Source organism: Hoeflea sp. YIM 152468 (assembly GCF_029210485.1).
In the GTDB taxonomy this organism is placed as follows: domain Bacteria; phylum Pseudomonadota; class Alphaproteobacteria; order Rhizobiales; family Rhizobiaceae; genus Hoeflea.
Genome location: NZ_JARGET010000014.1, coordinates 1 through 54,675, shown reverse-complemented (window position 1 = coordinate 54,675; position 54,675 = coordinate 1). Strand labels below are relative to the sequence as shown.

Below are 54,675 nucleotides of genomic sequence, written 5' to 3'. Positions count from 1 at the left end.
AATTGTGATGGCTATCATCAAGCCGTTCAAGCTGGACGAGGTGCGCGAAGCACTCACGGCGATCGGCATTCAAGGCCTGACCGTCAGCGAAGTCAAAGGCTACGGCAGACAGAAGGGGCACACGGAAATCTATCGCGGCACGGAGTATGCGGTGAGTTTTCTGCCGAAACTGAAGATCGAGATCGGGGTCGCATCGGAAGCGGTCGACGCTGTGGTCGACGCAATCGCAACCTCGGCCAAAACCGGCCAGATCGGCGACGGCAAGATCTTCGTTTACTCAATTGACCAGGCGATGCGCATTCGCACCGGCGAGACCGACACCGATGCGTTGTAAGCCAACAGGAGACACTTCCATGACACCTCAATTGTCACATAAATTTCCGCTTCGGCTTGGACTGATGACGGCAGGCGCGCTGACGGCCCTTGCTGCCCCGGCCTTGGCGCAGGAAGCCGCTGAAGTTGCCGCAACCACGATGGACAAGGGCGATACAACCTTCATGCTGGTCTCGACCATCCTGGTGCTGTTGATGATCCTGCCCGGCCTTGCGCTGTTTTACGGCGGCCTGGTGCGGACCAAGAACATGCTTTCGGTGTTGCTCCAGTGCACCATGATCACCGCAATGGTGATGGTGATCTGGGTGCTCTATGGCTATTCCTTCGCCTTTGGCGGTTCGGAAAGCGCATTCTGGGGCGGGACCGCCAAGATGTTCCTGTCAGGTGTCACACCGGGCAGCGAAGCGGCCACCTTCAGCGACGGGGTAATGATCCCCGAATATATCTTCATCGCTTTCCAGATGACGTTTGCCTGTATCACCTCGGCCCTGATTGTCGGCGCCTTTGCCGAGCGAATCCGGTTTTCCGCAGTCATGCTGTTCGTGGCGCTGTGGGTCAGCTTTGTCTACTTCCCGGTCGCCCATATGGTCTGGGACGCCAACGGACTTCTGTTCAAGATGGGTGCCCTTGATTTCGCCGGCGGAACGGTCGTGCACATCAATGCCGGCATCGCCGGCCTGGTCGGTGCGATCCTGGTCGGAAAGCGCACCGGGTTTGGCCGCGACATGATGGCGCCGCATTCGATGACGTTGACCATGGTCGGGGCCTGTCTGCTGTGGTTCGGCTGGTTCGGCTTCAATGCCGGATCGAATCTCGAAGCCAATGGCGGCGCGGCGCTGTCCATGATCAACACGTTCACGGCAACCGCAGGTGCAATCCTGGCCTGGACCGTGATCGAAGCGCTTCACCGCGGCAAGGCTTCCATGCTGGGCGCCGTTTCGGGCATGATCGCCGGACTTGTTGCCGTCACACCGGCTGCCGGGTTTTCCGGACCGGTGGGGGCCATCGTGCTGGGCGCGGTCGCATCGGGAGTCTGCTATTACTTTGTGGCCGTCGTCAAAAACAAGTTCGGTTATGACGATTCTGCCGATGTGTTCGGTATTCATGGTGTCGGCGGAATTGTCGGCGCGCTGGGAACAGCCGTGGTCAATATGCCCAGTCTGGGTGGCGCCGGCGGTGAGGATTATGCGGTCGGTACGCAGTTCATCATTCAGGCGTCTGCCGTCGGGATCACGATCGTGTGGTGCGGCCTCATCTCGTTCGTTCTCTACAAGATCGTCGACATGACGATTGGCTTGCGTGTCGGCGTTGAAGACGAACGGCAGGGTCTGGACCTGGCCTCGCATGGCGAAGCCGCCTATCACGTCTGATCTGTGATCTGTGACGTCTGCAAAATGGTGCGGCCCGGCTCTCCGGGCCGCATCTGGCGTTTGACCTGGTGACAATGCCGGAACAAGATCTGCATGGTTAATGCCACATTAACCCGCTTGCGGTTAGATTTGGGTGAGATGGGTCCGTGAGGGCCCAAAACCCGATTCGGACATTGTGTACCCATGCAGTCAGGCTCTACTTCCCTTTCGTCAGGCATGTCTTCCCGCGGCTACCGGATGGGAGACCTGGTGCGACGGCAGATCAGGTTTGTCATCGGCCTGGTCATGCTTGCCGGACTGGCGCTCGCCATCGCGGCTCTTGCGACATGGAATGTTGCAGATCCAAGCTTCTCCAACGCCAATGGCGCGATTCCGCACAATGCTCTGGGTTTCCCCGGTGCAGCCTTTGCCGATCTGGTCATGCAGTTCTTCGGCCTGGCCGGCGTGATCGGGCTTGTGCCGGTGTTGTTCTGGGCGATTGGCCTGCTGCGCAATCATCCCGCCGACCGTCTTTCCCGGCGCGGTGCTGCCTGGTTTGGCGGCGCATGGTTGACCGCGGCGCTGTTCGGTCTGATGCCGAGTTCGCAAAACTGGCCGCTGCCCAACGGAATTGGTGGCGTGCTTGGCGACATGGCGCTGAAGATTCCGTCGCTTTTCACCGGTGATTTCCCTTCCGGTCTGGTCGCCGTCATTCTCGGGCTGCTGCTGGCGCCGCCTGCCGGCTGGCTGCTGGCCTTCGGCGCCGGCCTGATTGGCCGCAATCTGCCGGTCACGCGCCCGGAAACAGCCGTCAGCGAGGACGACTTCGACGCCGATGACGCATCGCGGGGTTCGCTGGCATTGGGGGCCGTTACCCATGCCTGGTTTACTTTGCGCGGCAGGATGAGACGTTTGACCGGTCTGGCCGGCTCGCACGCGCGGCAGGCGATGCCGGATTCGCCGCTGGACCTGCATGGCGCGGATGATCGCGCGGCAGGGTCCGGTTTCGCAGCACCCCGACGCAGCGGCAACGAGCGGATCGAACCCGGTTTCGCTGCGGCCGGTCAGGCGCGGACCATTCAGGTCGACGACGCGCCGCCGTTTGATATCGATGATGAGCCACTTCCGGCGGGCGTCCTGTCGAATGATTTCGACGATGAGGATCCCGCAGCGGATTGGCGTCCACAAGCGGCGCCGGTTCGCGCCAACAGCCCGGGTCCGCGGATTGCGGCGCCCGCTGAACGGCCCAAGCCCGGGGCACGGGTGCAGCGGGATGCACAGGGCTCGATGCTTCAGGAGCAGGGTTTTTCGCTGCCATCAGTGCATCTGCTGAATGAAACCCCGCATGTGGTCAAGGACAGTTCGCTGTCGCCGCAGGAGCTGGAGCAGAATGCGCGCATGCTGGAAGGCGTCCTGGAAGATTTCGGCGTCAAGGGCGAGATCATTCATGTCCGTCCCGGTCCGGTGGTGACGCTGTATGAACTCGAACCGGCGCCGGGCATCAAATCCTCGCGGGTGATCGGCCTTGCCGATGACATTGCCCGGTCGATGAGCGCAATTGCCGCCCGTGTGGCGGTGGTTCCGGGGCGCAATGCCATCGGTATCGAACTGCCGAACCAGAAGCGGGAAACCGTCTATCTGCGCGAACTGATCGCCAGCCGCGATTTCGAGACGTCCAAGGCCAAACTCGGCCTGGCGCTTGGCAAGACGATCGGCGGGGAACCGGTGATCGTCGATCTCGCCAAGATGCCGCATGTGCTGGTGGCGGGTACCACCGGGTCGGGCAAGTCTGTCGCCATCAACACCATGATCCTGTCGATCCTCTACCGGATGGACCCGTCCAAATGCCGGCTGATCATGATCGATCCGAAAATGCTCGAATTGTCGGTCTATGACGGCATTCCGCATCTGCTGACGCCGGTGGTGACGGACCCGAAAAAGGCTGTCGTGGCGCTCAAATGGACTGTCCGCGAGATGGAACAGCGCTACAAGAACATGTCGAAAATCGGCGTCCGCAACATCGACGGCTTCAACTCCCGGGTGGAACAGGCGAGAGCTTCGGGCGAGCCCATCACCCGCACGGTGCAGACCGGGTTCGACCGCCACACCGGTGAAGCGGTTTACGAGACCGAGGAGTTCGATCTGACGCCGTTGCCCTATATCGTCGTGCTGATCGACGAGATGGCCGATCTGATGATGGTGGCCGGCAAGGACATCGAGGGCGCTGTGCAGCGCCTGGCACAGATGGCGCGGGCGGCGGGCATTCATGTGATCATGGCAACGCAGCGTCCGTCGGTTGACGTCATCACCGGCACGATCAAGGCCAACTTCCCGACCCGGATGTCCTTCCAGGTCACCTCCAAGATCGATTCTCGAACCATTCTGGGCGAGCAGGGGGCCGAACAGCTGCTGGGCATGGGCGACATGCTCTACATGGCCGGCGGCGGCCGCATCCAGCGCGTTCACGGGCCCTTCGTCTCGGACAAGGAGGTCGAGGACATCGTTTCCTTCCTGAAAACCCAAGGCGTGCCCGAATACCTCGATTCGATCACCGAGGATGACGAGGAAAGCGAAGGCGGCGGGCCGGCAGGCAGCTCCAATCTTGCCGAATCAGACGATCCCTATGATCAGGCGGTGGCGGTCGTGCTGCGCGACGGCAAAGCCTCGACCTCCTATATCCAGCGGCGGCTCGGCATCGGCTACAACCGCGCAGCTTCGCTGATCGAGCGGATGGAACAGGAAGGCGTGATCAGTGCCGCCAACCATGCCGGCAAGCGCGAAATTCTTGTGCCCACTGAAGATGACATCGATCCGCAATAGCGGGCCCGACAAGAGCCGGCGTCACACTGGCGCCGCAGTCTTGCGCGAGATGAAAGCTGAAACGAATCGGAGACAGAAATGTCGATGCAGACCATTTCCACGACGATAGACCGGCCTGACCGGAGCCGCCGCGCTGTTCTGGGCGGCGGCTTGGGCCTTGGACTGACGCTGATGGCGGCGGCGGCCGGACTTTTGGGGTTTCCCGGCCAGGCCGGTGCGGCTGAGAGCGCGCAAAGACTGGCCGATCATTTCTCCTCGGTCAAAACCATGACCGGCGAGTTCATCCAGTTCGGCCCCAATGGCGAACAGACCGGCGGCAAGTTTTTCATCGACCGCCCCGGCAAGCTGCGCTTCAACTATGAGGCGCCTTCACCGATCCGGGTGATTGCCGATGGCAAGGCGGTGGTGATCGGCAATCGCAAGCTCAGGACCTGGGATCTTTATCCGCTCGACAAGACGCCGCTGAAACTGCTGCTGTCGGAGCGCATCGACCTTTCGGCCGATACGGTGAAGGCGGTGAAAGAAGACCCTGACCTGACAACCATCGTTCTGGGCAACAAATCGATCTTTGGTGATTCGACCATCAGCTTGATGTTTGACCCGAAGACCTTCGAACTGCGGCAGTGGACCATTCGCGACGCGCAGGGCAAGGATACTTCGGTGATGATTTTCAACGTCAAGACCGGCGTGACATTCGCCAAGAACGTCTTCAAGGTTCCCTATGAAGAAGTCCATAAGGTCCAGCGCGGCGGCGGCTGAACCGGCCCCGCGCCCGGCCGACTTGATCGCCTCCGGGATCATCTCTGACGACTGAATTGCGCCAAGCGCCCCGGACCGGGTTGCCGTTGCCTGGCTTATCGGCCAAATACGGGCAGGCTTCCATCCATAAAGGCGATCTGATTTGGCGTTTTCGGTTTCAACCTGGAATATCAACTCCGTGCGGCTCCGGCTTCCGCTGGTGCAGCATTTTCTCGAAACCCATCAGCCGGACGTCCTGTGTCTGCAGGAAACCAAGTGTCCCAATGATGCGTTTCCCAGCTCGGCGTTCCGCAAGCTCGGCTATGAGCACATCGCCATCCACGGCCAGAAGGGTTACCACGGCGTCGCAATCGTTTCGCGGCTGCCGTTGTCGGATGATCGCCGGAAAACCTATTGCGACATTGATCACACCCGCAACATTTCGGCCATTGTTGAAGCGCCGGGTTCGCGGCGAATCCGGATTCACAATTTCTATGTGCCGGCGGGGGGTGACGAGCCGGACCGCGAGATCAACCAGAAATTCGCGCACAAGCTCGACTTTGTCGAGGAGATGAAGCTGCTCCATGCAGAGGCTGAACAGGCCGATGGGGTGTCATCGATTCTTGTGGGTGATCTCAACATTGCACCGCTCGAAACGGATGTCTGGTCGCACAAGCAGCTGTTGAAAGTGGTCAGCCACACGCCGATCGAGACGGAGAGTCTTCTGGCGATGCAGAAGGCCGGGGCGTGGGTTGATCTGATCCGCGCCTATATTCCGCCTGAAGAAAAAATCTTCACCTGGTGGAGCTATCGGGCGCGGGACTGGGAGGCGGCGGACCGGGGCCGGCGTCTTGACCATGTCTGGTCGTCTGCCGATCTGCTGCCCAATCTGACCCGCATCAATGTGCTGCGTGAAGCCCGCGGCTGGGAGCGTCCGTCCGACCACGTGCCGGTGACCGCGCATTTCGCATTCTGATGCGCTGCGCGGCGTTTTAACCGCTGAAGCGCTCTGCAATTCTGCCGAGATCGGCGTTGAGGGCTGCAAGATTGTCGTTGATGCGCTGGCGGACGATGCCGGCAATGTCGGGGTATTCCTCCAGCATGCGCCGGAACAAGGGCCGGTTGATGCGGATGACTTCGGCGGTGTCCGGGGCGATTGCCGTCATCGACCGGTTGACGGCGGTGACCATCGCCAGTTCGCCCAGCAAGGTGCCGGTTTCGGCAAAGCCAAGTTGCACGGCAGGACCCGCCTTGCTGCCGCGCGACAATTCGAACCGGCCGAGGGCCACGACAAAGGCGCAATCGGCCGGCGACCCCTCGCGAAACAGCATCTGGCCGGCCTGCAATTTGCGCCTCTCGGCGCCAAAGGCGATCAGGCGCAACTTGTCCTCGCCGATGTCGCGAAACAGCGAAACGGACGAGAGAAGGGCAATGTCGTCATTCAGCGCCACGGATGCTCTCCTTGGGTGGGTCGGGACCGGGTCGGGTCCGGGCTCACGGGACGATCTTGTAGCCGCCGCTTTCGGTCACCAGAATCTCGGCATTTGACGGATCAGCCTCGATTTTCTGACGCAGGCGGTAGACATGGGTCTCGAGCGTGTGGGTGGTGACGCCGGAATTGTAGCCCCAGACCTCCTCCAGCAGGATGTCACGGGTGACAACTTTCTGCTCGGCACGGTAGAGGTAGCGGATGATCGCCGCCTCCTTTTCGGTCAAGCGGATCTTTCCGCCCTTGTCGTCCAGAAGCAGCTTCTGGCTTGGCTTGAAGGTGTAGGGTCCGACCGTGAAGGTGGCATCCTCGCTCTGCTCGTGCTGGCGCAGTTGCGCGCGGATACGGGCCAGCAGCACGGCAAAGCGGAACGGCTTGGTGACGTAATCGTTGGCGCCCGCCTCAAGCCCGAGAATGGTGTCAGAATCGGTATCGTGACCGGTCAGCATGATGATCGGCGATTTGAACCCGCCCTTGCGCAACAGCTTCACCGCTTCGCGGCCGTCCATGTCGGGCAGGCCGACATCCATGATCAACAGGTCGACATGTTCGGCGCGCGCAGCCTGCACGCCCTTGGTGGCCGAGGCTGCCTGAGAAATCGCGAATTCTTCGTAGAGAGACAGCTGCTCGACAAGGGTTTCCCTCAGATCATTGTCGTCATCTACCAGCAGGATCGAGCGGGCGGTCATTGCAGCTTCCTTCTTCATACAGACATGCACGCCGGTTCGGACCGGCGCCCACGATGTGTCAAATGACATTGTGTCCCTGTTTAGGCACTTTCGGCGCGGGGGCAAAGTGTTAAATGGTCAGGTCAGATCACAGCGGGAGCACTTGATTGTGAGAATGAGGTCGAACAAAGCGTCGAAAGGCCGGGTGCAGGCCAGCCCGATCACGGTGCGCCGGTCGCCGATTGACCCGTTGCGCGCCATGGTACGGTGCGGACCAGTGAGCCTTCCCGCGGCCCTGGGGCGGGGTGGCATTGTCTCGTTCAAACGCGAAGGTGATGGGGGGACACCGCGGGCATCGATGGCGGTTCTGAGTGGCTTCCGGCGCGCAGGCATGCTCACTCCGGACCGCGCGGGGGTCGCGTTGCAGCGGGTGAACCGCAAGGACGGCTGGTGCGACGCGCCCGATCATGCGGCCTACAACAGGCATGTGCGCCTGCCGTTTTCCGCCAGCCACGAAACCCTGATCCGGGAGGATGTGCTGTATGATTTCGGCTTCGTGCTCGACTGGAACATCACGTCGCGAAAGCGCGGGGCCGGCAGTGCCATCTTCCTGCATGTGGCCAAGCCCGGCTTTCCGCCGACGCAAGGCTGCATCGCGCTCCACCGCCGCGATCTGTTGCGATTGATGCCTTATCTGCGGCGCGGAACCGTGGTCCGGGTGCTGTAGCAAAGCGATTTCGCTGCAATCAGACGGCTAATCAGCCTTGGAGGCGGCATGGAGCCCGATAAGCAGAGCCAGAACGGTTAGTCAGGGGTCTTCGACCGTTGCGCCTCGACATAGGAGCGCAAAACCGCATTCATCCGCGTGAGGTGTCCTTTGCCTTGAGCTTTGAAAAACTCAAGGATATCGGAATCGACGCGCAGGCTGATCGGTTCTTTGGTTATGGTATGGTTGACGAGTTCGGCATCATCCCAAAAACTCTTAGGCAGATCTGGTGCGGCTTCTGCCTTGAAGGAAGGCTTTGTTTCACCTTGTTCCTTCATCTTGCGAAGGTCGCCAAGTCCTGCTTTTTTCATATACTTCTCGGTCATTCTGACCTCCTTTCCACGCAGTTATGAGGCGGTAGACTTCGCCTCTCTCGGTATAAACGACTGTGTAAATCTCACCGTCGGCAATACCCAAGGCGATCATGCGTTTTTCGCCGTAATCCCTGCGTGTGTCTTCCTTTTCCAAAACCTCATTTTCGAAGATCAGTGCTGCTTCCAAGAGGTCGACGCCGTGCTTTGCATAAATTTCAGCACGTTTGGTTTCGTCCCATTCCAATTCCATTTTCCTGTCCCCGATGCAAAACAGTTCATGGATTTGTTCCTTTTTGGTTGTCACAATCGACATGGGGTAGTTTGGTAAGTCGTATCATACGAGCGGCCAGAAATGTATATACGATTTGTATATACATAGCAAGGGCAAGCATGCTCAGTTCACCCAGTGACGCGGAAAACCGAGGTTCGCTTGATGTCGCTGTCCTCCAGCGCCCGGGTGACCGGCACCATGTACGTGGCGAGCAATTCCATGTCGTCGCGGGGGCAATAGGCCCTGCCCGGATCGCCGACCAGTACTGCGGCGCCACGACGGGCAAGACCTTCGAACCAGGGCCGGATCAGAGCGGCCATGGCCCGGTCATAGAAGACGTCGCCGGCCAGCACGACCTCCCAGCCGTGGTCAGTCCCGACAAGATCGGTGTGCCGGAAGTCGAAATCGACGCCGTTGGCGTCCGCATTCAGCCGCGTGGCCGCCGCTGACCAGGGATCGATATCTGACGCCATGACGGTGGCTGCGCCGGCGCGGATGGCGGCAATTGCCACAAGGCCGGACCCGCAGGCGAAATCCAGCACCGTCTTGCCCGCGACCAGATCCGGATTGTCGAGGATGTGCCGGGCCAGGCCCTGACCACCGGCCCAGGCAAAGGCCCAGAACGGCGGCGGCAGTCCAAGCGCATCCAGCTCGTCTTCGGTCTTGAGCCACAAATCATGCGCTTCATCGGCCAGGTGGAGACGAATCTCGGGCACATGCGGCGGTGCCGAGAGCGCGGTGTTGGCGCGGATGAAGCTTTCCGGGTCGGTTTTCATCCGCTCTCCGGGCGCCGGCGTCACTCCGGAGAGCGCGGCGGATTGTCAAGATTGCCCATGCGGCAAACCTCGAGATACTCCGCCTCGGTGACCGGTTGAACCGAGAGCCGCATCGATGTGACAAGACTCATCTCGGCAAGCCTGGGATTGGCCTTGACCTCTTTGAGTGTCACCGGTCTGGGCATGTCGCAGACAGCGCGAATGTCGACGCATTCCCAACGCGGATCGTCGGTGGTGGAGTCGGGATGGATCAAGGCGCAGACCTCGGCGATACCGACGATTTCGAGGCCTACATTGGAGTGGTAGAAGAACACCTTGTCGCCCAGTTTCATGGCGCGCATGTTGTTGCGCGCCTGGTAATTGCGGACGCCGTCCCACTCTTCGCCAACCTCGCCCTTGGCCTTCTGCATTTCCCAGGACCATTTGAACGGTTCGGATTTGAGCAACCAGTACGCCATCGTTACGACTCCGGGTTTCCGAAGGTCCAGTTGAAGGCGCGGATCTCGGTTGAGGCAAACAGGCCGGCGATTGCATAGGGGTCACCCGCAGCAAAGGCTTCAGCTTCCTGCCTGTCGGCGGCTGCAATGATCAACAGGCTGCCGATCGGCTTTTCATCGTCACCCAGCAGCGGACCCGCCATTTTCAGCACGCCCTTGGCTTCCATGCTTTTGAGATACTCGACATGGGGCGGCCGGGTCGCCATCCGCAGGTCGAGCGAGCCGGGCTTGTCTTTGCACATCAGGGCGTAAAACATGAAATCTCCATCAGGAAGGGGGTTATCGGTGTTTCGCGGCGGGTCGGGCCTTCTATGCCCTGCGCGGCACCGGGTTTCAATCCTTGATCAGGCCTTCGCGCCGCGTTTGCCATGACCGATCACCGCCGCGGCGGTCTGATCGAGCGGCCACCGGGAGCGGGGGGCGAGAGTCAACGCGTCGGCAGCCAGTCCGGCAGCCAGACGCTCGGCGCCTGCCCAGGCGATCATGGCGGCGTTGTCGGTGCACAGATTGAGCGGCGGTGCGATGAAACGGAAACCGGCCTTTGCGGCGCGGCTTTCCAGCGTGGCCCGGATTGCCCTGTTGGCGGCGACACCGCCCGCTACCACCAGCGCCGGTCCTGATCCGGTTCCGAACCGCTCGGAAAACCGCTGCATGGCCATCGAGATGCGGTCATCAAGACTGGAGGTGACCGATGTCTCGAACGCCAGGCACAGATCGGAAATGGTCTGCTGCGACAGCGGCGCCTGCGCCTCGGCCAATTGCCGCACGGCGGTCTTGAGGCCGGAAAAGGAAAAATCCAGCCGTGGATCGCGCCGCATCGGCACCGGCAGGCGGAAGCGCCTGGGCTCGCCTTCGAGCGCTGCCTGCTCCACCGCCGGGCCGCCGGGATAGCCCAGCCCCAGCAGTTTCGCGGTCTTGTCGAAGGCCTCGCCGAGCGCGTCGTCAATGGTGGTGCCCCAGCGCTCGTACTCGTTGACGCCCTTGACCAGCACGATCTGGGTGTGGCCGCCAGAGACCAGCAGCAGCAAATAGGGAAATGGGACCGCATGGGTCAGCCGCGCAGTCAGGGCGTGGCCTTCGAGATGGTTGATGCCGATGAAGGGCTTGTTTGCGGCCATGGCGATGGCCTTGCCGGTCATCAGCCCGACCATCAGGCCGCCGATCAGGCCCGGGCCGGAGGTGACCGCCACTGCATCGATCTGATCGAGCGCCACGCCGCTTTCGTCGAGCGCCTGGATGACCAGCCGGTCGAGCGTGGTGACGTGCGAGCGGGCGGCAAGCTCGGGCACCACCCCACCAAAGGCTGCATGCAGGTCAAGCTGGCTCAACACCACGTCGGAGAGGATCTCGCCGCTGCCGTCGGCATGGCGGCGGACAACCGATGCGGCGGTTTCGTCGCAGCTCGTTTCAATTCCCAGAATGTCCATGCCGCCGATGCCCGTGCTTGTCCCGTGAGAAAGCGCCATCGCCCGCGCATCCGGCCGGACGCATGGGCAATGGCGACTTGAAACCATACATGTGGGTTATCGTTTCGGTGTTTCCACCTGAGCCCGCCATGCCTCAGTCCAAATGTTGCGCTCGGGAGATGATCCCGGTACCTGTCTGTCGGTAACAACGGATCGGAAGTCTTGCAAATGAAACCTTACCGTATCGGAACCCGCGGCAGTCGGCTCGCACTGGCGCAGGCATCTGAAACACGCGACCGGCTGATGGCGGCGCATAACCTGCCGGAAGAAGCCTTCGAGATCGTCGTGCTGTCGACCAAGGGTGACCGGATCACTGACCGGGCGCTGTCCGACATCGGCGGCAAGGGGCTGTTCACCGAGGAAATCGAAGAGCAATTGAGCGACGGACGGCTGGATCTGGCGGTGCATTCGTCCAAGGACATGCCGTCGGTTCTGCCCGATGGGTTGGGGCTGGTGGCGTTTCTCGAGCGCGAGGATATCCGCGACGCCTTCATCGGCCGCGCAGGGCCGCGGCTTGAGGATCTGCCACGCAATGCGGTCGTCGGGTCGTCTTCACTCAGACGTCAGGCCCTGATTCGGCGGCTGCGGCCGGATATCTCGGTGATCATTTTCCGGGGTCAGGTGGAAACACGATTGCGCAAGCTCGACGAGGGCGTAGCCGACGCGACGCTGCTTGCCCATGCCGGTCTCAAGCGGCTCGGCTACACCGAGGTGATCACCGAGCTTCTCGATCCCGAGCGCTTTCCGCCCGCGCCAGGACAGGGTGCGATTTGCATCGAGGCGCGGCTGGATGACGCGCATACCGCCGAGTTGCTGGCCCCGATCAACCATCCCGCCACGCACGCCGCGCTGATGTGCGAGCGGGCGTTTCTGGGTGCGCTTGACGGCTCCTGCAGAACGCCAATCGCCGCGCATGCGACGATTTCCGGGGACAGAGTGTCGTTTTATGGGCTGATCCTGACCCCGGATGGAACAGTGTGGCATGAAACCCGCGCAAGCGGTGCGGTCAGCGAGGCATCCGCGCTCGGGGCAGAAGCCGGCGCCGAGGTGCGTGGCCGGGCCGGCGCCAGCTTTTTCGACAGTTGGGTCTGAGGCAGACCGGTGCGGGTTGTGGTGACGCGGCCGGAACCGGGCGGCCAGCGCACGGCCGAGCGGCTGGCAAGATCGGGGTATGATCCGGTTCGGATGCCGTTGTTTGCCATGCGGTTGACTGCAACGCCTGATGATTTGCCGCCGGTCGGCTCCATCGGCGGGCTGATCGCCACCAGCGGCCGGGCCTTTGCCATGTTCAAGAGCGCTCAGGAGCTGCCGCCAGAGCTGCGGAAGACGCCGGTGCACGCGGTGGGACCCGCCACGGCACAAGCCGCGCGGGAGGCCGGTTTCATGATGGTTCATGAAGGCGGCGGTTCAGCCCGGGCTCTGGCGCACGCCCTCATCCACCGGTCACAGTCTGCCGGAGCGGGGAGCGGCGTGGCCGACACCGCGGGCACTGCCACGGCTATGGTCTATTTGGCAGGCGTGCCGCGCAGACCGGTGATCGAGGCGGCGCTTGCCTCGGCGAGGCGATCGTTTTCGGTGCTTGAATGCTACCAAATGAATGAAATCAGTTATTCAACTGACATTCTAGTTTCAGACTTTTTGTCGCCTGCTCCGGGTGCAATTCTGTTCTATTCGGCCAATGCGGCGCGGCGATTCCGTGCGATTTGCGAAGCTGAAGACCTGCAAAAACGGCTGCTATCGACCCGGTTTGTCTGCCTTTCCGCCGCAATTTCCGCCGAATTGCCCGATGATTGGCAGGGTCGGGCGAGCGTTTCGGACTCGCCGAACGAGGGCAGCCTGCTTGCATGCCTGGCCGCATTGCGCTGATTTGAGGGAACGGCTGCGCCGATTGCGCGTACTAGACAGTATCGGTGCGCCAACTCGTCACGCCCAAACCAGATGAAGCAGGAAACACCATGAGCAAGGGCCCTACCCCTCGACACTCCAAGCCGTCCAAACCGGTGGTCATCGATCTCGATGCGACGGATGTGACGCCGAAGAGCGAAGATCTGAAACCCAAATCATCAGCGACGGGACCGGCGGTCAAGGCATCGGCGGACTCTGCTGGCCCTTCGAAAGCTGCGGGCGCCAGGGCTGCGGGCACGGCGGCGCCTGGCAAGAGCGCCGGCGGCAAGGCCGGTCCGGCGGCCAAAGGCGACGACGGCACGGCAGCGATGCAGGCAAAGGCTGCTGGCGATGCCACATCCACAGCCGAGCCGACATCAGCTTCGGTCGCGGACGAGACCAAAACGCCGGATCCGAAAACCAGGCGGCCCGATGCCGCGCCGGCCACGGCTGGTGCGGCGCCGCGCAGCAGGCTCACCGGGCCCGAGAGGAAGACTGGCAACGGTGTCGGCATGGTGGCAGCCGGTGTGATTGGCGCCGTGATTGCGCTTGGCGGCGGCTACGCCCTGCAAGCGGGCGGCATTTTGCCGGCCCCAGCGAGCGGCGGTGGCGAGGTTGATGTGCTGACGGCAAAAGTCGATGCGATCTCGGGCGATGTCCAAACGCTTGCGAGCCAGGTGACAGGCTTTACCCAGACCGGTGGCGCGGAGATCCCGGCAGAGCTGACCGCCCGGATCGACGCGCTTGAAAGCAGCCTTTCCGCCGCCGGTACCGGCGAGGCTGGCGCAGATCGGGCCGTGCTGGATCAGCTCAGCGAGCGGATTGCCGGCCTCGAGGCCAGGATTGCCGAAATCGGTGACGCGGGCACGGGTGCGGCGATTGATCCGGCGATCACAACCGATCTGAATGCCATGCGTGCCGCCCAGGCAGGGCTTGAGGCATCGGCCGGCGAATTGCGCGCCGATCTTGAAGCGGTTTCCGGTCAAGTCGCAGATCTCGACACTGTCCAGCAACAGCTCATGCAGCAGATCGAGGCGCCGTCGCGGCAGATCGATCTGGCCCGGGCGATTGCTGCGTCAGGCCTCAAATCGGCGATTGACCGGGGCGGGTCGTTCATGACCGAACTTGAAGCATTCGCTTCCGTGGCGCCGGACGATCCGGCTGTGGCCGAATTGCGCGATATGGCCGCCCGCGGCGTCCCCAGCCGGTCGGACCTGGTCGCAGGGTTTTCCGATGCGGCGGCCACCGCGATTGCCGCGGCGGAACCGGTGGATCCGCAAGCCGGGCTAGTCGATCGGCTGATGTCGAGCGCGATGTCGGTGGTCAAGGTGCGCAAGGTCGGCGATGTCGAGGGCGACAGCGCCGAAGCGATCGCCGCGCGGGCGGAAACCCGCCTGCTGAATGGCGATATCGATGCCGCGGTGGCCGAATGGAACGCGCTGCCTGAAGCGTCGCGTGCGGCCACGGCCGGGTTCGGCGAGGCACTGGCGGCTCGCGCCCGCGCCGAGAAGCTGATTGCCGCGGCTGTGGCTCCGCCCGGACCTGCTGCCGCTTCGCCCGCCCCGCCCGAAGCCCCGGCAAACTAGGAGTTCACTCATGATCCGGTTGTTAATTTTTGTAATCCTGGTTCTGGTTTTGGGCTTCGGGTTTGCGTGGCTCGCCGATCGCCCCGGCGATCTCTCCATTGTCTGGCAGAATCGGCAGATCGAGATGTCGCTGATGACGGCAGTCACGGTCATCGTGTCGCTGATCGCGGCCATCATGATCAGCTGGTGGCTGGTGCGCACCATCATGCTGTCGCCGCGCACGGTGAGCCGCTATTTCCGCGCCAACAAGCGCGATCGCGGCTATCAGGCGCTGTCCACCGGACTTCTGGCCGCCGGCTCGGGCGACGCGGCGATGGCGCGAAAGATGAACAAGCGGACCAAGGGGCTGCTGAAGGCGGACCAGGAACCGCTGATCCATCTTCTCGATGTTCAGGCAGCCCTGATCGAAGGCCGTCACGAGGAAGCGCGCAAGCTGTTCGAAGCGATGGCAGAGGATCCGGAAACCAAACTGCTGGGGTTGCGCGGTCTCTATCTCGAGGCCCAGCGTCAGGGCGCCGACGAGGCAGCGCAGCATTATGCCGAGAGCGCTGCCGAACAGGCGCCGCATCTTCCCTGGGCCGGCACCGCGGCGCTGTCCTACCGGACGCGCGAAGGCAAGTGGGACGAGGCACTCAAGCTGCTCGATCGCCAGCGTCAGGCGGGCACCATCGAAGCGGCATCGGCAAACCGGGCCAAGGCCGTGCTCTTGACGGCCCGTGCGCGGGAAACCGTCGACAGTGATCCGGCTCATGCCCGCGATGACGCGCTGACGGCGCTGAAACTGGCGCCAGCTTTCCCACCGGCCGTGCTTGTCGCCGCCAAAGCGCTGCTTCGACAGGACAATCTGCGCAAGGCTGCCAGAATCCTCGAATCCGCGTGGAAGGCCGATCCGCATCCCGACATTGCCGAAGCCTATGTGCATGCCCGGATCGGCGACACCGCCGGGGACCGCCTCAAGCGGGCCGAGCGGCTTGAAAAGCTCCGGCCGATCCACGCCCAATCCTATGATGCGGTCGCCCGGGCGGCGCTGGACGCCCGGCGATTCGACCTTGCCCGGGAAAAGGCGGAAGCGTCAGCGAGATTGCAGCCGTGTGAAGGGATCTTTCTGCTGCTTGCCGACATCGAGGAAGCCGAGACCGGTGATCAGGGCCGTGTGCGGCACTGGTTGAGCCAGGCGGTGCGGGCGCCGCGCGATCCGGCCTGGACAGCGGACGGCTACGTGTCCGAAACCTGGGAGCCGGTCTCGCCGGTGTCTGGCAAGCTTGACGCCTTTGAATGGAAGGTTCCGGTCGAGCAGCTTGCCGGTCCGAGCCTCGACAACCAGCCACCGGCCGAAGCTTTCGACCGGGCGATGGCCAGTCTGCCGCCGGTGCGGAAAGCAGAGGCGGCGGCTCCTCCTGCGCCCGCCGAAATCGCCGATCCTCTGGCTGATGCGATGGAACCGGACGCGGACGCGGCCGGAGAGCCTGATTCGGAGGTCAAGGCCACGCCGGTCATCGACGGCAATCTGACGGCCGACACCGGTCCGCAGCCGAAGGCGGCTCGGGTCGAGAGTCGCGACCCCGAACCGGTGGAGGTTGCGAAAGACTCCGTCAAATCTGCTGCCGGCAAACCTGCTGCCGGCAAGCCGAAGACGGATCAGAGCCAGGCGGCCGCGGCTCCGCCTGCCAAGCCTGCCAGGCCGGCAGCTAAGACCCATACACCGCCCAAAGCCCGCGGTGACGCCGTGGCTGATCCGGAAGCGGAAGCGCGGGCCAGGGAAACAGCCTTTCTGGCCCATCGCCCCGATGACCCAGGCATAGAGATCGATTCCGAGCCGGACAAGCCCGGCCGTTTCCGGCTGTTCTGAGTGTTGGAGAGGAGAATGAATGCTTGATCAACTGCGCACATTCCTGCGTGATCTGCGTGGCGATGCGGAAGCTGCGCCTGACGCCGGCAATGCCGATGTTGCTGCCGTCGCGCTGTTTTTCCACGTCATTGGCGCCGACGGAGTGATCGACCGGGAAGAGACTGAAATGCTCAGATCGGTCATCGCCGAGGAATACGGGGTCAATGGCGCGGAGATGCAACGGCTCGTGGAAGCCGGAGAGAAGGCGGACCGTGAAGCCGTCGATCTTTATGCCTTTACCAGCGTTCTCAACCGTTCGCTGGAGCCTGAGGCCAAGACCCATTTCATCGAGTTGCTGTGGAATTTGGCCTATGCCGATGGCCACCGGCACGAACTCGAGGATCATGTGGTCTGGCGCATCGCCGATTTGATGGGGGTCTCGGGCCGCGAGCGGGTGCTGGCGCGCCAGCGCGCGCTGGCGTCGGCGGGTCTCGACGACGGTGAGGCTGGTGACGCGGACTGATTTCCCGCCGGCGTCGCGGACGCAGCCGGCCTGCCGGTTTGTGCAGCCCGATGCCCGGCACCGGGCCCGCCGGAACCGGCCCGGCTGAGGTCAGAAGACAGGTTTCTGCCTTTGCAACTTGGCATATCGCCGTGGCGGCAGGCGCCGTCAGTCGGGTTTGACCGCCTTCGGACGCAGCGCTGTCCGGGTGTCCTCGGCGGCCTTGTCCAGCGTCTGGATCTGGCGCAATTGCGGGAATCCCAGGCTCCAGCCTACGGCAACCGCAAGTGTTCCGGCGCCGCCGATCACGACCGCTGCGACCGGGCCTAGCAGCGACGCCATGACGCCGGCGCGGAATTCGCCAAGCTCGTTGGAGGCGCCGATAAAGACCATGTTGACGGCGCTGACCCGGCCGCGCAACTCGTCGGGTGTCCACAATTGCACAAGGCTCTGGCGGACATAGACCGAGATCATGTCGGCCGCGCCCATGATGATCAGTGCCCCCATGGTCAGCGGCAGCGATGTCGACAGGCCGAAGATCACCGTCGCTGCACCGAAAGCGCCGACAGCGATGAACATCTTCCGGCCCGCGTCACGGCGAAGCGGCCTGGAGGCCAGATACATCGCCATGCCAATGGCGCCGATGCCCGGGCTTGCGCGCAAGAACCCAAGGCCCCAGGGACCGAGCTCGAGCACGTCGCGGGCAAACACCGGCATCAAGGCCACAGCACCGCCGAGCAGCACGGCAAACATGTCCAGCGATATGGCACCGAGAACCACCTTCTGGTGGCGGACATAACTGAAGCCGGCAACCAGTGTCTTCCAGCTCTGGGCCTGTTCCCGCGACCGCGTCAGTGGCGGGGGCACCAGCGAGAGGGCGATGATCGCGGCGACAAAGAAACCCACCGCGGTGACATAGGGCACCGTTGCGCCCAGACCGTAAAGCAGACCCCCGGCAACCGGACCGACGATCGTGGCGGTTTGCCAGGACGTCGAATTCCAGGCGATGGCATTGGGCAGGTCGCGCGCAGGCACGAGATTGGGTGCCAGCGATTGCGAGGCCGGCGAAAAGAACGCCCGCGCGATGCCGATCACCAGCAACACAGAGAATATCGGCAGGACAGAAGTCAGGCCGTGCCAGGCGAAATAGACCAGCGCCAGGGCGGAGACGCCGATGATGATCTCGCAGACCAGCATGATGTTGCGACGGCCAAAGCGGTCGGCAGCGGCACCGGTGAACAGGATCAGCACCAGCGCCGGAAGGAACTGGATCAGGCCGACAAGGCCGAGATCAAACGGATCGCGGGTCAGATCGTAGATCTGCCAGCCGACAGATACGCTGATGATCTGCATGCCGAAGGTGGAAAGAAAACGCGCAACGAAATAGAAGCTGAAGGCGCTGTGGCGAAAAGCGGCATAGCGGTCATCCGCCGGCGCAGAAGCGTGCATGATGTTGATCCGGTTGGTCCGCCATGAGCTATTGCATGAGTGTCCGGATCGCGCCAGCCCGTGTGGGCGTCAAGCCTGTCCGCCTATACCCTGACATTGGGAAGATCGGCGCCTACTCTTGCCGCCCGCGCCCGGAGTGTCTACATGTCCTTTCACGCTAGGAACACCCGGAGTATTTCATGATCGCAGTCTTTCAAACCATCGACCTGGTGCTGGGTCTTTACACCTGGATCATCATCGGCAGTGCCATATTCTCCTGGCTGTATGCTTTCAATGTGGTCAATTCGAACAATCAGTTCGTCGGCATGATCGGTGAGTTTCTGCACAAGGCGACCGAACCGGCGCTGCGGCCAATCCGGCAGATCATGCCCAATCTGGGCGGGCTCGATATCTCGCCGATCGTGCTGTTGATCGCGATCTTTTTCGTCCGCACATTCCTCGCGACCTCGGTCGCGCCGATGTTCTACTGAGCAACTGGTACACACTCCGCACCAAGGCCGTGGACCTGGCAGTCAGGTTGACGCCTGCCGCGTCCATGGACGGATTTGACGGGCCGGTCACGGATGCGGCGGGGGTAACCCGCCTCAAGGCCCGGGTTCGGGCGGTGGCCGAGAACAACAAGGCCAATCGCGCGATCGAAAATCTGATCGCCAAACGGCTGAAAATCGGCAAATCCGCCGTGTCGGTAATTTCCGGGGAGAAAAGCCGCTCCAAGATCATCAGGATCGCAGGCGATCCGGATGATCTTGTCACCGGCCTCAAGGGGCTGTCTGACTAATCCGGCGATGCCACATCGGTGCGGTGGCTCAGCCCTTGGCCTTGGCGCGCTCGATGGCTTCGAGGATCAATCCTCGTGCGGTATCGGCATCGCGCCAGCCGCCGATCTTGACCCACTTGCCCGGTTCGAGATCCTTGTAGTGTTCGAAAAAATGCTCGATCTGCTGAAGTGTGATGTCCGGCATGTCGGTGTAATCGGTAACCCCGGCATAGCGCTGGGTCAGATGAGGTGACGGCACGGCGATGATTTTTTCATCCTGTCCGGCATTGTCTTCCATGATCAGCACGCCAATCGGGCGGACATTGATGACACAGCCCGGAATCAGCGGCCTTGTGTTGCAAACCAGAACGTCGATCGGGTCGCCATCGTCTGACAGCGTATGCGGCACGAAGCCGTAATTTCCCGGATAGGTCATCGCGGTGTAGAGGAAACGGTCCACGATCAGAGTTCCCGCGTCCTTGTCCATCTCGTACTTGATCGGGTGACCGCCGACCGGCACTTCGATGAGCACGTTGACGTCGTGGGGCGGGTTCTCGCCGATGGCGATGGCGTCGATGCGCATGATTGCTCCAATGCGGATAGGTTTTGCATGCGGCGCCCGAGTGGGAGGCTCGGGCGGAACGGCGATGCGTCAATTCAGGGTGCGATGCAGTCTTGCGCCATCCGCTGACGGCGCTCTGCATCATGCGGCTCCGGAATTAAAGCCAAAGCCGGCAATCTGCAACCAGACTTTCGGCCTGACAGGTCGAAATTATTCGTCAGGCCCAGATAAAAGCAAGTTTCTTGAGTGTCTTGCCGTCAAAGGTTTCATGCCCCTCGGCCACATCGTTGCCGCCTTGAAAGCGGTAGAAATCGATGGCGGGATGATTGTCCTCGAGACACCAGACCACGACGCCCTGGCAGCCGAGCGATTCCAGCAATTGCCGCGCCGCGGTGAACAGACGTTTGCCCAGCCCGACGCCCTGGAATTCCGGTTTGAGATAGAGTTCGTAGATCTCGCCCTCTTGCGGCAGCGACCGGGCCCGGTTCAGGCCAAGCGTGGCGTAGCCGGCGACCGTGCCGCCGACATCAAGCACAAGAATGGAGGTGGAGCCGCGAATGGCACGGCGCCACCAGTCGATGTTGCGGCGTTCCAGCATATGCCGCAGCGACTTGTAGGGCAGAATACCGGCATAGGTATGGCTCCAGGCCGCACGATGCGTTGCCGCAATGGCTTTCGCATCCTCGGGTTCGGCATGCCGTATGTCGATTGTTAACGTGCTCATGCGCTCATTCTACCGCTTGGGAATCACCCGAAGAAGGCTCGGATTGCCATCCTCCGGCGTCTGCCCACAGCATTGTTCTGTGGACGGCATTTGATGAGTTAACCTTTTGTTAAGGAAATATGCAAGAGCAACCGCGTTTCCTGGCGCCGGTCAGGCGGAAACAGGAAACCGGTTGAGGCTGGACTGGGCGGCGTCAAAAAACTGGCCGACCTGCAGCCCGTCAACAAGGGCATGGTGCACCTGGACGGCGACGGCGCAGCTCCAGCGGCCATCAGCACCCTGCACGAATTTGCCCCAGGAAAAGCGCGGAATGCAATCATCCGGCCCCGGCAGCGCATTGTCTAGGGCGGTGAAATCCAGCCAGGGCAGGCAGGAAAGATAGGCCAGGTCGAAGCGCTCGCCGGTGTTGGCGCCCAGATCAGCGCCCTTGGCGGTCTCTTCAATGATCGCCTTGCAGCTTTCATCGAACCGGGCCCAGTCCTCGATATAGGGGATATAGGCATAGCCAAAGGTATCGCCGGGGCGTGGCACCGTGGCTGACAGCGAAATCGTGCGGTATTCCAGCACCCGGTCACCGGCAAATCGCATCTTCAGCGCCGGAACGGCATGAACGCCGGCGCCGATGGCGTGGATGAAAGCCCGGTAGGGAGACACGCCGGCAGGCTTGCCTTGGGTCATCAGGGCAGTGACGTCGACGCGCGCTGTGGTCGCGAAATGCGGCCGCTGATAGGTCCTAAACAGCTTGAACTGCCCGGACCGCGACCAGGTTTCGAGATCGATTTCGCGCGCGTCTGTCATATCAGGCCGCGCTGGCGCCGGCTTTTCCAAGCCGCTTGCGATCGGTTGCGTCGAGATAACGCTTGCGCAGACGGATCGATTTCGGCGTCACTTCCATCAGCTCATCATCCTGAATCCAGGACAGCGACCGGTCGAGCGTCATCCGGATCGGCGTGGTCAGCTTGATCGCTTCATCCTTGCCGGCGGCACGGATGTTGCTGAGCTGCTTGGCCTTGAGCACATTGACTTCAAGATCGTTGTCACGGGTGTGGATGCCGATGATCATGCCCATGTAGACCTTGTCGCCGGGCTCGATGATCATCGGTCCGCGGCTTTCCAGGTTGAACATGGCATAGGCAACGGCTTCACCCGCCATGTTGGACAGCAGCACGCCATTGGTCCGGCCCGCGATGTCACCCTTGTAGGGCTGATACTCATGGAACAACCGGTTCATGACGGCAGTACCACGGGAATCGGTCAACAGCTCCGACTGGTAGCCGATCAGGCCACGTGTCGGCGCGTGAAACACCAGCCGCTGACGGTTGCCGCCCGAGGGGCGCAGCTCAGTCATCTCGGCCTTGCGTTCCGCCATCTTCTGCACAACGATGCCGGAATGCTCTTCGTCGACGTCGATGACGACTTCCTCGACCGGCTCCAGCAACTGGTCGTTTTCGTCCTTGTGCATGACCACGCGCGGACGCGACACGGCCAGTTCAAACCCCTCGCGGCGCATGGTCTCGATCAGCACGGCCAATTGCAATTCGCCCCGGCCCGAGACGTAGAACGAATCCTTGGTGCTCGATTCCTCGATCTTCAATGCGACGTTGCCTTCGGCCTCGCGCAGCAGCCGGTCGCGGATGACGCGGCTGGTCACCTTGGTGCCTTCGGTGCCGGCCAGCGGCGAATCATTGACCATGAAACTCATGGTCACGGTCGGCGGATCAATCGGCTGGGCGTGAAGCGGCTCGGACACCGACGGGTCGCAGAATGTGTCGGCGACAGTGCCCTTGGAAAGGCCGGCGATGGCAATGATATCGCCGGCATGAGCCTCTTCAACCGGCTGGCGCTCGAGGCCGCGGAAGGCCAGAATCTTGGAAACGCGTCCGGTCTCGACCAGAGAGCCGTCGCCATGCAGAACCTTGACCTGCTGGTTGGCCTTGACCGTACCGGAATGGACGCGGCCGGTGATGATGCGACCGAGAAACGGATTGGCTTCGAGAATGGTGCCGATCATCCGGAACGGGCCATCGGCAACCGTGGGCGCGGGAACGTGATCGAGAACCAGGTCGAACAGCGGTCCAAGCGTTCCCCCATCTTCGGGGCGGTCGGGAGTGGCGGCCATCCAGCCATTGCGGCCCGAGCCGTAAAGGATCGGAAAATCAAGCTGTTCATCGGTGGCGTCGAGGGCTGCAAACAGGTCGAAAACCTCGTTGATGACTTCATCGACGCGGGCGTCGGGGCGGTCGATCTTGTTGATCGCCACAATCGGCCGGAGTCCGACCTTCAGCGCCTTGCCAACCACGAATTTGGTCTGCGGCATGGGGCCTTCGGCAGCATCGACAAGAACGATGGCGCCATCGACCATCGACAGAATACGCTCGACCTCGCCGCCGAAATCGGCGTGGCCAGGGGTATCGACGATGTTGATGCGCGATCCCTTCCAATCGACCGATGTCGCCTTGGCGAGAATGGTGATGCCACGTTCTTTTTCGATGTCACCCGAATCCATCGCGCGTTCCTGAACGCGTTCATTCTCGCGGTAAATACCGGATTGTTTCAGCAGTTCGTCAACGAGCGTGGTTTTACCATGGTCAACGTGGGCGATAATCGCAATATTGCGCAGGGACATAGATCAGGTCTCATTTTGGAGAATACAAAACGCCGGACCAGAATCCGGCGCCAGCCGGCTGATGCCGGGATTTGAGCGGCTTATACAGGGTTTTTTGCGGTTGCGAAAGAGGCTGCTTCTTCGAAGACGCCGGGTTGGTGATGAGGGCCGCAGAGTGGCCGTCTTGATTGCTTCGTTCCGGGTACGGAATACATAACTTTAGGGCTCAGACCGACTCCAGCGCGACGGGCCGGAGTGGTTGTCCGTCTTGGAGCGCCAGACGGATTGTCAGGCGTTCGGATGCTGCCTCGCCGTCTTCGATGGGAAACCCAAACCCACACTAGGCGGCAAGGTGGCTCCGGCGCGGCCACGTAAGGCACGTCTGGCTGTGCCATACCCTTGTGCCCTGATATAGTGCGGAAGGTCGGCGATTTCCAGGATCCTGTCCTGGCAAGTCCTGCCGTATCCTGGCGCACGGCCGGAGCGCCCTTGCGGCGCGCAACGGATTTGGGCATGCCGGCAAGACCTGCCGTCGATTTTGCCGCTCTGGCGGATGCGGTATTGAAAGAGCAGATGAAAAACCGCGGGAGATCAACATGCGAAAATTGCAGGCACAGGGGATCCATCACATTACCCTGGTCGGGGCGGACCGGCAGACCTCCATAGATTTCTGGGAAGGCGTGCTCGGCATGCCGTTCATTTTCGAACAGCCCAATCTCGACAATGCCTCGGAAAGCCATCTCTACTTCGATCCCGGCGATGGACGGCTGATTACGATTTTCACCGATGAAAGCCGCACGCCTGACCGCAAGCGCACGTCAACCGCGCCAGGCGCGGTGCACCACCTTGCCATCAATGTGTCGAAAGCCACCTTCTCCCAGGCCGTCGAGCGGCTCGACGAACGCGGCATCAAACACAGTGGCGTCAAGGACCGCGGATTCATGGATTCGATCTATTTCACCGATCCGCTGGGCTTTCTGGTCGAGCTTGCTGCCTATCGCTTCGAGCCGCCGGCCGGCGCGTCACATGCCGACGTGCTGCTGGAGGCCCACAGGCTCAGAGTGGCAAGGGACGATCACAACATCACCGAGCTTCATCTGGCCGACGCGATTGAAACGATTGTCAGAAGATCGCAACAATCGCTGTCGGAGGACCGGTCGCCGAAGGCGGCCTATTAGGCGCTGTGGACTGACGTCAAGCTGCCGTCTGACTTGCGATCAGGCCAGGCCGCGCTTTTCCAGCATGGCCGTGGCGTCGGGCATGCGGCCACGAAAAGCCTGGTAGAGATCAGCCGGATCGCGTGAACCGCCGGCCGAGTAGACGTGGGTCAGCAGCTTGTTGGCCATTTCGGGGTCAAACGGATTGCCGGTTTCCTCAAACGCCGCGAAGGCGTCGGCATCGAGCACTTCGGACCACATGTAGGAGTAATACCCGGCCGAATAGCCTTCGCCGGAGAAGATGTGCAGGAAATGCGGGCTGGCGTGGCGCATGACGATGGCTTCCGGCATGCCGAGCTTTTTCAATGTTTCGGCTTCAAATGTCGCCGGATCAGGCTTGTCGCCAGCCGTGTGCCAGGCCATGTCGACCAGCGCGGACGCGGTGAACTCGACGGCGGCAAAGCCGGCATCGAAAGTCCGCGCTGCGAGCACCTTGTCCAGCAGCGCGCGCGGAATCGGTTCCTTGGTCTTGTAATGGCGGGCGTGCTTTTCGAGGATCTCGGGCACGGTGAGCCAATGCTCGTAGAGCTGTGATGGCAGTTCGACGAAATCGCGGCTGACCGACGTGCCTGATAGCGACGGGTATGTGACATCGGACAGCATGCCATGCAGCGCATGGCCGAACTCGTGAAACAGCGTCCGCGCATCGTTGAGCGACAGCAGTGCCTGCTGTCCTGCCGCGGGCTTGGCGAAATTCATGACATTGGTGATGATGGGAATTTCACCTTTGGTGCCGTCAGGCATGTCGAGCTTGTGCTGGCTGCGCAGGCCGCTCATCCAGGCGCCGGAGCGCTTTGAAGGCCGGGCGAAATAATCGGCAATGAAAGTGGCAATCATCTTGCCGTCACGATCGGTCACCTCAAACACCCGGGCGTCCTTGTGCGGACCGCGAATGTCGCTGCGCTCTTTCATGGTGATGCCGAAAAGACGGTTCGCGACGTCGAAACAGGCCTCGATCATGCCGTTCAGCGGGAAATAGGGCTTGAGCTCGGCTTCGGAAAAATCAAACCGGCGGGCCTTGAGCTTTTCCGCGTAATAGCGCCAGTCCCAGGCCGCCACGTCGTGATTGCCGCCCTCTTCCGCAATCAGTTTGGCCAGCTCGGTGCGATCGGCGTCGGCGTGCTCGACCGCGCGGGTCCAGACATTGCCAAGCAGTTCTTCCACCGCTTCAGGGGTCTTGGCCATGGTGTCATCGAGCTTGTAGGCAGCATAGCTGTCATAGCCCAGCAATTCAGCCTTCTCGGTGCGCAAGGCGATGATCTGCGAGATCAGCGGGGTGTTGTCGGTGACGCCGCTGGTGCCCCGCGCGGTCCAGGCCTTGAAGGCGGTTTCGCGCAGATCCCGGCGTTCGCTGCTGCTCAGGAAGGGTTCGATGATCGAGCGCGACAGGGTGACGGCATATTTGCCCCTGTGGCCGAGATCCTCGGCAACCGCTGCCATGGCAGCGCGCAGATCATCGGACAATCCGTCCAGATCGGGGCCTTCGTCGAGCAGCAGCAGCCAATTCTTCTCGTCCGCCAGTACATTCTGACCAAACTGGGCGCCGAGGCCGGCCAGCGTTTCGCCAACTTCGGCAAGCCGCTTCTGTCCGGCGTCGTCAAGGCCCGCGCCCGATTTGACGAAGGATTTCCAGATCCGTTCAAGCAGACGGTCCTGCTCCGGTGTCAGGCCGAGGTCGGTCCGCTTCCGGTACAATTCGTCAACGCGGTCAAACAGGGCGCGGTTCATGGCGATTTTCGAATAGTGCCGCGACATGCGCGGCGCGATATCGCGCTCAAGCGCCTGAATGGTGTCGTTGGTGTCGGTGCCGGCCCGGTTCCAGAACAGGCTGGAGACCCTCGACAGCTTGTCGCCGGCAAGCTCCAGCGCCACGAGCGTGTTGGCGAAGTCGGGTGCCTCGGGGTTTGCGGCGATGGCCTGAATTTCGGCATCATGCTCTGCAAGCGCGGTTTCGAAAGCCGGCGCAAAATCCGCGTCGCCGATCTTGTCAAATTCGGGAAGATCGAGCGGTCCGGTCCAGTCGAACAGGGGGGAAGCTGATGAGGTCATGAAAGGCTCCTTGTTACGCCTGCATGTAAGCCTGCCGGCGGCAGCGGACAAGACGCATGCGGTCCGGCGCGGCGACGGGCGGCAACAAAACGGGCGAGACCCTCTCAAGCCCCGCCCGTCGATATCGCGCCGTCTTCCGGTGTCAGTTCTTGCGGTCTCGTGCTGCCAGAGTCCGCAGGCGCAGGGCGTTCAATCGGATGAACCCTTCGGCGTCCTTCTGGTCGTAGGCGCCACGGTCGTCCTCGAACGTGACCAGCGCATCGGAATAGAGCGACTTGTCGCTTTCGCGGCCGGTGACCATGACATTGCCCTTGTAGAGCTTGAGCGTAACTTCGCCTTCGACATGTTTCTGGCTCAGATCGATCGCCGCCTGCAGCATTTCGCGCTCCGGCGAGAACCAGAAGCCGAAATAGATCAGTTCGGCATATCGCGGCATCAGCTCATCTTTGAGGTGGGCTGCACCGCGGTCGAGGGTGATCGATTCCATCGCCCGGTGGGCGGTCAGCAGGATGGTGCCGCCCGGGGTCTCGTAGACGCCGCGGGATTTCATGCCGACAAAGCGGTTTTCAACCAGATCAAGACGGCCGATCCCATTGTCGCGGCCATAGTCGTTGAGTGCGGCCAAAATTGTCGCCGGGCTCATGCGGACGCCGTTGATCGAGACCGCGTCGCCCTGTTCAAAGCCGATCTTGATGATCGTCGCCTTGTCGGGCGCGGATTCCGGCGAAATCGTGCGCATATGCACGTATTCAGGTGCTTCCACCGCCGGATCTTCCAGCACCTTGCCCTCGGACGAGGAGTGCAGCAGGTTGGCGTCGACGGAAAACGGGGCTTCGCCCATCTTGTCCTTGGCGACCTGAATCTGATGCTCTTCGGCGAACTTGATCAGATCGGTGCGGCTCTTGAACGACCAGTCGCGCCACGGCGCGATGATCTTGATGTCGGGGTTGAGCGCATAGGCTGAAAGTTCGAAGCGGATCTGGTCATTGCCCTTGCCGGTGGCGCCATGGGCGATGGCGTCGGCGCCGGTCTCATGGGCGATTTCCACCAGCCGCTTGGAGATCAGCGGCCGGGCAATCGAGGTGCCGAGCAGATAGACGCCTTCATAGACCGCATTGGCGCGGAACATCGGAAAGACGAAATCGCGGACGAATTCTTCGCGCACATCCTCGATAAAGATATTCTCGTCAGGGATACCGAGCATTTCGGCCTTCTTGCGCGCCGGCGCCAGCTCTTCGCCCTGGCCGAGATCGGCAGTGAAGGTCACGACTTCGGCGCCGAACTCGGTCTGCAGCCATTTGAGAATGATCGAAGTGTCGAGGCCGCCCGAATAGGCGAGAACGACCTTCTTGACGTCCTTGTGCGATGCCATGAATTGCTCTTCCTGTCTTGTGGCTTTGCCCCTGAGGGTCCTGACGATCGGGGGCCTTTAATTTTGCCGCACTTTTAGCCGGTTTGCAGCGCCATGCAAGGGTTAAGCCCGCGCCGGCAGACCGATGGCGGCGCATAGTGTTTGACGAAGGGCTGCCCAACGCCTTATCCCTTCAACCGGATTTCGACGCGAAAGGGAGATGGAAATGGCTGAACTTCAATCCGTGATGGGCAAGGACAAGGTGGCGGTGGTGACGGGTGCCGCGTCAGGCATCGGCCTGGCCGCCGCCCGGATTTTTGCTGACCATGGAATGTGCGTCGTGCTCGTTGACAATGACAGGGACAAGCTGGCGGAAGCCGAAAAACAGGTGGCGGCGCACTCGGCAGATCCTGCCAGTGATATCGTGTCGATTGAAACCGATGTCAGCGATCTGGTTGCCGTCGAGGCGCTGGAGCGGACGGTGATGGAGCGGTTCGGCCGTGTCCACCTGTTGATGAACAATGCCGGCATCCAGCCCGGCAGCAGCCTGTTCGGCCCTCGGGCCAATTGGGACAGGGTTCTCGGCGTCAATCTCATCGGCGTCATCAATGGCACCCGCGTGTTCGGGCCGGGCATGATCGCCCATGGCGAGCCCGCCATGATCATCAACACCGGCTCCAAGCAGGGCCTGACCACGCCGCCGGGCGATCCGGCCTACAATGTGGCCAAGACCGGGGTGAAGGCGTTCACCGAAGCGCTTGAGCACGAGCTGCGCACCACCGCCGGTTGCCAGGTCCGCGCGCATCTGCTGATTCCGGGGTTTGTCTTCACACCGCTGGCCGCCCGAGGCCGGACCGAAAAGCCGGACGCCGCCTGGACACCGGAGCAGACGGCGGATTTCATGATGAAGAGCCTGGCCAAGGGCGATTTCTACATTCTGTGTCCGGACAATGACGTTGATCGCGCCACCGACGAGAAACGCGTCGCCTGGGCCGCCGGCGACATTATCGAGAACCGGCCGCCGCTGTCGCGCTGGCATCCGGATTATGCGGAAAAGTTCAAGCAGCATCTGGAGAGTTGAGGCGGTTGGAAAAGAGTCGATTGGCGGTGCGCTGAAACTGGACTAAGACAGTCTCTTCTCTGATCTGGATCCTGCAAATGCTGATGGACTACATTCCCGGACTGCCCGTCCTCGCCGCGTTCGCTCTGGCGACGCTGTTGCTGGCGATCACACCCGGTCCGGACATGACCTTGTGGATGAGCCGGACCATTCGCGATGGGCGGACCATCGGCCTGATGACCCTGCTTGGCACCAATCTTGGAATTGGCATTCACACCTTGCTGGTGGCCTTCGGTGTGTCGGCGCTGATCGTTGCCTCGCCGGTGGCCTTTCTGGTTCTCAAGACCGGGGGCGCCGGCTATCTCTTGTGGCTCGCCATTCAGGCCGTGCGCAACCGCTCGGTTCTGGCTGTCAAAACCAGCGGCAAAACCAATGTGTCGATGGGCAAGGCGTTTCTCAACGGTCTGTGGGTCAATCTGCTCAATCCGAAGGTCATCATTTTTTTCATGACCTTCTTGCCGCAATTCGTCAGCGTCAACGATCCGCAGGTGACCGGCAAGCTGATCTTTCTGGGCGTGCTGTCGATCCTGATTGCGCTGCCGATTGCCATTGTCGTCGTGCTCGGCGCAAACGGGCTGGCGGATTGGCTCAAGCGCAAGCCACAGGTGATGCGGATCGTGGATTATGTCTTTGCGGCGGTGTTTTCTGTGTTTGCGGTCAAGATCCTGCTGACCCAGAACCGCTGATCCATGTCAGGGAGGGTTTACTCTTGCGGCTTGGCCAAAAAGCCAAACCGTGCTCTCAGTCAGCATCAATCGATGTCGCTGCTCGTTCGCTTGGCAGCCAGCGGCCGGCCTTGCGTCCCGCAATCAGCCAATAGATGCTGGCGCCGATGATGCCGCAGGCGGTGTGGATGGCGATCATCCGCGCAGGTTCGATCATGTCGCCGTCGCCTGCAGAGATACCGGTGGTCAACGGCAACCCGGCCAGCAGAGCGATCCCGCCGCCGGCCAGCGCGTGGCTGAGCCAGTCGCGCCGCCGCCAGAATTCGAAGACGGCAATGATGATGAACGCCGGCAGCAGCACCGCCCGGGCAAACAGGCTGGCCACGCCTAAAACGCCGACCAGCAAAGTCACGGTGAGTTCAAACTCGCTGAAACGGCCGAAATCTTCCGGCACGACCAGCCGGGCAAGAAAGGCATAGGCCAGACCCGCCGCCAGACAGCCGGCGAAAAAGCCGAAGGCAATGGCAAACATTCTGAGCAGAAGACGGAGAATGTCGCTCATCTCGCGGGATCAGTCCGCGCCATGGCCTGAGATCATCATCGCCTCAAGCGCCAGACGATCGGTCTTGCGCATGCGTTCGGACTCGCTCTTGAGCTGGCCACAGGCAGCCAGAATGTCGCGCCCGCGCGGCGTGCGGATCGGCGAGGCATAGCCATTGGCATTGACGAAATCGGCAAATGTCTCGATCGTTTCCCAGTCCGAGCACTCATAGTCCGAGCCGGGCCAGGGATTGAACGGAATCAGATTGATCTTGGCCGGAATGCCCTTGAGCAGCCGCACCAGTTCCTTGGCGTCGGCGAGGCTGTCATTGACGCCCTTGAGCATCACATATTCAAAGGTGATGCGCCGCGCATTGGAGACACCGGGATAGGTGCGGCAGGCATCAAGCAGTTGCTGCAGCGGATATTTCTTGTTGATCGGCACCAGCACATCGCGCAATTCGTCGCGCACGGCATGCAGGGAAATCGCCAGCATGACGCCGATTTCCTCGCCGGTGCGGGCTATTTCGGGCACCACGCCGGAGGTCGACAGGGTGATGCGGCGGCGTGACAGGGCCAGACCGTCGCCATCGGAAGCAATCAGCAGCGCCTTCTTGACGTTGTCGAAATTATAGAGCGGTTCGCCCATGCCCATCATCACGATGTTGGTGACCTTGCGGCCTTCCGCCGGCACGATCGCGCCCTGCGGTGTGTCCCTGTGCGGAAAATCGCCAAGCCGGTCCCGGGCCACCAGCAATTGCGACAGAATTTCCTCGGCGGTGAGGTTGCGCACCAGCTTCTGCGTGCCGGTGTGGCAGAAGGTGCAGGTCAGCGTGCAGCCGACCTGGCTCGAGATGCACAGCGTGCCGCGGCCTTCCTCGGGAATGTAGACGGTTTCGACCTCGACCGGACGGCCGGCGCCGCGCGGCGGGAAGCGCAGCAGCCATTTGCGGGTGCCGTCATCGGAAATCTGCTCCTCGACAATTTCCGGCCGACCGACGGTGTAGCGGGCGTCAAGCGTTTCGCGCAAGTCCCGCGAGATCGTGTGCATGTCGGCAAAATCCGACGAGCCGCGCACATACAACCAGTGCCAGATCTGGTTGACCCGCATCTTGCGTTGCTTTTCAGGCACGCCGGCCTCGGCCATGGCTGCAACCATCTCGTCGCGGCTCATGCCGATCAGCGTCGGCTTGCCATCAAGCGTCTGGACGGCGGACGGCCGGACGGGGCGTGCGGAAGGGTCTTTGAGATCAAGTGTGACTGTCATCGGTATGGGCGCTCTTGTTGGCTGAAGCGAAGCGCGTCGGACGGGACGTGCACAGGCCGCTCTGCATCTTTGCAAACCGCCTGTCGGGCAAACGGGATGATCCGAGCCGGTGCGGTAAACCAGGGCCTTTACCAGCTTTTGTGCGGCGCGTCACCATCCCTGCCGAGGAGGGGCTTAAACCGGCAGCCGCAATCAGGGGCCTGTATCCGGGGTTGCGGGCCTGAGCATGGCGTCGACAAAGCCGGCCACATCGATGCGGGGCAGCGCCGGTTCGCCGGCCAGTTGTTTGAGACCGACCAGCGTGGCGTAAATCAGCGATGCGCGCGACCGGGCTTCGGGTCCGCTCAACCCGGCACCGCGCATCTGCAGTGTCAGGAAGGCCAGCCGTTCGGTGTCGGCGTTGCGGACAACCGTTTGCACGGCTTCTTCGCCCGCCGCCCAATGGCGAATCGCCGCCTCGGTCATCGGGCCGCCATATTCCTGCGCCGGGCCGTTCAGTATCTTCTCGATGAAGCGGATGAACAATTCGCGCGGCGAGAGCTCCGAAGAGGTCATCGAGGCGATGACGTCCTGGGTGGCGATGCGGCGCCAATGGTCGACCATCGCTGCCCTGAGCGCAGCCAGATCGCGAAAATGCCAGTAGAAGGACCCCTTGGTGACGCCGAGTTCGCGGCAGAGGTAATCGACCCGGATGGCTGTCGGGCCGGTGCTGGTCAGCAGCCTGAATGCCGTCTTGATCCAGTCGTCGGGTGTCAGTGTCTGTTTGCTGTCCATGCGGCACCATACCTGACGTATTGAGGGGTGCAATCCATGCAGGTTGGCAGAGAGACAGATCTTGCCGTCACGCTTGGGCAGAGGCGGAGCGGACGCGTTCGCCAAAGCATCCGGCGTTCAAATGGATCCATTTGAACGCCGGATGGCACATGCAGTGATTGAATAAGATACGGCGTCCTTTGCGGATCCTGGTGGATCCGCGGCGTTGCAGGAGCGCGCTGCGGCCGCTGCGCCCGGAAAAGGCCGGATTTTCAGCCTTTTCCGGAGGATGCTGCACGACACGCGTTATTTGCAGCTTGTGATCTTGTTGAGCGCTGCGGTTACGCCCTTGAGCGAGTAGCTGTAGGATGTTGCCGTGCCACGGCGCGACGTGGCCTTGATCGACATCGATGAGCCCGCCTTCATGGCGGCAACAAGCTGCGGTTCCTGGGCGGCATTTTCGACCCATGCCGAGTTGCCCCGGGTAAACAGGCTGAAATCGCGGCCATCGACATTGACGGTGACCTTGGAGGATTCCTGCAGTGGATACCCCATCATTGCCTGCGGCTCATAACTGACATTCTGGCCGGGCCGCTGCGAGATGAGAAAGAAGATGTCCCCATGATCGACATTGGTTGGTGCAGAACTGGTCGGCACCGAGAGCACATAGCAGACTTTGCCGCCTGCCGAATTGTATGAATATGCGCCCCAGGCATCAAACTGCTGGATCCTGGTGGGCGATTGCGCCGCCGCGGCGGCGGTCAATGCAAAAAGCGCCGTCACTGCGGTTGCGATTGTCTTCCCAAACATGGCTTTCCTACCGGTTCGTGGTCCTGTGTCACACTCCCTGGAGCGTGACAATTCCCGCGTGTTGCGAGCTGATTGATTCATTTTGACTTAATCCTGGTTACCAAACCGTCAATGAAACCTGCGCAATTGTAGCGGCATGTCCCAGACCCGGCTTGAAGCGTCCCTCATCACGCCTTTGTAACAATTGGAATCCGGCAACAGTTTGACCTTTGAAAAATCCGGTGTACGTGTTGATGTAAAATCGACGAGGCGGCGGCTGATCGCAGCGAACAGACGGGGTTCCGCAAAATACATGTCGAATGACTTGAAAGAGCGGCTTGCGGGTCTCGCAGAGGCAGTCGCGGTCAGGCGGGACCAGAAGGCCTTCGCTGAATTGTTCGATTACTTTGCACCGCGGCTGAAATCCTATCTGCAGCGGCTGCGGATGGAGCCCTCGCAGGCCGAGGAACTGACCCAGGAAATCATGATCGTGCTCTGGCACAAGGCAGGCATGTTCGATCCGGCCAAATCCTCGCTGGCGACCTGGCTGTTCCGGGTGGCGCGCAACCGGCGGATCGATGCGCTCAGGCGCGACCGGTCGGGCCGGCTTGATCCCGACGATCCGGCGCTGCAGCCATCACAGCCCGAGGCCGCCGACGATAGGATTGAGGCCGAGCAACGCGATGAACGGGTGCGCAAGGCAATGCTGGATCTGCCTGAAGAGCAGGCCGTGCTGGTGCGGCAGGCGTTCTTTCTGGGGCTGTCGCACAGCCAGATAGCCGCGGACACCGGATTGCCGCTCGGGACGGTCAAGTCCCGCATCCGCCTGGCCTTTGCACGGCTGCGGCGCAGCCTGGAAATCGATGACGGCGACATGACGCTGCATTAAACCGACCCTCGTTGAGGAGACGTGAAATGATGGAGCGGATATCTGCCTCAGGCCGGTTTGGCGTCTTCGCCAAGCCTGGCAAGCGATGTGCGCGCGGCGAGCCGGTGGGCCTCGGTCATGTGGGCGCGCACCGTGGCAATGGCCAGCGACAAGACCGCGATGTCGTCGGAAAATCCGACCACCGCCAGAATGTCGGGAATGGCGTCGACCGGCATGACAAAATAGGCCAGTGCGCCAAGCAGCACCGCCCTGGCCTTGCCGGGTGTTTCCGGATCAAGCGCGCAGTAATAGGCGGCGACCAGATCTTCGGCGAACGGGATCTGCTTGGCTGCCTTGGCAAATGTCCGCCAGAAACCGGCGCGCACGGAGGATTCCTTCGCCTCTTGCGACCGGCTGTCGGTGGTCTGACCCGGTTCGATAATTTCGCCATCAAGGCTGATCATGCCCGTTTCTCCTGTGCTTTTTCAAAGCAGTGCTGGCAAGGATATGGTCATTTGAGACCTCGGCTTCAATGTTTTGTGCCGGTTCCGCTGGCAATACGGTCCATGGCAACCGCCAGATCAAAATCGAGTCCGGTCAGGCCTCCGGCGTCATGAGTGGTCAGGCGCACCTCCACGGTGCGGTAGACATTCTTCCATTCCGGGTGATGGTCGAGCTTTTCGGCAACCAGCGCTGCGCGGCTCATGAATCCGAAGGCTTCGGAGAAATTGGCGAACCTGAAGGTCCGGCTCAGCGCGGTTTCACCGGCATCAATCTCCCAGTCGGCGACGCTGGCAAGCTTTTCGGAAACAGCTGTGCTATCGAGTTTCTGGCGCGGCATGGCGTCCTCCGGGTCTTATTCGTGGCACTATGGGCAAGCTTATGATGAAATCTAGCGTATTGGATGGCAAAGAGAAGGCGCAATTGCAGGTTCTGTTCGTGTGCCTGGGCAACATTTGCCGTTCGCCGCTGGCCGAGGGCATCTTCCGGCAGGGGCTCGCCGAGGCGCAGCTGGCCGATCTGGTTGCCGTTGATTCAGCCGGGACCGGTGACTGGCATCAAGGCGGTGCACCTGATCCGCGGTCGGTGGAGACCGCCGCTCGGCACGGCGTCGACATCTCCGGACAACGGGCGCGGCAGGTCAGGATCGATGATTATGACCGCTACGACATGATTTTTGCGATGGACCGTTCGAATGAGGCGACCATGCGGGCCCGCGCGCCCTCATCCCGGCATGACAGGATTTTTCTGTTTCTCGAGCACACACTCGGCAGCCGCGCCGACGTGCCTGATCCCTATCATGGCGGGGCCGAAGGCTTCGAAGATGTTTATCAGCTGCTGCGCCAGGGCTGCACCGAACTGGTCTCGAGGCTCGGCGGTGAATTGCGCCAGCCCAGGGGATAGGCTTCCTCGACGAGATAGGGCCCGCCGCCGACCGACTCGCGCGACGACATCACGACGAAACGGCCGACATCGAACGGCAAGGTGCGGAAATCGCCCCGTTCGCCGAGATATTTGACCACGTCGGCCACCCGCGCATTGCGCAGCCGCGCCAGCGTGACATGCGGCGAGAAGCGGCGCGGATCGGGCGGCAGGCCATGCCGCTGGCAGATCCGCTCGATCTCGGCCTGCAAAGCCTTGAGTTCGGCGCAGGGGGCGACCCCGGCCCAGATCGAATGCGGCTTTTTTGAACCGAATGCGCCCACGCCCGAAAGCGTCAGCGGAAACACCGGCCGGTCAATCCGGTCGAATGCGCCGATCAGTTCATCCGCCGTATGGCACTCGACATCGCCGATGAAGCGCAAGGTGATGTGGTAATTCTCGACATCGAGCCAACGCGCGCCGGGCAATCCGCCGCGCAGAAGGGAGAGCGACAGGACCGCCTCCCGTGGAATTTCGAGTGCGGTAAAAAGTCTGGGCATTGCTGGTCCCCCGAATCACCGTAGGCCCCAAACGAATCACGCTACAGGCTGTGGGGCAAGCACCCGGAGCGCGGGGTCTGACATCCGGAAACGTCATTCCACCTTGATGCTGGCTAGAAACTGTTCGGCGACGGGCAGGATGCGTTCAACCATCTCGTTGATTCCGTTGGCATTGGGATGCATTCCGTCGCCGAGAAGCAGATCCGCATTGCCGGTGACGCCGTCGAGGAAAAAAGGATACAGCGCCAGGTCGTATTTGGCGGCGAGGTCGGGATAGATGGCGTTGAAGGCGGTTTCGTACTCCGCGCCCATATTGGGCGGGGCCAGCATGCCGGCAAGCAGGATTGCAATGCCGCGCTGCTGCAGCCTTGCGATCATGGCTTCAAGATTTTCGCGGGTTTTTGCCGGTGGCAGGCCGCGCAGGGCGTCGTTGGCGCCAAGCTCGAGTATGACGCCATCCACGCCGTCGGGAATCGACCAGTCGAGCCGCGCCAATCCGCCCGATGTGGTGTCGCCTGACACACCGGCATCGATGATCTCCACAGCGTGGCCGCGGGCGTTGAGTTCAGCCTGAAGCCGGGCCGGAACCCCCTCGTCAGCCTGCAGATTGTAGGCTGCCATCAGGCTGTCGCCGAAGCCGACAAGGGTGATTTGAGCCTCGGCGAAGGCGGTCGCGGATGAAGCGAGAATACCGAAGTTGACTGCCAGGCCGACGATCAAAGACCTAAAACGCATGAGACAAACCTTTAAAGTGCATGGTATGGCCCCTAAGTGCCTGACGTCAGCCGGTTCACGCCCGGCGGCTTCTTTCCATATAGGATGTTCAGCCCGTGTCTCAATCCATTGCCAAATCCATTGTCACTTTGAGGCAGGCCAATCTGACACTCGGCAACGGAGCTTCGTCGGTTCATGTGCTCAAAGGCATCGACATTGATATCACCAGCGGCGAGTCGGTCGGCATCGTCGGGCCGTCGGGATCGGGCAAATCCACGCTCCTGATGGTGGTTGCCGGGCTCGAGCGGCTTGATTCTGGCGAGGTTCACGTGGCGGACCACGCTCTGCATGATCTCGGCGAAGATGCCGTGGCTGCCGTGCGCGGCCGCTCGATCGGCATCGTGTTCCAGTCATTTCATCTCATTCCCAACATGACCGCGCTTGAAAATGTCGCCGTGCCGCTGGAACTCGCCGGCAAGGCCAACGCCTTCGAGCGGGCGCGCGAGGAACTGATCGCCGTCGGCCTCGAAGACCGTTTGAGCCATTATCCGGGTCAACTTTCGGGCGGCGAGCAGCAGCGGGTGGCGATTGCCCGGGCGCTGGCGCCGGATCCGGTGCTGATCGTGGCGGATGAACCGACGGGAAATCTTGACGGCGAAACCGGACGCCAGATCGCGGACCTGCTGTTTGCCAAACAGGCCGAACGCGGCACCACCTTGATGCTGGTGACGCATGATGTGACGCTGGCCGGGCGGTGCAACCGCCAAATCGCGGTGCGCTCCGGCCGGATTGTCGATCACGGCCATCAATCAGCCAGCGCCAAGGCCATCGCCTGATGGGTCCGGTCTCTGCGGCCCCAGCGGCAAACAGGTTGCGTCTGGGACTGGCGGCGCGGCTGGCGCTGCGCGAGTTGCGTGGCGGCCTGTCCGGATTTTACATCTTTGTCGCCTGCGTGGCGCTCGGCACCGCGGCGATTGCCGGGGTGAACTCGGTGTCGCAGATGATGACCGGGTCGATCGCGGCCGAAGGCCAGACGATTCTGGGCGGCGATATTCGCTTCGAGAGCGATAACCGCGATCTCGGCGAGGCCGAGCGCAGCTATATCGATGAGCTGGGCACCGTTTCGGCGGGCGCCAACATGCGTACCATGGCGCGCAAGCCCGACGGGTCGGACCAATCGCTTGTCGAACTCAGGGCTGTCGACGGCGCCTATCCGCTCTATGGTGACATCGAGTCGGTACCGGCGATGCCGATTGGCGAGCTGTTGGCGCCCCGGGATGGTATCCATGGCGCGGCGGTGGCTGAGATCCTGCTCGACCGGCTCGGACTGGAAGTGGGTGACAGGGTACTCGTCGGTCAGGCAAATCTGGAAATCCGCGGCGTTATTGCCGCCGAACCGGATGCGCTGTCGGAAGGCTTCGGCTTTGCGCCGCGGCTGATGCTGTCGCGTGCCGCGCTGGATGCCGCCGGGCTGATCCGGCCGGGCAGCCTGGTCGAATACAGCTACCGTGTGCGGCTTGACGGTGGCGTCAGCGCCCGGGATCTCGCGGCCCTGCGCGATGAAGCGGTCAGCCGCTTTCCCGACGCCGACTGGCAGATCCGCACCAGTGCAAATGCGGCGCCGTCGCTGACCCGGAACATCGAACGGTTCTCGCAGTTTCTCACTCTTGTCGGGCTGACGGCGCTGATTGTCGGCGGCGTCGGCATTGCCAATTCCGTGCGGGCCTGGCTCGAAAGCAAGCGCGGTGTGATCGCGACGCTCAAATGTGTCGGTGCGCCGGCCAGGCTGGTGGTGGCGATCTATCTGATTCAGGTGATGCTGATTGCTGCCTTCGGTGTTGTGATCGGGCTTGCGCTCGGCGCGGTCACGCCGTTTCTGGCAGCGGGGGCGCTCTCGGGCATCATTCCGATCGCCGTCAGCGCCTCCTTCTATCCCGCGTCGCTGGCCGTGGCGGCGGGGTTCGGGCAGGCGACGGCGTTTGCCTTTGCGATCCTGCCGCTTGGCCGGGCCGGCGCGGTGCCGGCAACGGCACTGTTCCGCCAGCAGGGGTTCGAGACCGGCGGTCTGCCGGGCTGGCCCTATCTGCTGGTCGCCGGGCTGACACTGTCCGGCCTCGGCGTCGCCGCCATCTGGTTTGCCGATGACCGCCGCATTGCCGGCGTCTTCGTTTTGGCGGTGATCGTGGCGTTCGGTGTGCTCAGGCTTGTCGGCCATGCGGTGCAGATGATCGCCAGACGCTGGCCTGCGGTGCGCTCGACGCCGCTCAGACTGGCCATCGGCAACATTCACCGTCCCGGCGCGCTGACCCCGTCGGTGGTGCTGTCGCTGGGTCTGGGCCTTGCGCTTCTGGTGACTCTGGCGCTGATTGATACCAATCTGAGGCGGGAATTGTCGGGCAATCTGCCCGAGCGGGCGCCGAACTTCTTCTTTGTCGACATCCAGTCGAGCGAGATCGACGGGTTCGATCAGGTGGTGTCCGAGCTGGCGCCGGGCGGCAAGATCATCAAGGTGCCGATGCTGCGCGGGCGCATCACCCAGCTCAAGGGCGAAGAGGTCAATGAGCAGAATGTGCCGGCCGAAGCGCGCTGGGTGCTCAGGGGTGACCGCGGCATCACCTATGCGAAAAACCAGCCGGAAAATTCCAGACTGGCCCAAGGCCAATGGTGGGCGCCGGATTATCAGGGTGAACCGCTGGTGTCGTTTTCGGCCGAAGAGGCGGGCGAGATCGGCCTTTCTGTCGGCGACACCATCACCGTCTCGGTGCTTGGCCGTTCGATCACCGCGCGGATCGCCAATCTGCGCGACGTGGAATGGGAATCGCTGTCGATCAATTTCGTCATGGTGTTTTCACCCAACACCTTTGCCGGCGCGCCGCATTCCTGGATGGCGACGCTGTTCGATCCCGGTGCCAATGCGGCTCTGGAAGGCGAAATCCTGCGGGCTGTGACCCAGGCCTATCCGACAATCACCAGTGTCAGGGTCAAGGACGCGCTGGAACTGGCCAATCGTCTGGTCGGCCAGATCGGCATTGCCATCCGTGCCGCGGCGCTGGTGGCGCTGGTGGCTTCGGTGCTGGTGCTGGCCGGTGCTCTGGCTGCGGGCAACCGGTCGCGGATTCATGATGCCGTGGTGCTCAAGACGCTTGGGGCCACGCGGGCAACGCTGATTCGCGCCTATGTCTACGAATATGGACTGCTCGGTCTCGCCACGGCGCTTTTCGCGCTGGCCTTTGGCGGTGTCGCGGCCTGGTTCGTGGTCAGCCGGATCATGACATTGCCGTCGCAATTCATGCCCGATATCGCGCTTGCAACGCTGGCCGGCGCCCTGGTGCTGACCGTCGGCATCGGTTTGATCGGCACCTGGCGGGTGCTTGGACAAAAAGCCGCGCCTGTCTTGCGCGAGCTTTAAGGCCAAACCGGTTTAAACATTAAGCATTTGGGCAGCTTTTCTTCCAACTTGAATCATCAAGGGTCTTGCCGTGGGCCCTGATCGTCCTCATATTGTACAAACGCATGCTGAAGCTTCGCAGCGGCGCCTGGGCGATTACCGCCCGACACCGTAATCATTACCGGGGCTTATATAAGAGGAAAACATGGCTGACTTTCGCAATTCGAATGTTCGCGTAGCGAATGGCGCCCACGCAGGTGCTGCCATTGATGAAGGCCTTCGCGCCTACATGCTCCGCGTTTACAATCTCATGGCAATGGGTCTTGGCATCACCGGTGTCGCCGCGTATGCCATCGCACTGTTTGCTACAACCAACGATCCGGCTTCCGCCGTGGCGCAACTGGGCAACGGCAAAATGCTGACCGGCCTGGGCGCCGCGCTCTACGGATCCCCGCTCAAATGGGTGGTGATGCTGGCGCCGCTGGGCATGGTGTTCTTCCTGAGCGCCCGTATCGAGAAAATGAGCGTCTCCGCCGCACAGACCACGTTCTGGGTGTTTGCGGCGCTGATGGGCGTCTCGCTGTCGTCGATCTTCCTGGTCTATACCGGCGCATCGATCACGCAGACCTTCTTCGTCACCGCCGCTTCGTTCGGTGCGCTGTCGCTTTACGGCTACACCACCAAGAAGGACCTGTCGGCGATGGGGTCGTTCCTGATGATGGGCCTGTTCGGCCTGATCATCGCGATGGTGGTCAACATCTTCCTGCAGTCGAGCGCGTTGCAGTTCGCCGTCTCGGCCATCGGTGTGCTGATTTTCGCCGGCCTGACCGCCTATGACACACAGCAGATCAAGTCGATGTATTACGAAGGTGATTCCGACGCCTCCGCCGGCCGCAAGGCGATCATGGGCGCGCTGCGTCTGTATCTCGACTTCATCAACCTGTTCATGTTCCTGCTGCACTTCCTCGGCAATCGCGAGTAGCCGTTGCGGCAATGATCCGGAAAAAGGCGGTCTTCGGGCCGCCTTTTTTGTTGGCGGCGGTCCTGCGGAGCGATACACCGGACGCCTGACCCACCGGACCAGCAGCCATGATCATCCGCGACGCGACACTTTCGGATCTGACCGGGATCACAAGCATCTACACCGGCAGCGTCGTCGATGGCGTGGCCAGCTATGAGCTTGTGGCCCCTGACGTGGCCGAGATGGAGCGGCGGATGGCCGCCATCACCGGCAGCGGTTACCCCTATCTGATCGCTGCAGCCGGAGACGGCACGGTCCTTGGCTATGCCTATGCTTCGGCGTTCCGCACCAGACCCGCCTATCGCTGGCTGGTGGAGGATTCGATCTATCTGGCGCCGGAAGCGCGCGGGCAGGGTGTCGGCCGGGCGCTGCTCGACGCGCTGATCGGCCGCTGCGAAACGCTCGGGTTCCGGCAGATGGTGGCGGTGATTGGCGGCGCTGATCCGGCCTCGATCGCGGTGCACCACAAGGCGGGCTTCGTCCATTGCGGGATGATTTCCGGCGCCGGTCACAAGCACGGGCGCTGGCTTGATACGGTGTTCATGCAAAGGCCGCTTGGCGCGGGCAAGGCCACCGATCCGGACCCGCTGAGCTATCAGGGCACCTTGTTTTCCCGATAGCGCTGTCAGCGCACCAGCCGTGGCGCCTTGTCGAAATATTTCAGCACGATCTCGAGTTCGTGGCCGCGTTTGAGCACCAGCCCGGCCGCCGATATGATGGCGAAGGCGCCCTGTTTGCGGGCCCTGGAGGGGTCCTTCTCAATGCGGTAGAGCGGCACTTCGCTGGTGCGGCGGAAGGCAGAAAAGATCGCCCGGTCGCGCAGGTGATCGATGGCGTAATCGCGCCAGTGGCCTTCAGCCACCATCCGGCCATAGATCCGGAGGATGAGATCCAGTTCGCGCCGCTGAAAGGTGATCAGCTCGGGGGTGTTGCGGCGGCGGGCTTCGCTGAGATCAATTGTGGCTGCGTTCGCCGCCGATCGATTTGTGCCTTGGCGTGCCGGATAATCTGAACCGTCCGCCATTATCTGAACCGCACGTCATTGCTCATCTCGTCAGTGTGCCTGACATATCCACAAATTCAAGCGCGGATGACAAATTAGAGATCGGAAATAGACGAGGGGCTCGATGCCGCACCGCACCATCACAGAACGCTGCAAGTCGTAGCCGTTGTTTACCGCGCGGCCGCGCAAAATTGGCTGCGGGCGCATTTGGGCCGCTTTTCAGCCCAACGTTTGCCGGATTTGACCCGGATTGTTGCGGTGTTGCCTCAGACGGTTCGAACCGGGGACTTCGGTATATCAGCCCCCCAGCCCCTCGGAGTCCCCGGGACGGATCTTCGCCTTGGCACACCCGCTTCAACCTGTTCCCCGGTTGCGTCGGTTTGCCTGGCACAAGCGCGAAACGGCTTACTCCCCCCGGCCCAAGCGCGAGGCAACGTCCCCAATACCCCGAACTGGACCGGCTTCTGGCCGGTCCATTTTTATGTGGGGTTGGGTGATTCGATGAGTGCCGCGCCGAGAATCCGGCCTGGCGTGCCGTTGTTGCCGACGATCTGAAGCAAGATGGCGCAGCCGCGGCCGGGATGGGCCGAAAGCACCGATGGCGGCAGTTTCAGGCTCATCGCCTTGCCCTCCCACATGCCGACGGTTTCCATGTCGCGCACGCTGTTGCGATAGGTGATGGACTGGCCGGCGTTCTCGCCCCGCTTGATCTGCACCGTTGTGGCTTCGTCAAAATAGACCACCACAATATCGGCTTTGCCTTCGCCGGCGCCGACCGAAATGTTGAGCTGGTCCGCGCCCATGCTGGCGTTGACCTCGACCGACAGTCCGGCGCCGATGGACGAGAGCTTGGTGAGGATCGCCATGACAGCGGCGCCGTCGGCGCCATTGGCGTGGTCCTGGCCGTTGATGACCGCCTGCGGTGTGTAGACATTGTTGCGCCGGAACGATTTGGCATAGCCATATTGCCTGTCGGTATTGGCCTTGCTCGACAAGGTGTCGGCCCATCCGAGGTAGTTCCAGTAATCGACGTGATAGCTCAGCGCCAGCACCTCGCCGGTCTCGGCCAGGCGTGAGAGTTCCGCATCCGCCGGCGGGCACGACGAGCAGCCCTGGCTGGTGAACAGCTCGACGACGCCAGCAAGATCGTTCGCCCGGGCTGGGTCCGGATGGGCTGCGGCCAGCAGGACTGGAAGCGCAAGCGCGAGAAAACTGATGCGGGCAGTCATGTTGCCGGGTCCGTTTCGATCAAAGGGGGTTTGCATGGTGCGGATGGTTGTAGCGTGGAGTGGCCAACACGGCCAAATCACGTTGCGGTGAGACATCTGCGGGCGATCCGGCCCGAACAGGACCACCGAACGAAAAACGCCGGAGCAATGCCCCGGCGTTGTCTGATGTCAGATTGTCGTTGCGCTCGCTTAAGAGGCGAGATCGCGCAGCACAGTCTGCAGAATACCACCGTTCTTGAGGTATTCGAGCTCATCGAGCGTCTCGACACGGCAGATCAACGGAATCTCCCTGACCGTGCCGTCGCCATAGGTCACCTGAGCGATCTTCTTCTCGCGCGGCTGAATGTTGGCCAGTCCGTCGATCGAGATCAACTCGTCGCCCTTCAGACCGAGGCTTTCCCAGGAACTGCCGTCCTCGAAGACAAACGGGATCACCCCCATACCGACCAGGTTGGAGCGGTGAATCCGCTCGTAGGATTCGGCGATGACAGCGCGGATCCCAAGCAGATTGGTGCCCTTGGCAGCCCAGTCACGCGACGAGCCGTTGCCATATTCGACACCGGCGAAGACGACCAGCGGCACACCTTCGGCCTTGTACTGCATGGCTGCATCGTAGATCGAAACCTCCTCGCGGGACGGGTAGTGGAAGGTGTACCCGCCTTCACGGCCGTTCGGTCCAAGCATGTGGTTGCGCAACCGGATGTTGGCGAAGGTGCCGCGCATCATCACTTCATGGTTGCCACGCCGGGTGCCGTACTGGTTGAAATCGATCACGTCGACGCCATGATCCATCAGGTAGGCACCTGCCGGAGACTGGGCCTTGATCGATCCGGCCGGGGAGATGTGGTCGGTGGTGATCTTGTCCCCGAACAGTCCCAGCACACGTGCGCCCTTGATGTCGGATATGCCCGCGCCGGTCTTGCCCATTCCCTCGAAATAGGGCGGGTTCTGCACATAGGTCGACGTGTCGTCCCAGGCATAGGTCTGGCTCGACGGGACTTCCACCGCCTGCCAGTTCTCGTCGCCCTTGAACACGTCGGCGTACTTGGCCGCGTAAAGCTTGCGGGTGACGTACTTCATGATGAATTCCTGGATCTCCTGGCTGGAGGGCCAGATATCCTTGAGAAACACCGGATTGCCGTCCTGGTCGTGGCCGAGCGGCTCGGACGTCAGGTCCATCTGCACCGAACCTGCCAGCGCGTAGGCCACCACCAGTGGCGGTGAGGCCAGGTAGTTGGCCTGCACGTCAGGCGAAATGCGGCCTTCGAAGTTGCGGTTGCCCGAGAGCACACCTGCGGCGATCAGACCCTTGTCGTTGATGGTCTTGGAGACCGGTGCCGGCAAGGGGCCGGAGTTGCCGATGCAGGTGGTGCAGCCAAAACCGACAAGGTTGAAGCCGAGCGCGTCAAGATCGGTCTGCAGGCCGGACTTGGCGAGATACTCGGCCACCACCTGGCTGCCAGGCGCCAGCGAGGTCTTCACCCATGGCTTGACCGTCAGGCCCTTGGCGACGGCGTTGCGGGCCAGGAGGCCGGCGCCAATCAGCACGCTCGGGTTGGAAGTGTTGGTGCAGGAGGTAATCGCGGCAATGGCCACATCGCCATGACCCAGATCGTAATCCTCGCCCTCGACTTCATAGCGGTTGGAAAGCTGGTCAGGCTTGTTGTACTCGTCGACCAGTGACTTGGCGAAGCCGGTGGCGATGTTTTCCAGCGGAATGCGGCCTTCCGGACGCTTCGGGCCGGCCATGGACGGCACCACGGTGCCGAGATCAAGTTCCAGCGTGTCGGTGAAGACCGGCTCGGGGGCACTGGTTTCGCGCCACATGCCCTGCGCCTTGGAGTAGGCTTCAACCAGCTTGATGCGGTCATCGTCACGGCCGGACATGGTCAGGTAGCTGATGGTTTCGCCATCAACCGGGAAGAAGCCGCAGGTGGCGCCGTATTCAGGGCCCATGTTGCCAATGGTGGCGCGGTCGGCCAGCGTCATCGAATCAAGGCCGGGGCCGAAGAATTCGACGAACTTGGAGACAACGCCCTTCTGCCGCAGCATTTGCACCACGGTCAGCACCAGGTCGGTGGCGGTGACGCCTTCCTTGAGTGCGCCGGTGAGACGGAAGCCGATGACTTCCGGCAACAGCATGGAAATCGGCTGGCCGAGCATGGCTGCTTCGGCCTCGATGCCGCCAACGCCCCATCCCAGCACGCCAAGACCATTGATCATGGTGGTGTGGCTGTCGGTGCCGACGCAGGTGTCCGGGTAGGCAGTGATTTCGCCGTCTTCTTCCCTGGTCCACACGGTCTGGCCGAGATATTCAAGGTTGACCTGGTGGCAGATGCCGGTGCCGGGGGGCACGACGCGGAAATTTTCGAATGCCTGCTGGCCCCATTTGAGGAAGCGGTAGCGCTCGCCGTTGCGCTCGTATTCGCGTTCGACATTGTGGCTCAGCGCGGTCGGTGTGCCGAATTCATCGACAATGACCGAGTGGTCGATGACCAGGTCGACCGGCACCAGCGGGTTGATCTTTTGCGGGTCGCCGCCAAGGGCAACCATGGCGTCACGCATCGCCGCCAGATCGACGACGGCGGGAACGCCGGTGAAATCCTGCATCAGCACACGGGCCGGGCGATAGGCGATTTCGCTTCCGGCGGTGCCCTTGTCGCTGAGCCAGGCGGCGACGGCTAGGATATCATCCTTCTTGACCGTGCGGCCATCTTCGTTGCGCAGCAGGTTTTCGAGAATCACCTTCATCGAAAAGGGAAGTGTGGAGATCCCGGTCAGGCCGTTCTTCTCGGCCTCGACGAGGCTGTAATAGACATAGTCCGTGCCCTCGACATTGAGGAGGGAACGGCAGTTGAAGCTGTCGAGTGATTTGGCCACGAGCAACTCGCTTTCGTCAGTTCAGCCGAAATTTGAAGGCAAACACCTTGCTCACGCTGATTGCGTTGAGAAGGATGCGGGTACGGTCATTTCCGCAGTCCGCCCGTGACGCCGGATCGGCTGTCATGTTCGGCACATGGTGGAATTCACGCCGACCGCTGGCGTGGTTGCAGGTCTTATAGATTCTTTCGTATGAAGGTTCCAGATCAAGCAGGGGCTCATTTCGACATTATTTGCCGAATGTCGCCCGGGTGATGGTAAGGAACTGGAAAATCGACACCGACAACGGGTCGAGTGCGGGGGCCCATGCAGGCGGTAGCCACGAAACTCAGGGGACGGCGCGGCGACAGCGTCTTGTTTGACGATGTGGGCTTCACGCTTGGCCGTGGCGAAGCGCTGGTCATCACCGGGCCGAATGGATCGGGCAAATCAACATTGCTGCGGATCATCGCCGGCTTGCTGCGGGCGGATTCGGGCCGGTTTTCCCTCTACAACACCGATGGCGCGGCAGTGCCGGTGGCGGAAAACGCGCATTATCTGGGACATGGCAACGCCATGAAGCGGGAGTTAAGGGTGTCCGAGAATCTCGGTTTCTGGAAGAGCTTCCAGTGCGGTGACAGCGGCGCGGGAGTTTCGGTCGATGCGGCAATCGAGGCGGTCGGCCTGACCGGGGTGGCGCATCTGCCCTTCGGCTATCTTTCCGCTGGCCAGCAGCGCCGGATTGCGCTTGCGCGGCTGCTGGTGTCGGCTCGTCCGCTCTGGCTGCTGGATGAACCCACCGCGGCGCTCGACACCTCCTCGGACAAATTGTTCGCCGATCTGGTGCGGACCCATCTGGCAGGTGGCGGGCTGGCGATTGCCGCCACCCATCAGCCGCTCGGTCTCGACACGGTCCGGTCGTTGCAGCTTTCAGGCCTGCATCGCGCCGCCTCGGTGTCCGGCGAGGCCTGGACATGATGGCTTTGCTGAGGCGCGATCTGGCCATCGCCACCCGGTCAGGCGGGGCGGCGATGCTCGGGGTCTTGTTCTTTCTGGCGGTGGTGGCGGTGGTTCCATTCGCAATCGGGCCGGATCTCAATCTGCTGGCGCGAATCGGCCCGGCGATTCTGTGGATCGGCGCGCTGCTGGCATCGCTGCTGGGGCTCGACCGGCTGTTTCAGGCCGACCGGGAAGACGGCTCGCTCGACATCTTGATGCTGCAGGACTGGTACGGCCTGGTTCTCACCGTGTTCGTGAAAAGCCTGGCGCACTGGCTCGCCACCGGCTTGCCGCTGGTGCTGGCGGCGCCGCTGCTGGGGCTGCTGATGAACATGAGCGCGCTGTCGACCGGAGCGGTCATGCTGACATTGCTGGTGGGCACCCCGGCGATTTCCTTCATCGGCGCCGTCGGTGCAGCGGTGGCCGTGGTGCTGCCGCGCGGCGGATTGCTGGTGTCGATCCTGATCCTGCCGCTGGCGATCCCGATCCTGATCTTTGGCGTCAGCGCTTCTTACGCGGCGGTGACGGAGCCTGATCCGTTTCTGCCGCCGTTCATGATCCTGGCGGCGATTGCGCTGTTTTTTGCCGCGCTTGGGCCGGTTGCGGCGGCTGCGGCGCTGAAGGGAGCGGCTGATTGACGCTGTGCGAACCGGATCGGCCGCCTATTTGACACATAGCATTGAAACAATGCGCGTCTGCGACTAGAGAAATGGGCATGAGTGACACCAACGTCTCACAGGGCTGGTTTACCAGCCTCGCCAATCCGACCCGCTTCCTCGCCCTTTCCGGGCGCGTGCTGCCCTATCTTGCGGCGGCGGCGGTCCTGACGTCGGTGATCGGACTGTATATGGCGTTTGCCGCGCCTGCGGATTACCAGCAGGGCATCACGGTCAGGATCATGTTCATCCATGTGCCGGCGGCGTGGCTCGCCATGATGTGCTATTCGGTGATGGCGATCGCCTCGATCGGCACGCTGGTCTGGCGGCATCCGCTGGCCGATGTCGCCGCCAAGACGGCGCTGCCGATCGGTGCTGCGTTCACCTTCCTGTCGCTCTTGACCGGCTCGCTCTGGGGCCGGCCGATGTGGGGCACCTGGTGGGTCTGGGATGCGCGGCTGACGTCGGTGTTCGTGCTGTTTCTGATGTATCTGGGACTGATGGCGCTGCACAAGGCGATGGAGGATCCGGCCCGCGCCGCCCGCCCTGCCGCGGTGCTGACGCTGGTCGGTTTCGTCAATATCCCGATCATCAAGTTTTCGGTCGAATGGTGGAACACGCTGCATCAGCCGGCCAGCGTGATCCGGCTTGACGGCCCGACCATTCATCCCTCGATGCTGTATCCGCTTCTGGTGATGGCGGTCGCCTACACGCTGATCTTTTTCAGCTTTCACCTGATGGCGATGCGCAACGAGATCCTCAGGCGCCGGGTCCAGGCGATGCGGCGTCAGGCGGCGCAATCCATCGGCAGCGGAGCCTAGCCCCATGATGAGCCATCAGGCATTTGTCTTCCTCTCCTATGCGGCATCGGCGGTGACACTTGCCGGGCTGCTGGCGGCGATCCTGCTCGACGGCCGGGCACGCCGCCGCGAACTGAGCGAACTCGAGGCGCAAGGCGTGCGCCGCCGTTCCATGCCCGTTGACGGATCCGGTTCATGAGTGAGCAAACAAACGCCACGACAGCAGCAGCGTCTGGCAGCCGGCGGCGGGTGCTGATCGGATTTTTACCGCTTGTGCTGTTCATCGGACTGGCCGGGGTGTTTCTCTACCAATTGGGGTCGGGCAAGGATGCCAGCGAAATTCCCTCGGTGCTGATCGGCTCGAAAGCGCCGTCGCTGGCCTTGCCGCCGCTCGAGGGCCTGGTTGCCGCTGGCGCGCCGGTTCCCGCACTCACCGATGCGGCGATCGCCGGCAAGCTGTCGCTGGTCAATGTCTGGGCGTCGTGGTGCGTGCCCTGCCGCCAGGAACACCCGTTCATGCTCGAACTGGCGCGCGATCCCCGGATCGAAGTCGTCGGCATCAATTACAAGGACAAGAACGCCAACGCGCTCAGCTTCCTGGGCGAGCTCGGCAATCCGTATGCTGCCGTCGGCGTCGACCCGGTCGGCAAGGCGGCGATCGACTGGGGAGTCTACGGCATTCCGGAAACCTATCTGGTCGCACCCGACGGCACCATCCTGTTCAAGCAGATCGGCCCGTTTACCGAGGACAGCCTGAAGACCAGGCTGCTGCCGGCGATCGAAAAGGCAATGTCTCCGGCAGGCTGAAGCAATTCTGTGCCTGGTGGCGCGGACAGGTCTCGCCGCAACGTCATGGCGGAACTATGGTGTCTGGCATGAGCACGGAAAAACAGTTCGACCGCCTGGTTCCCGAAGGCGACACCCGTGAGCGTGACGTCTGCCGGTCCTGCGGCTTCGTCGATTACCAGAACCCGCGCATCGTTGTCGGCTCCGTGGTCCGGCACCAGGGCAAGGTGCTGATGTGCCGCCGGGCGATCGAACCGCGGCGCGGCTTCTGGACCGTGCCTGCGGGCTATCTCGAACTGGGTGAAACGCCGGAAGACGGCGCCCGGCGCGAGGCGCGCGAAGAGGCGCTGGCCAATCTGAAGCTCGGGGAGCTGCTGGCAATCTATTCAGTCCCACATCTGAGCCAGGTGCAACTGATCTGGCGGGCCGAACTGATTGATCCCGGCGCGGGTTCGGCGCTGTTCGGCGTTGGCGAGGAAAGCCTCGAGGTTGAGCTGTTCGACTGGGACCAGCTGCCAACCGGCGAGATTGCTTTCCCGACGGTGCACTGGATGCTCGGCCACGAGCGCGAGGTGATGGCGAATGGCTATTGCGGGCCGTTCGGCAATGCGGGGTGAATTCACGTGTTAGCTGGTCGTCGTTCAACGATGCTTGCAGCGCGGATCAATGCCGCAAGCCTTGGTAATCAACGTGGTCGCTTCGGCAGTTTTTTCGCTTCCTTGGCCAAGGCAGCAATCTGCTCGTCCCCCTCTCGCTGACGTTCGAGCCGCCGTTGTGCATCAAACTTTTCATACTGCTGTTCTGCGAGCGCTTTTGCATCTGAAGCGCTGACCCGTCCGCCGGTGCGGAGAACAGTTCGCCCCAAATTCTGCAATTGTTGATCCAGCAAATTTTGAGCATCCTGCATCACCACAAGTCTGCCCATGTCGAGCTGGTCTTCAAAAATGTCAAGCAAGATACTGGTGAGCCGGTTGAGTTCCCTGATTTCCGCTTGCGCCAGATATTTTTTTGAAACGCCGGTATCCGCCTTGCGGATATTGTCATTCGGCCAAGTCTGTAGTCCCATATTTTCCGCGGTATGGTCGGCTCTGGATGCGATGATCTCTGCCGGTGTGTGGGAGGTGACTGCATAGACAAGCTTGGCTTGGGTTTTCTGATAAAACCCTCGTGCCGCTTCGGTGGTGCCATCATAGTCCTGGCACATGGCGCAAATCTGGCGAAGCTCCCGATAGACATTGGCCTCATCCGAGCGGATATCACGAATGATTTCGCGGAGTTCAGCGATTCGATCCGCATTATCGGGCTGCTTGAGTCGGGGAGAATCAACGACAAACCCCTTTTTGGCGAACTGGACAAGAATACTCGTGGCCCAGCGGCGGAAGAGCGTGGCTTGCGCGGATGAAACCCGGTAGCCCACAGAGATGACCATATCGAGATTGTAATGCTCGATTTGCCGCACGATTCGGCGAGAACCTTCCTGGCGAACTTGTGCAATTTTTGCACTTGTTGCGTCAGCTTCCAATTCCCCCTCAGCGTAGACATTGGCAATGTGTTTTGTGATAACGGATCGATCAACGCCGAAGAGCTGCCGGATTTGCGCCTGTGTCATCCAGAGGGTCTCACCCTGATAGCGGATATCGAGCTTCAGCCCCTTCTCCGAAGCATAGACCAAAAACCGGTCGCCGGTTTCGACGTCTTCAGTCAAGTGGACCGGTTCGTTCTTATCATCGCTCATGGAAAATCCGACTTTCTGCACAAGAACATTAGAGCAACAGGATCTGGTTTTCCATCCCCGGTCCGGCGCGGATCGCGGCACAAGACACCTAGCCATATTGCTAACTATTTCTTGACGGCAGTCTGCGCCTGCGTTACTTAGTCATATGGCTAAGCATGACCCCGATCTTTCCCCCCTGTTTCACGCGCTGGCGGACCCGACCCGGCGCTCGATGCTGACGCGGCTGGCGGCGGGACCGGCGCCCGTGACCGAATTGGCCAGTCCGACCGGATTGGCCCTGCCAACGGTGATGCGGCATCTCTCGGTGCTGGAGGTGGCGGGGCTGATCGCGACGTCGAAGGACGGGCGCGTGCGCACCTGCGCCATCGTGCCCGAGGCGCTTGCGCCGATGCAGAGCTGGCTTGATGAACAGAGGCTTATCTGGGAATCCCGGCTCGACAGGCTGGATGACTACGTGAAGACAATCATGAAGGAGCGAGAGAGATGACACTGGAACTGGATCCGGCTACGGACTTGAGCTTTACCCGCACGCTGGCGGTGCCGCGGCGTCTGGTATGGGAGTGCTGGACTGTGCCAAAGCACATTCCGCATTTCTTCATTCCCGCCCCCCACAAGGTGACTTCGGTGGAGATTGATCTCCGGGTTGGCGGGCGGTTCAACACCACCTTCGATGTCGAAGGCAACACCATGGAGAATCCCGGCGTCTATCTCGAGGTGGTGCCTGAGGAGAAGCTGGTGTTCACCGACGCCTACAGCGAGGGCTGGAAGCCTGCGGCCGAGCCCTTCATGACCGCGATCCTGCTGCTGGCGGATACGCCCGATGGCGGCACCAGCTACACCGCGATCGCCCGGCATCGCAATCCCGAGTCGCGAAAGACACATGAGGAGATGGGCTTTTTCGACGGCTGGGGAACGGTGGTGACGCAGTTGGAAGCCTATGCCAAAGGAATTGTGGCATGAGCGGAGATTTTGCGACGCTGACATTTGACCGCCGGCTGGCCGCGCCTGTGGCCACCGTCTGGGAAGCCTGGACGGCGCCGGCTGCGCGTGCGGTATGGGCCGCACCGGCAGCCTCGGTCACGGTCGAATTCCTTGAGGCCGATACCCGCGTCGGCGGACGCGAAGTCTCGCTGTGCAAGGTGGAGGGGCAGCCCGACACCCGCTGCGAGGCCGGATGGCTCGCGTTGCAGCCTGGCGTACGCAGTGTCAATTACGAATTGGTGTCGTGCGAAGAGATGACCCAATCGGCGGCTTTGGTGACAGCGGCGTTTTCCAGCGAGGCCGACGGCAGCCGCATGGTGGTGACCGTGCAACTGTCTTCGCTGGCCGAAAACATGGAGGCCGGCTACCGTGAGGGCTTCGGCGCCGGGCTGGACAATCTGGCGGGTGTGGCCGGGCGCTGCATGGTGCTCAGCCGCGTGATCGCGGCGCCGCGCGATATCGTCTGGGGAGCCTGGCTCAACCCCGACTCCCTGCCCAAATGGTGGGGACCGGACGGGTTCTCCTGCCGCACCAGGCGGATCGATCTGCGCGCCGGTGGCGAATGGGTGTTCGACATGATCGGGCCGGATGGCACGGTGTTCCCCAACCATCACCTGTATGGCGATGTCAAAACCGAAGACCGGATCAGCTACACGCTGCTCTGGGGCGAGAACGGACCCAAACATGCCGATGCCTGGGTGTCCTTCAAGGACCAGGACGGCGCAACCGAAGTCACCCTGGGCATGGTGTTCAGCACGGCTGCCGAATTTGAGGAGGCCAAGGGTTTCGGCGCCGTGGAACTGGGCCTGCAAACGCTGGGCAAGCTCGCGCGCAGTGTCGGCGCGGCGTGACATGGTTGCGACTGGCTGCCTTTGCCAGCAGCCGTCGGGGTGGCTCCATCAGGCCATTCCCGTCAAAGCCGGGCGGGTTTAGTCCTTCGCTGCGTCCGCGGTCTCGTCGGGCAGCGCATGCCGCTGCATCAGCGGCAGCTGCAACAGCGTGAAGACGATCGACAGCGGCAGGTTGCCCCAAACCTTGAAGGCGATCCAGAAATCGGTGGAGAAATTGCGCCAGATGAACTCGTTGACCACCGCCATGATCAGGAAATACAGGCCCCAGCGCATGGTCAGGATGCGCCAGCCCTCGGCATCGAGCTTGAAAGCCGAATCGAACACGTAGCCCAGGAAGGATTTCTTGAACAGCAGCCCGCCGAGCAGGATCAGGCCGAACATGGTGTTGATGATGGTCGGCTTGACCTTGATGAAGGTCTCGTCGTGCAGCCACAGGGTCAGCGCCCCGAATGTCAGCACGATCACGCCGGAGAGCAACGGCATGATCGGCAAGGACCGGACCAGAATCCAGGACACGGACAGCGCGATCGCGGTGGCGATCATGAAGCAGGCGGTGCCGACAAAGATCGGGCCGCCGATATCGGCCAGGAACGGCACCCGTTCGGCAATCCATTCCCCACGCGCATTGGCGAAGAAAAACACCAGCAACGGGCCGAGCTCGAGCACCAGCTTGAGCAATGGATTGATCTTCTTGCGCCTGGGGTCGCCGGGATCGCGCTCGAAGATATGGATCTCGTCGTCAGTGGACCGGGGTTCGCCGGCCGGGGTGCGGTTGCTCATCTGGGTTCTCCGGCGATTGCCGATGCGAAATCGGCCGCCTCAAAGGGTTCGAGGTCATCCACGCCTTCGCCGACGCCAATGAAGTAGACCGGCAGCTTGTGCCGGGCGGCGATGGCGACCAGTATGCCGCCGCGCGCCGTGCCGTCGAGCTTGGTCATCACCAGCCCGTTGACGCCGGCGACATTTTTGAAGATTTCGACCTGGTTCAGTGCGTTCTGGCCGGTGGTGGCGTCGAGCGTCTGCAACACGGTGTGCGGTGCGTCGGGATCGAGTTTGTTGATCACCCGCACGACCTTGGCGAGTTCGTCCATCAGCTCGGTGCGGTTCTGCAATCGCCCGGCAGTGTCGATGATCAACACGTCTGCACCGTCTGCGCGGGCGGTTTCGAAGGCCTCATAGGCAAGGCCGGCCGCATCGGCGCCGATTTTGGTCGAGACCACCTTCGAGCCGGTGCGGTCGCCCCAGATCTTGAGCTGCTCGATGGCGGCGGCGCGGAAGGTGTCGCCGGCGGCAAGGGTCACTTTCAGGCCACCGGCGCTCAGCTTGGCGGCGAGCTTGCCGATCGTCGTGGTCTTGCCGGTGCCGTTGACGCCGACCACCAGAATGACATGCGGCTTGTGGCTCAGATCGAGCTCCAGCGGTCTGGCCACCGGATCAAGCACGCGTGCGATTTCCTCGGCCATCACCTTTTGCACCTCGACCGGCGAAATGTCCTTGCCATAGCGCGCTGCCGACAGCGCATCGGTGATCCGCAAGGCTGTCTCGACGCCGAGGTCGGCCTGCAACAGAACGTCCTCGAGGTCCTGGAGTGTATCCTCATCGAGCTTGCGCTTGGTGAAAATGCCGCTGATCTGGCCCGACAGCTGCCCCGACGTGCGCGACAGGCCCTGGCGCAGACGGCTCCACCAGTTGCCGGTCTCCTGGTCCACAGGTTCGGGCGCCGGTGCG

General features: G+C 62.0%; 60 protein-coding genes (1 of these 60 only partly in view). 31 read left to right on the top strand and 29 right to left on the bottom strand.

The features are described from left to right. From PZ897_RS08625 to PZ897_RS08605, 5 genes are all read left to right on the top strand, one after another. Nucleotides 1-334 carry the 3' portion of a P-II family nitrogen regulator gene (locus PZ897_RS08625; RefSeq protein WP_275751748.1) on the top strand. The gene continues 17 nt to the left of window position 1, outside the view, so only the last 334 of its 351 coding nucleotides appear in the window; its start codon lies off the left edge, out of view; its stop codon occupies nt 332-334. Between the two features lie 64 nt (nt 335-398). After that, a complete protein-coding gene (locus tag PZ897_RS08620) occupies nt 399-1,703 on the top strand; it encodes an ammonium transporter (RefSeq protein ID WP_275751747.1) in 1,305 nt (434 codons plus the stop codon). A gap of 237 nt (nt 1,704-1,940) precedes the next feature. Continuing rightward, nucleotides 1,941-4,502, top strand: a complete 2,562-nt coding sequence (locus PZ897_RS08615; protein WP_275751746.1) for a DNA translocase FtsK — start codon at nt 1,941-1,943, stop codon at nt 4,500-4,502. Nucleotides 4,503-4,586: 84 nt separating this feature from the next. Continuing rightward, complete coding sequence (locus tag PZ897_RS08610; RefSeq protein ID WP_275751744.1) at nt 4,587-5,261, top strand: outer membrane lipoprotein carrier protein LolA; 675 nt, start codon at nt 4,587-4,589, stop codon at nt 5,259-5,261. Nucleotides 5,262-5,403: 142 nt separating this feature from the next. Next, complete coding sequence (locus PZ897_RS08605) at nt 5,404-6,216, top strand: exodeoxyribonuclease III (RefSeq protein WP_275751690.1); 813 nt, start codon at nt 5,404-5,406, stop codon at nt 6,214-6,216. 16 nt (nt 6,217-6,232) lie between these two features. On the opposite strand, the gene PZ897_RS08600 is transcribed toward PZ897_RS08605, so the two are convergent. Beyond that, a complete protein-coding gene (locus tag PZ897_RS08600; protein WP_275751689.1) occupies nt 6,233-6,691 on the bottom strand; it encodes a cyclic nucleotide-binding domain-containing protein in 459 nt (152 codons plus the stop codon). Nucleotides 6,692-6,734: 43 nt separating this feature from the next. Continuing rightward, nucleotides 6,735-7,418, bottom strand: coding sequence for a response regulator transcription factor (locus PZ897_RS08595; RefSeq protein ID WP_275751742.1), 684 nt, complete (start codon nt 7,416-7,418; stop codon nt 6,735-6,737). A gap of 154 nt (nt 7,419-7,572) precedes the next feature. On the opposite strand from PZ897_RS08595, the gene PZ897_RS08590 reads away from it, so the two are divergent. Beyond that, nucleotides 7,573-8,124 (top strand): L,D-transpeptidase family protein, encoded by a 552-nt coding sequence (locus PZ897_RS08590; protein ID WP_275751688.1) that lies wholly within the window; start codon nt 7,573-7,575, stop codon nt 8,122-8,124. A gap of 77 nt (nt 8,125-8,201) precedes the next feature. Here the strand turns inward: PZ897_RS08590 and PZ897_RS08585 are convergent, their stop codons facing one another. From PZ897_RS08585 to tsaD, 6 genes are all read right to left on the bottom strand, one after another. Next, nucleotides 8,202-8,489, bottom strand: a complete 288-nt coding sequence (locus tag PZ897_RS08585; RefSeq protein WP_275751687.1) for a BrnA antitoxin family protein — start codon at nt 8,487-8,489, stop codon at nt 8,202-8,204. After that, nucleotides 8,425-8,727, bottom strand: coding sequence for a BrnT family toxin (locus PZ897_RS08580; RefSeq protein ID WP_275751685.1), 303 nt, complete (start codon nt 8,725-8,727; stop codon nt 8,425-8,427). Before PZ897_RS08580 ends, PZ897_RS08585 begins: the two co-directional genes overlap by 65 nt. 149 nt (nt 8,728-8,876) lie before the next feature. Next, nucleotides 8,877-9,524: a methyltransferase gene (locus PZ897_RS08575; RefSeq protein ID WP_275751683.1), complete on the bottom strand. Its 648-nt coding sequence runs from the start codon at nt 9,522-9,524 to the stop codon at nt 8,877-8,879. Nucleotides 9,525-9,544: 20 nt separating this feature from the next. Then, nucleotides 9,545-9,982, bottom strand: a complete 438-nt coding sequence (locus PZ897_RS08570) for an EVE domain-containing protein (protein WP_275751681.1) — start codon at nt 9,980-9,982, stop codon at nt 9,545-9,547. 2 nt (nt 9,983-9,984) lie between these two features. Then, nucleotides 9,985-10,278 carry a YciI family protein gene (locus PZ897_RS08565; RefSeq protein WP_275751679.1) on the bottom strand — a complete coding sequence of 98 codons (294 nt, stop codon included), beginning with the start codon at nt 10,276-10,278 and terminating at the stop codon, nt 9,985-9,987. Between the two features lie 87 nt (nt 10,279-10,365). After that, the gene (gene tsaD, locus PZ897_RS08560; protein WP_275751741.1) at nt 10,366-11,448 is read right to left on the bottom strand and encodes a tRNA (adenosine(37)-N6)-threonylcarbamoyltransferase complex transferase subunit TsaD; all 1,083 of its coding nucleotides are present in this window, start codon (nt 11,446-11,448) and stop codon (nt 10,366-10,368) included. Between the two features lie 201 nt (nt 11,449-11,649). Here tsaD and hemC point away from each other — a divergent pair, with 201 nt between their 5' ends. From hemC to PZ897_RS08535, 5 genes are all read left to right on the top strand, one after another. Next, entirely contained in the window at nt 11,650-12,579 is a 930-nt protein-coding gene (gene hemC / locus PZ897_RS08555) for a hydroxymethylbilane synthase (RefSeq protein ID WP_275751677.1), read from the top strand. Between the two features lie 21 nt (nt 12,580-12,600). Beyond that, nucleotides 12,601-13,353 carry a uroporphyrinogen-III synthase gene (locus PZ897_RS08550; protein ID WP_275751676.1) on the top strand — a complete coding sequence of 251 codons (753 nt, stop codon included), beginning with the start codon at nt 12,601-12,603 and terminating at the stop codon, nt 13,351-13,353. 89 nt (nt 13,354-13,442) lie between these two features. After that, the gene (locus PZ897_RS08545) at nt 13,443-14,957 is read left to right on the top strand and encodes a mitofilin family membrane protein (RefSeq protein WP_275751674.1); all 1,515 of its coding nucleotides are present in this window, start codon (nt 13,443-13,445) and stop codon (nt 14,955-14,957) included. Nucleotides 14,958-14,967: 10 nt separating this feature from the next. Continuing rightward, a complete protein-coding gene (locus tag PZ897_RS08540) occupies nt 14,968-16,806 on the top strand; it encodes a heme biosynthesis protein HemY (RefSeq protein WP_275751672.1) in 1,839 nt (612 codons plus the stop codon). Nucleotides 16,807-16,825: 19 nt separating this feature from the next. Then, the gene (locus PZ897_RS08535; protein WP_275751670.1) at nt 16,826-17,308 is read left to right on the top strand and encodes a TerB family tellurite resistance protein; all 483 of its coding nucleotides are present in this window, start codon (nt 16,826-16,828) and stop codon (nt 17,306-17,308) included. A 147-nt stretch (nt 17,309-17,455) separates the two neighbouring features. Here the strand turns inward: PZ897_RS08535 and PZ897_RS08530 are convergent, their stop codons facing one another. Further along, nucleotides 17,456-18,745, bottom strand: a complete 1,290-nt coding sequence (locus PZ897_RS08530; RefSeq protein ID WP_275751739.1) for an MFS transporter — start codon at nt 18,743-18,745, stop codon at nt 17,456-17,458. Nucleotides 18,746-18,915: 170 nt separating this feature from the next. On the opposite strand from PZ897_RS08530, the gene PZ897_RS08525 reads away from it, so the two are divergent. Both PZ897_RS08525 and PZ897_RS08520 read left to right on the top strand, forming a co-directional pair. Next, nucleotides 18,916-19,206: a YggT family protein gene (locus tag PZ897_RS08525; RefSeq protein ID WP_275751668.1), complete on the top strand. Its 291-nt coding sequence runs from the start codon at nt 18,916-18,918 to the stop codon at nt 19,204-19,206. Nucleotides 19,207-19,235: 29 nt separating this feature from the next. Next, entirely contained in the window at nt 19,236-19,514 is a 279-nt protein-coding gene (locus PZ897_RS08520) for a DUF167 family protein (RefSeq protein WP_343217449.1), read from the top strand. Nucleotides 19,515-19,542: 28 nt separating this feature from the next. Here the strand turns inward: PZ897_RS08520 and ppa are convergent, their stop codons facing one another. The 4 genes from ppa to typA form a co-directional block, all read right to left on the bottom strand. Then, nucleotides 19,543-20,076: an inorganic diphosphatase gene (ppa, locus tag PZ897_RS08515; RefSeq protein WP_275751666.1), complete on the bottom strand. Its 534-nt coding sequence runs from the start codon at nt 20,074-20,076 to the stop codon at nt 19,543-19,545. A 196-nt stretch (nt 20,077-20,272) separates the two neighbouring features. Further along, nucleotides 20,273-20,779 (bottom strand): GNAT family N-acetyltransferase, encoded by a 507-nt coding sequence (locus tag PZ897_RS08510; RefSeq protein WP_275751665.1) that lies wholly within the window; start codon nt 20,777-20,779, stop codon nt 20,273-20,275. Nucleotides 20,780-20,929: 150 nt separating this feature from the next. Continuing rightward, nucleotides 20,930-21,577, bottom strand: coding sequence for a chloramphenicol acetyltransferase (locus PZ897_RS08505; protein ID WP_275751664.1), 648 nt, complete (start codon nt 21,575-21,577; stop codon nt 20,930-20,932). 1 nt (nt 21,578) lies between these two features. After that, entirely contained in the window at nt 21,579-23,405 is a 1,827-nt protein-coding gene (typA, locus tag PZ897_RS08500) for a translational GTPase TypA (protein ID WP_275751663.1), read from the bottom strand. Between the two features lie 575 nt (nt 23,406-23,980). Here typA and PZ897_RS08495 point away from each other — a divergent pair. After that, nucleotides 23,981-24,562: a VOC family protein gene (locus PZ897_RS08495; RefSeq protein WP_275751661.1), complete on the top strand. Its 582-nt coding sequence runs from the start codon at nt 23,981-23,983 to the stop codon at nt 24,560-24,562. Nucleotides 24,563-24,601: 39 nt separating this feature from the next. Here the strand turns inward: PZ897_RS08495 and PZ897_RS08490 are convergent, their stop codons facing one another. Then, nucleotides 24,602-26,650 (bottom strand): M3 family metallopeptidase, encoded by a 2,049-nt coding sequence (locus PZ897_RS08490; RefSeq protein WP_275751659.1) that lies wholly within the window; start codon nt 26,648-26,650, stop codon nt 24,602-24,604. A 142-nt stretch (nt 26,651-26,792) separates the two neighbouring features. After that, complete coding sequence (locus PZ897_RS08485) at nt 26,793-28,022, bottom strand: argininosuccinate synthase (RefSeq protein ID WP_275751657.1); 1,230 nt, start codon at nt 28,020-28,022, stop codon at nt 26,793-26,795. Nucleotides 28,023-28,227: 205 nt separating this feature from the next. Here PZ897_RS08485 and PZ897_RS08480 point away from each other — a divergent pair, with 205 nt between their 5' ends. Then, nucleotides 28,228-29,082, top strand: coding sequence for an SDR family NAD(P)-dependent oxidoreductase (locus PZ897_RS08480; protein WP_275751655.1), 855 nt, complete (start codon nt 28,228-28,230; stop codon nt 29,080-29,082). A gap of 83 nt (nt 29,083-29,165) precedes the next feature. Next, nucleotides 29,166-29,807, top strand: a complete 642-nt coding sequence (locus PZ897_RS08475; RefSeq protein WP_275751735.1) for a LysE family translocator — start codon at nt 29,166-29,168, stop codon at nt 29,805-29,807. 55 nt (nt 29,808-29,862) lie between these two features. Here PZ897_RS08475 and PZ897_RS08470 read toward each other — a convergent pair whose 3' ends face one another. The 4 genes from PZ897_RS08470 to PZ897_RS08455 all read right to left on the bottom strand — a co-directional run bounded on the left by PZ897_RS08470 (nt 29,863) and on the right by PZ897_RS08455 (nt 33,156). After that, nucleotides 29,863-30,348 (bottom strand): hypothetical protein, encoded by a 486-nt coding sequence (locus PZ897_RS08470; RefSeq protein WP_275751653.1) that lies wholly within the window; start codon nt 30,346-30,348, stop codon nt 29,863-29,865. Nucleotides 30,349-30,357: 9 nt separating this feature from the next. Further along, nucleotides 30,358-31,593: a 23S rRNA (adenine(2503)-C(2))-methyltransferase RlmN gene (gene rlmN / locus PZ897_RS08465; RefSeq protein ID WP_275751652.1), complete on the bottom strand. Its 1,236-nt coding sequence runs from the start codon at nt 31,591-31,593 to the stop codon at nt 30,358-30,360. A gap of 192 nt (nt 31,594-31,785) precedes the next feature. Continuing rightward, nucleotides 31,786-32,367: a TetR/AcrR family transcriptional regulator gene (locus tag PZ897_RS08460; protein WP_275751650.1), complete on the bottom strand. Its 582-nt coding sequence runs from the start codon at nt 32,365-32,367 to the stop codon at nt 31,786-31,788. A gap of 285 nt (nt 32,368-32,652) precedes the next feature. After that, nucleotides 32,653-33,156 (bottom strand): invasion associated locus B family protein, encoded by a 504-nt coding sequence (locus tag PZ897_RS08455; protein WP_275751649.1) that lies wholly within the window; start codon nt 33,154-33,156, stop codon nt 32,653-32,655. A 292-nt stretch (nt 33,157-33,448) separates the two neighbouring features. Here PZ897_RS08455 and PZ897_RS08450 point away from each other — a divergent pair, with 292 nt between their 5' ends. Then, a complete protein-coding gene (locus PZ897_RS08450) occupies nt 33,449-34,024 on the top strand; it encodes a sigma-70 family RNA polymerase sigma factor (protein ID WP_275751647.1) in 576 nt (191 codons plus the stop codon). Nucleotides 34,025-34,071: 47 nt separating this feature from the next. On the opposite strand, the gene PZ897_RS08445 is transcribed toward PZ897_RS08450, so the two are convergent. Beyond that, on the bottom strand, nt 34,072-34,467 hold the full coding sequence (locus tag PZ897_RS08445; RefSeq protein WP_275751646.1) for a YkvA family protein: 396 nt from the start codon (nt 34,465-34,467) through the stop codon (nt 34,072-34,074). A 65-nt stretch (nt 34,468-34,532) separates the two neighbouring features. After that, the gene (locus PZ897_RS08440) at nt 34,533-34,844 is read right to left on the bottom strand and encodes a 4a-hydroxytetrahydrobiopterin dehydratase (protein ID WP_275751644.1); all 312 of its coding nucleotides are present in this window, start codon (nt 34,842-34,844) and stop codon (nt 34,533-34,535) included. Nucleotides 34,845-34,888: 44 nt separating this feature from the next. On the opposite strand from PZ897_RS08440, the gene PZ897_RS08435 reads away from it, so the two are divergent. Continuing rightward, nucleotides 34,889-35,407 (top strand): low molecular weight protein-tyrosine-phosphatase, encoded by a 519-nt coding sequence (locus tag PZ897_RS08435; protein WP_275751642.1) that lies wholly within the window; start codon nt 34,889-34,891, stop codon nt 35,405-35,407. On the opposite strand, the gene thpR is transcribed toward PZ897_RS08435, so the two are convergent. Continuing rightward, on the bottom strand, nt 35,335-35,925 hold the full coding sequence (thpR, locus tag PZ897_RS08430; protein WP_275751640.1) for an RNA 2',3'-cyclic phosphodiesterase: 591 nt from the start codon (nt 35,923-35,925) through the stop codon (nt 35,335-35,337). The two genes, PZ897_RS08435 and thpR, sit on opposite strands and share 73 nt — an antisense overlap. A gap of 93 nt (nt 35,926-36,018) precedes the next feature. Beyond that, a complete protein-coding gene (locus PZ897_RS08425) occupies nt 36,019-36,660 on the bottom strand; it encodes an arylesterase (protein ID WP_275751638.1) in 642 nt (213 codons plus the stop codon). Nucleotides 36,661-36,767: 107 nt separating this feature from the next. On the opposite strand from PZ897_RS08425, the gene PZ897_RS08420 reads away from it, so the two are divergent. The 4 genes from PZ897_RS08420 to PZ897_RS08405 all read left to right on the top strand — a co-directional run bounded on the left by PZ897_RS08420 (nt 36,768) and on the right by PZ897_RS08405 (nt 41,668). After that, nucleotides 36,768-37,475, top strand: coding sequence for an ABC transporter ATP-binding protein (locus PZ897_RS08420; protein ID WP_275751733.1), 708 nt, complete (start codon nt 36,768-36,770; stop codon nt 37,473-37,475). Continuing rightward, nucleotides 37,475-40,048 (top strand): ABC transporter permease, encoded by a 2,574-nt coding sequence (locus tag PZ897_RS08415; RefSeq protein ID WP_275751636.1) that lies wholly within the window; start codon nt 37,475-37,477, stop codon nt 40,046-40,048. Before PZ897_RS08420 ends, PZ897_RS08415 begins: the two co-directional genes overlap by 1 nt. Nucleotides 40,049-40,232: 184 nt before the next feature. After that, nucleotides 40,233-41,009 (top strand): Bax inhibitor-1/YccA family protein, encoded by a 777-nt coding sequence (locus tag PZ897_RS08410; RefSeq protein ID WP_275751634.1) that lies wholly within the window; start codon nt 40,233-40,235, stop codon nt 41,007-41,009. 107 nt (nt 41,010-41,116) lie between these two features. After that, nucleotides 41,117-41,668, top strand: coding sequence for a GNAT family N-acetyltransferase (locus tag PZ897_RS08405; RefSeq protein WP_275751632.1), 552 nt, complete (start codon nt 41,117-41,119; stop codon nt 41,666-41,668). 5 nt (nt 41,669-41,673) lie between these two features. Here the strand turns inward: PZ897_RS08405 and PZ897_RS08400 are convergent, their stop codons facing one another. The 3 genes from PZ897_RS08400 to acnA all read right to left on the bottom strand — a co-directional run bounded on the left by PZ897_RS08400 (nt 41,674) and on the right by acnA (nt 46,160). Next, entirely contained in the window at nt 41,674-42,072 is a 399-nt protein-coding gene (locus PZ897_RS08400; protein WP_275751630.1) for a DUF2794 domain-containing protein, read from the bottom strand. Nucleotides 42,073-42,530: 458 nt separating this feature from the next. Next, nucleotides 42,531-43,280, bottom strand: coding sequence for a DUF1223 domain-containing protein (locus PZ897_RS08395; protein ID WP_275751628.1), 750 nt, complete (start codon nt 43,278-43,280; stop codon nt 42,531-42,533). A gap of 189 nt (nt 43,281-43,469) precedes the next feature. Then, nucleotides 43,470-46,160 (bottom strand): aconitate hydratase AcnA, encoded by a 2,691-nt coding sequence (gene acnA, locus PZ897_RS08390; RefSeq protein ID WP_275751627.1) that lies wholly within the window; start codon nt 46,158-46,160, stop codon nt 43,470-43,472. A 306-nt stretch (nt 46,161-46,466) separates the two neighbouring features. Between acnA and ccmA the strand changes: the two genes are divergently transcribed. From ccmA to PZ897_RS08360, 6 genes are all read left to right on the top strand, one after another. Beyond that, the gene (ccmA, locus tag PZ897_RS08385; protein WP_275751626.1) at nt 46,467-47,117 is read left to right on the top strand and encodes a heme ABC exporter ATP-binding protein CcmA; all 651 of its coding nucleotides are present in this window, start codon (nt 46,467-46,469) and stop codon (nt 47,115-47,117) included. Beyond that, on the top strand, nt 47,114-47,776 hold the full coding sequence (ccmB, locus tag PZ897_RS08380; protein WP_275751624.1) for a heme exporter protein CcmB: 663 nt from the start codon (nt 47,114-47,116) through the stop codon (nt 47,774-47,776). The genes ccmA and ccmB overlap by 4 nt, the downstream gene beginning before the upstream one ends. A 77-nt stretch (nt 47,777-47,853) precedes the next feature. Beyond that, nucleotides 47,854-48,615 (top strand): heme ABC transporter permease, encoded by a 762-nt coding sequence (locus PZ897_RS08375; RefSeq protein ID WP_275751622.1) that lies wholly within the window; start codon nt 47,854-47,856, stop codon nt 48,613-48,615. A 4-nt stretch (nt 48,616-48,619) separates the two neighbouring features. Next, entirely contained in the window at nt 48,620-48,793 is a 174-nt protein-coding gene (ccmD, locus tag PZ897_RS08370; protein ID WP_275751620.1) for a heme exporter protein CcmD, read from the top strand. Beyond that, nucleotides 48,790-49,401 carry a DsbE family thiol:disulfide interchange protein gene (locus tag PZ897_RS08365; RefSeq protein ID WP_275751618.1) on the top strand — a complete coding sequence of 204 codons (612 nt, stop codon included), beginning with the start codon at nt 48,790-48,792 and terminating at the stop codon, nt 49,399-49,401. The genes ccmD and PZ897_RS08365 overlap by 4 nt, the downstream gene beginning before the upstream one ends. A gap of 68 nt (nt 49,402-49,469) precedes the next feature. Then, on the top strand, nt 49,470-49,997 hold the full coding sequence (locus tag PZ897_RS08360; RefSeq protein WP_275751616.1) for an NUDIX hydrolase: 528 nt from the start codon (nt 49,470-49,472) through the stop codon (nt 49,995-49,997). 68 nt (nt 49,998-50,065) lie between these two features. Here PZ897_RS08360 and rhuM read toward each other — a convergent pair whose 3' ends face one another. Beyond that, nucleotides 50,066-51,115 carry a RhuM family protein gene (gene rhuM / locus PZ897_RS08355; protein WP_275751614.1) on the bottom strand — a complete coding sequence of 350 codons (1,050 nt, stop codon included), beginning with the start codon at nt 51,113-51,115 and terminating at the stop codon, nt 50,066-50,068. 145 nt (nt 51,116-51,260) lie between these two features. On the opposite strand from rhuM, the gene PZ897_RS08350 reads away from it, so the two are divergent. The 3 genes from PZ897_RS08350 to PZ897_RS08340 are packed head-to-tail and all read left to right on the top strand — an operon-like array spanning nt 51,261 to nt 52,947. Next, on the top strand, nt 51,261-51,602 hold the full coding sequence (locus PZ897_RS08350) for a metalloregulator ArsR/SmtB family transcription factor (protein ID WP_275751612.1): 342 nt from the start codon (nt 51,261-51,263) through the stop codon (nt 51,600-51,602). After that, nucleotides 51,599-52,075, top strand: coding sequence for an SRPBCC family protein (locus PZ897_RS08345; RefSeq protein ID WP_275751610.1), 477 nt, complete (start codon nt 51,599-51,601; stop codon nt 52,073-52,075). Before PZ897_RS08350 ends, PZ897_RS08345 begins: the two co-directional genes overlap by 4 nt. After that, complete coding sequence (locus PZ897_RS08340) at nt 52,072-52,947, top strand: SRPBCC family protein (protein ID WP_275751608.1); 876 nt, start codon at nt 52,072-52,074, stop codon at nt 52,945-52,947. Before PZ897_RS08345 ends, PZ897_RS08340 begins: the two co-directional genes overlap by 4 nt. A 78-nt stretch (nt 52,948-53,025) precedes the next feature. Here the strand turns inward: PZ897_RS08340 and PZ897_RS08335 are convergent, their stop codons facing one another. Together PZ897_RS08335 and ftsY are read right to left on the bottom strand one after the other, a co-directional pair. Continuing rightward, nucleotides 53,026-53,727 carry a septation protein A gene (locus PZ897_RS08335; RefSeq protein ID WP_275751606.1) on the bottom strand — a complete coding sequence of 234 codons (702 nt, stop codon included), beginning with the start codon at nt 53,725-53,727 and terminating at the stop codon, nt 53,026-53,028. Further along, nucleotides 53,724-54,675, bottom strand: a 952-nt coding sequence (gene ftsY / locus PZ897_RS08330; protein WP_275751604.1) for a signal recognition particle-docking protein FtsY, incomplete at its 5' end; no start/stop codon positions are given. The genes ftsY and PZ897_RS08335, both read right to left, overlap by 4 nt.

What these genes read in the sequence shown, in the direction of transcription:
- PZ897_RS08620 (WP_275751747.1), top strand. Translation starts at nt 399, where the DNA reads ATGACGGCAGGCGCGCTGACGGCCCTTGCTGCCCCGGCCTTGGCGCAG.
- PZ897_RS08615 (WP_275751746.1), top strand. Translation starts at nt 1,941, where the DNA reads ATGGGAGACCTGGTGCGACGGCAGATCAGGTTTGTCATCGGCCTGGTC.
- PZ897_RS08610 (WP_275751744.1), top strand. Translation starts at nt 4,587, where the DNA reads ATGCAGACCATTTCCACGACGATAGACCGGCCTGACCGGAGCCGCCGC.
- PZ897_RS08595 (WP_275751742.1), bottom strand. Translation starts at nt 7,418, where the DNA reads ATGACCGCCCGCTCGATCCTGCTGGTAGATGACGACAATGATCTGAGG.
- PZ897_RS08590 (WP_275751688.1), top strand. Translation starts at nt 7,573, where the DNA reads ATGAGGTCGAACAAAGCGTCGAAAGGCCGGGTGCAGGCCAGCCCGATC.
- PZ897_RS08585 (WP_275751687.1), bottom strand. Translation starts at nt 8,489, where the DNA reads ATGACCGAGAAGTATATGAAAAAAGCAGGACTTGGCGACCTTCGCAAG.
- PZ897_RS08580 (WP_275751685.1), bottom strand. Translation starts at nt 8,727, where the DNA reads ATGGAATTGGAATGGGACGAAACCAAACGTGCTGAAATTTATGCAAAG.
- PZ897_RS08575 (WP_275751683.1), bottom strand. Translation starts at nt 9,524, where the DNA reads ATGAAAACCGACCCGGAAAGCTTCATCCGCGCCAACACCGCGCTCTCG.
- PZ897_RS08570 (WP_275751681.1), bottom strand. Translation starts at nt 9,982, where the DNA reads ATGGCGTACTGGTTGCTCAAATCCGAACCGTTCAAATGGTCCTGGGAA.
- PZ897_RS08565 (WP_275751679.1), bottom strand. Translation starts at nt 10,278, where the DNA reads ATGTTTTACGCCCTGATGTGCAAAGACAAGCCCGGCTCGCTCGACCTG.
- tsaD (WP_275751741.1), bottom strand. Translation starts at nt 11,448, where the DNA reads ATGGACATTCTGGGAATTGAAACGAGCTGCGACGAAACCGCCGCATCG.
- PZ897_RS08545 (WP_275751674.1), top strand. Translation starts at nt 13,443, where the DNA reads ATGAGCAAGGGCCCTACCCCTCGACACTCCAAGCCGTCCAAACCGGTG.
- PZ897_RS08540 (WP_275751672.1), top strand. Translation starts at nt 14,968, where the DNA reads ATGATCCGGTTGTTAATTTTTGTAATCCTGGTTCTGGTTTTGGGCTTC.
- PZ897_RS08535 (WP_275751670.1), top strand. Translation starts at nt 16,826, where the DNA reads ATGCTTGATCAACTGCGCACATTCCTGCGTGATCTGCGTGGCGATGCG.
- PZ897_RS08525 (WP_275751668.1), top strand. Translation starts at nt 18,916, where the DNA reads ATGATCGCAGTCTTTCAAACCATCGACCTGGTGCTGGGTCTTTACACC.
- ppa (WP_275751666.1), bottom strand. Translation starts at nt 20,076, where the DNA reads ATGCGCATCGACGCCATCGCCATCGGCGAGAACCCGCCCCACGACGTC.
- PZ897_RS08510 (WP_275751665.1), bottom strand. Translation starts at nt 20,779, where the DNA reads ATGAGCACGTTAACAATCGACATACGGCATGCCGAACCCGAGGATGCG.
- PZ897_RS08505 (WP_275751664.1), bottom strand. Translation starts at nt 21,577, where the DNA reads ATGACAGACGCGCGCGAAATCGATCTCGAAACCTGGTCGCGGTCCGGG.
- typA (WP_275751663.1), bottom strand. Translation starts at nt 23,405, where the DNA reads ATGTCCCTGCGCAATATTGCGATTATCGCCCACGTTGACCATGGTAAA.
- PZ897_RS08495 (WP_275751661.1), top strand. Translation starts at nt 23,981, where the DNA reads ATGCGAAAATTGCAGGCACAGGGGATCCATCACATTACCCTGGTCGGG.
- PZ897_RS08490 (WP_275751659.1), bottom strand. Translation starts at nt 26,650, where the DNA reads ATGACCTCATCAGCTTCCCCCCTGTTCGACTGGACCGGACCGCTCGAT.
- PZ897_RS08485 (WP_275751657.1), bottom strand. Translation starts at nt 28,022, where the DNA reads ATGGCATCGCACAAGGACGTCAAGAAGGTCGTTCTCGCCTATTCGGGC.
- PZ897_RS08480 (WP_275751655.1), top strand. Translation starts at nt 28,228, where the DNA reads ATGGCTGAACTTCAATCCGTGATGGGCAAGGACAAGGTGGCGGTGGTG.
- PZ897_RS08475 (WP_275751735.1), top strand. Translation starts at nt 29,166, where the DNA reads ATGGACTACATTCCCGGACTGCCCGTCCTCGCCGCGTTCGCTCTGGCG.
- PZ897_RS08470 (WP_275751653.1), bottom strand. Translation starts at nt 30,348, where the DNA reads ATGAGCGACATTCTCCGTCTTCTGCTCAGAATGTTTGCCATTGCCTTC.
- rlmN (WP_275751652.1), bottom strand. Translation starts at nt 31,593, where the DNA reads ATGACAGTCACACTTGATCTCAAAGACCCTTCCGCACGCCCCGTCCGG.
- PZ897_RS08460 (WP_275751650.1), bottom strand. Translation starts at nt 32,367, where the DNA reads ATGGACAGCAAACAGACACTGACACCCGACGACTGGATCAAGACGGCA.
- PZ897_RS08455 (WP_275751649.1), bottom strand. Translation starts at nt 33,156, where the DNA reads ATGTTTGGGAAGACAATCGCAACCGCAGTGACGGCGCTTTTTGCATTG.
- PZ897_RS08450 (WP_275751647.1), top strand. Translation starts at nt 33,449, where the DNA reads ATGTCGAATGACTTGAAAGAGCGGCTTGCGGGTCTCGCAGAGGCAGTC.
- PZ897_RS08445 (WP_275751646.1), bottom strand. Translation starts at nt 34,467, where the DNA reads ATGATCAGCCTTGATGGCGAAATTATCGAACCGGGTCAGACCACCGAC.
- PZ897_RS08440 (WP_275751644.1), bottom strand. Translation starts at nt 34,844, where the DNA reads ATGCCGCGCCAGAAACTCGATAGCACAGCTGTTTCCGAAAAGCTTGCC.
- PZ897_RS08435 (WP_275751642.1), top strand. Translation starts at nt 34,889, where the DNA reads ATGAAATCTAGCGTATTGGATGGCAAAGAGAAGGCGCAATTGCAGGTT.
- thpR (WP_275751640.1), bottom strand. Translation starts at nt 35,925, where the DNA reads ATGCCCAGACTTTTTACCGCACTCGAAATTCCACGGGAGGCGGTCCTG.
- PZ897_RS08425 (WP_275751638.1), bottom strand. Translation starts at nt 36,660, where the DNA reads ATGCGTTTTAGGTCTTTGATCGTCGGCCTGGCAGTCAACTTCGGTATT.
- PZ897_RS08415 (WP_275751636.1), top strand. Translation starts at nt 37,475, where the DNA reads ATGGGTCCGGTCTCTGCGGCCCCAGCGGCAAACAGGTTGCGTCTGGGA.
- PZ897_RS08410 (WP_275751634.1), top strand. Translation starts at nt 40,233, where the DNA reads ATGGCTGACTTTCGCAATTCGAATGTTCGCGTAGCGAATGGCGCCCAC.
- PZ897_RS08405 (WP_275751632.1), top strand. Translation starts at nt 41,117, where the DNA reads ATGATCATCCGCGACGCGACACTTTCGGATCTGACCGGGATCACAAGC.
- PZ897_RS08400 (WP_275751630.1), bottom strand. Translation starts at nt 42,072, where the DNA reads ATGGCGGACGGTTCAGATTATCCGGCACGCCAAGGCACAAATCGATCG.
- PZ897_RS08395 (WP_275751628.1), bottom strand. Translation starts at nt 43,280, where the DNA reads ATGACTGCCCGCATCAGTTTTCTCGCGCTTGCGCTTCCAGTCCTGCTG.
- ccmA (WP_275751626.1), top strand. Translation starts at nt 46,467, where the DNA reads ATGCAGGCGGTAGCCACGAAACTCAGGGGACGGCGCGGCGACAGCGTC.
- ccmB (WP_275751624.1), top strand. Translation starts at nt 47,114, where the DNA reads ATGATGGCTTTGCTGAGGCGCGATCTGGCCATCGCCACCCGGTCAGGC.
- PZ897_RS08375 (WP_275751622.1), top strand. Translation starts at nt 47,854, where the DNA reads ATGAGTGACACCAACGTCTCACAGGGCTGGTTTACCAGCCTCGCCAAT.
- ccmD (WP_275751620.1), top strand. Translation starts at nt 48,620, where the DNA reads ATGATGAGCCATCAGGCATTTGTCTTCCTCTCCTATGCGGCATCGGCG.
- PZ897_RS08365 (WP_275751618.1), top strand. Translation starts at nt 48,790, where the DNA reads ATGAGTGAGCAAACAAACGCCACGACAGCAGCAGCGTCTGGCAGCCGG.
- PZ897_RS08360 (WP_275751616.1), top strand. Translation starts at nt 49,470, where the DNA reads ATGAGCACGGAAAAACAGTTCGACCGCCTGGTTCCCGAAGGCGACACC.
- rhuM (WP_275751614.1), bottom strand. Translation starts at nt 51,115, where the DNA reads ATGAGCGATGATAAGAACGAACCGGTCCACTTGACTGAAGACGTCGAA.
- PZ897_RS08350 (WP_275751612.1), top strand. Translation starts at nt 51,261, where the DNA reads ATGGCTAAGCATGACCCCGATCTTTCCCCCCTGTTTCACGCGCTGGCG.
- PZ897_RS08345 (WP_275751610.1), top strand. Translation starts at nt 51,599, where the DNA reads ATGACACTGGAACTGGATCCGGCTACGGACTTGAGCTTTACCCGCACG.
- PZ897_RS08340 (WP_275751608.1), top strand. Translation starts at nt 52,072, where the DNA reads ATGAGCGGAGATTTTGCGACGCTGACATTTGACCGCCGGCTGGCCGCG.
- PZ897_RS08335 (WP_275751606.1), bottom strand. Translation starts at nt 53,727, where the DNA reads ATGAGCAACCGCACCCCGGCCGGCGAACCCCGGTCCACTGACGACGAG.